At 48.8% G+C, this 54,998-nt stretch carries 51 protein-coding genes, 5 tRNA genes and 2 pseudogenes; 45 read left to right on the top strand and 13 right to left on the bottom strand.

Annotated elements, in window-relative coordinates; genetic code table 11:
* Positions 1 to 123 precede the first annotated feature (123 nt).
* Together EA14781_RS05465 and phrB are read left to right on the top strand one after the other, a co-directional pair.
* Complete coding sequence (locus tag EA14781_RS05465) at positions 124 to 633, top strand: YbgA family protein (RefSeq protein ID WP_001076027.1); 510 nt, start codon at positions 124 to 126, stop codon at positions 631 to 633.
* On the top strand, positions 630 to 2,048 hold the full coding sequence (gene phrB, locus EA14781_RS05460; protein WP_000152357.1) for a deoxyribodipyrimidine photo-lyase: 1,419 nt from the start codon (positions 630 to 632) through the stop codon (positions 2,046 to 2,048). Before EA14781_RS05465 ends, phrB begins: the two co-directional genes overlap by 4 nt.
* A gap of 147 nt (positions 2,049 to 2,195) precedes the next feature.
* Here phrB and dtpD read toward each other — a convergent pair whose 3' ends face one another.
* A complete protein-coding gene (gene dtpD / locus EA14781_RS05455) occupies positions 2,196 to 3,677 on the bottom strand; it encodes a dipeptide permease DtpD (protein WP_001081560.1) in 1,482 nt (493 codons plus the stop codon).
* A 271-nt stretch (positions 3,678 to 3,948) separates the two neighbouring features.
* Here dtpD and ybgI point away from each other — a divergent pair, with 271 nt between their 5' ends.
* The 5 genes from ybgI to nei are packed head-to-tail and all read left to right on the top strand — an operon-like array spanning position 3,949 to position 7,848.
* Positions 3,949 to 4,692, top strand: a complete 744-nt coding sequence (gene ybgI / locus EA14781_RS05450; RefSeq protein WP_000798860.1) for a radiation resistance protein YbgI — start codon at positions 3,949 to 3,951, stop codon at positions 4,690 to 4,692.
* Between the two features lie 22 nt (positions 4,693 to 4,714).
* Positions 4,715 to 5,371 (top strand): 5-oxoprolinase subunit PxpB, encoded by a 657-nt coding sequence (gene pxpB, locus EA14781_RS05445; protein WP_001188363.1) that lies wholly within the window; start codon positions 4,715 to 4,717, stop codon positions 5,369 to 5,371.
* Entirely contained in the window at positions 5,365 to 6,297 is a 933-nt protein-coding gene (gene pxpC, locus EA14781_RS05440; RefSeq protein WP_000912751.1) for a 5-oxoprolinase subunit PxpC, read from the top strand. The genes pxpB and pxpC overlap by 7 nt, the downstream gene beginning before the upstream one ends.
* Complete coding sequence (gene pxpA / locus EA14781_RS05435; RefSeq protein WP_000687104.1) at positions 6,287 to 7,021, top strand: 5-oxoprolinase subunit PxpA; 735 nt, start codon at positions 6,287 to 6,289, stop codon at positions 7,019 to 7,021. Before pxpC ends, pxpA begins: the two co-directional genes overlap by 11 nt.
* A gap of 35 nt (positions 7,022 to 7,056) precedes the next feature.
* Complete coding sequence (gene nei / locus EA14781_RS05430; protein WP_001113982.1) at positions 7,057 to 7,848, top strand: endonuclease VIII; 792 nt, start codon at positions 7,057 to 7,059, stop codon at positions 7,846 to 7,848.
* Here the strand turns inward: nei and EA14781_RS05425 are convergent.
* The 6 genes from EA14781_RS05425 to EA14781_RS05400 all read right to left on the bottom strand — a co-directional run bounded on the left by EA14781_RS05425 (position 7,845) and on the right by EA14781_RS05400 (position 14,902).
* The gene (locus EA14781_RS05425) at positions 7,845 to 8,891 is read right to left on the bottom strand and encodes an AbrB family transcriptional regulator (RefSeq protein WP_001122029.1); all 1,047 of its coding nucleotides are present in this window, start codon (positions 8,889 to 8,891) and stop codon (positions 7,845 to 7,847) included. The two genes, nei and EA14781_RS05425, sit on opposite strands and share 4 nt — an antisense overlap.
* Before the next feature lie 148 nt (positions 8,892 to 9,039).
* Positions 9,040 to 10,101, bottom strand: a complete 1,062-nt coding sequence (locus EA14781_RS05420; protein ID WP_000578493.1) for a fimbrial protein — start codon at positions 10,099 to 10,101, stop codon at positions 9,040 to 9,042.
* Positions 10,098 to 10,829 (bottom strand): fimbrial biogenesis chaperone, encoded by a 732-nt coding sequence (locus tag EA14781_RS05415; RefSeq protein ID WP_000222976.1) that lies wholly within the window; start codon positions 10,827 to 10,829, stop codon positions 10,098 to 10,100. Before EA14781_RS05415 ends, EA14781_RS05420 begins: the two co-directional genes overlap by 4 nt.
* Positions 10,830 to 10,842: 13 nt before the next feature.
* Positions 10,843 to 13,284 (bottom strand): fimbria/pilus outer membrane usher protein, encoded by a 2,442-nt coding sequence (locus EA14781_RS05410; RefSeq protein WP_024164625.1) that lies wholly within the window; start codon positions 13,282 to 13,284, stop codon positions 10,843 to 10,845.
* A gap of 56 nt (positions 13,285 to 13,340) precedes the next feature.
* On the bottom strand, positions 13,341 to 13,910 hold the full coding sequence (locus tag EA14781_RS05405; RefSeq protein ID WP_001275019.1) for a fimbrial protein: 570 nt from the start codon (positions 13,908 to 13,910) through the stop codon (positions 13,341 to 13,343).
* A 287-nt stretch (positions 13,911 to 14,197) separates the two neighbouring features.
* Positions 14,198 to 14,902, bottom strand: a complete 705-nt coding sequence (locus EA14781_RS05400) for a FadR/GntR family transcriptional regulator (RefSeq protein ID WP_000004199.1) — start codon at positions 14,900 to 14,902, stop codon at positions 14,198 to 14,200.
* A 227-nt stretch (positions 14,903 to 15,129) separates the two neighbouring features.
* Between EA14781_RS05400 and EA14781_RS05395 the strand changes: the two genes are divergently transcribed.
* The 8 genes from EA14781_RS05395 to EA14781_RS05360 are packed head-to-tail and all read left to right on the top strand — an operon-like array spanning position 15,130 to position 21,958.
* Positions 15,130 to 15,816 carry an RraA family protein gene (locus EA14781_RS05395; protein WP_000265974.1) on the top strand — a complete coding sequence of 229 codons (687 nt, stop codon included), beginning with the start codon at positions 15,130 to 15,132 and terminating at the stop codon, positions 15,814 to 15,816.
* A 12-nt stretch (positions 15,817 to 15,828) separates the two neighbouring features.
* The gene (locus tag EA14781_RS05390) at positions 15,829 to 16,842 is read left to right on the top strand and encodes a zinc-binding alcohol dehydrogenase family protein (RefSeq protein WP_000646086.1); all 1,014 of its coding nucleotides are present in this window, start codon (positions 15,829 to 15,831) and stop codon (positions 16,840 to 16,842) included.
* Positions 16,843 to 16,853: 11 nt separating this feature from the next.
* Positions 16,854 to 17,609: an SDR family NAD(P)-dependent oxidoreductase gene (locus EA14781_RS05385; RefSeq protein WP_000991078.1), complete on the top strand. Its 756-nt coding sequence runs from the start codon at positions 16,854 to 16,856 to the stop codon at positions 17,607 to 17,609.
* A gap of 14 nt (positions 17,610 to 17,623) precedes the next feature.
* Positions 17,624 to 17,935 carry a UxaA family hydrolase gene (locus EA14781_RS05380; protein ID WP_024164624.1) on the top strand — a complete coding sequence of 104 codons (312 nt, stop codon included), beginning with the start codon at positions 17,624 to 17,626 and terminating at the stop codon, positions 17,933 to 17,935.
* Positions 17,935 to 19,131: a UxaA family hydrolase gene (locus tag EA14781_RS05375; protein WP_000399434.1), complete on the top strand. Its 1,197-nt coding sequence runs from the start codon at positions 17,935 to 17,937 to the stop codon at positions 19,129 to 19,131. Before EA14781_RS05380 ends, EA14781_RS05375 begins: the two co-directional genes overlap by 1 nt.
* 27 nt (positions 19,132 to 19,158) lie before the next feature.
* Positions 19,159 to 20,127: a C4-dicarboxylate TRAP transporter substrate-binding protein gene (locus tag EA14781_RS05370; RefSeq protein WP_000735643.1), complete on the top strand. Its 969-nt coding sequence runs from the start codon at positions 19,159 to 19,161 to the stop codon at positions 20,125 to 20,127.
* Positions 20,128 to 20,186: 59 nt separating this feature from the next.
* Complete coding sequence (locus EA14781_RS05365) at positions 20,187 to 20,648, top strand: TRAP transporter small permease (RefSeq protein WP_024164623.1); 462 nt, start codon at positions 20,187 to 20,189, stop codon at positions 20,646 to 20,648.
* On the top strand, positions 20,648 to 21,958 hold the full coding sequence (locus tag EA14781_RS05360) for a TRAP transporter large permease (RefSeq protein WP_000114544.1): 1,311 nt from the start codon (positions 20,648 to 20,650) through the stop codon (positions 21,956 to 21,958). Before EA14781_RS05365 ends, EA14781_RS05360 begins: the two co-directional genes overlap by 1 nt.
* Positions 21,959 to 22,003: 45 nt before the next feature.
* Here EA14781_RS05360 and gltA read toward each other — a convergent pair whose 3' ends face one another.
* The gene (gene gltA, locus EA14781_RS05355; protein WP_000785819.1) at positions 22,004 to 23,287 is read right to left on the bottom strand and encodes a citrate synthase; all 1,284 of its coding nucleotides are present in this window, start codon (positions 23,285 to 23,287) and stop codon (positions 22,004 to 22,006) included.
* A 205-nt stretch (positions 23,288 to 23,492) separates the two neighbouring features.
* Positions 23,493 to 23,600: a hypothetical protein gene (locus EA14781_RS24660; RefSeq protein WP_123057859.1), complete on the bottom strand. Its 108-nt coding sequence runs from the start codon at positions 23,598 to 23,600 to the stop codon at positions 23,493 to 23,495.
* A gap of 381 nt (positions 23,601 to 23,981) precedes the next feature.
* Here EA14781_RS24660 and sdhC point away from each other — a divergent pair, with 381 nt between their 5' ends.
* The 8 genes from sdhC (at position 23,982) to sucD (ending at position 34,103) form a co-directional block, all read left to right on the top strand.
* On the top strand, positions 23,982 to 24,386 hold the full coding sequence (sdhC, locus tag EA14781_RS05345; protein WP_000263352.1) for a succinate dehydrogenase cytochrome b556 subunit: 405 nt from the start codon (positions 23,982 to 23,984) through the stop codon (positions 24,384 to 24,386).
* The gene (sdhD, locus tag EA14781_RS05340) at positions 24,380 to 24,727 is read left to right on the top strand and encodes a succinate dehydrogenase membrane anchor subunit (protein WP_000254369.1); all 348 of its coding nucleotides are present in this window, start codon (positions 24,380 to 24,382) and stop codon (positions 24,725 to 24,727) included. The genes sdhC and sdhD overlap by 7 nt, the downstream gene beginning before the upstream one ends.
* Positions 24,727 to 26,493 (top strand): succinate dehydrogenase flavoprotein subunit, encoded by a 1,767-nt coding sequence (sdhA, locus tag EA14781_RS05335; RefSeq protein WP_000775548.1) that lies wholly within the window; start codon positions 24,727 to 24,729, stop codon positions 26,491 to 26,493. Before sdhD ends, sdhA begins: the two co-directional genes overlap by 1 nt.
* A gap of 15 nt (positions 26,494 to 26,508) precedes the next feature.
* Positions 26,509 to 27,225 (top strand): succinate dehydrogenase iron-sulfur subunit SdhB, encoded by a 717-nt coding sequence (sdhB, locus tag EA14781_RS05330; protein WP_001235263.1) that lies wholly within the window; start codon positions 26,509 to 26,511, stop codon positions 27,223 to 27,225.
* A gap of 550 nt (positions 27,226 to 27,775) precedes the next feature.
* Positions 27,776 to 30,577, top strand: coding sequence for a 2-oxoglutarate dehydrogenase E1 component (gene sucA / locus EA14781_RS05320; protein ID WP_001181485.1), 2,802 nt, complete (start codon positions 27,776 to 27,778; stop codon positions 30,575 to 30,577).
* Positions 30,578 to 30,591: 14 nt separating this feature from the next.
* On the top strand, positions 30,592 to 31,806 hold the full coding sequence (odhB, locus tag EA14781_RS05315; RefSeq protein WP_000099867.1) for a 2-oxoglutarate dehydrogenase complex dihydrolipoyllysine-residue succinyltransferase: 1,215 nt from the start codon (positions 30,592 to 30,594) through the stop codon (positions 31,804 to 31,806).
* Between the two features lie 261 nt (positions 31,807 to 32,067).
* Complete coding sequence (sucC, locus tag EA14781_RS05310) at positions 32,068 to 33,234, top strand: ADP-forming succinate--CoA ligase subunit beta (RefSeq protein ID WP_001048618.1); 1,167 nt, start codon at positions 32,068 to 32,070, stop codon at positions 33,232 to 33,234.
* Positions 33,234 to 34,103 carry a succinate--CoA ligase subunit alpha gene (gene sucD / locus EA14781_RS05305; protein WP_000025461.1) on the top strand — a complete coding sequence of 290 codons (870 nt, stop codon included), beginning with the start codon at positions 33,234 to 33,236 and terminating at the stop codon, positions 34,101 to 34,103. The genes sucC and sucD overlap by 1 nt, the downstream gene beginning before the upstream one ends.
* Positions 34,104 to 34,200: 97 nt before the next feature.
* Here sucD and EA14781_RS05300 read toward each other — a convergent pair whose 3' ends face one another.
* Complete coding sequence (locus EA14781_RS05300; RefSeq protein WP_002430202.1) at positions 34,201 to 34,545, bottom strand: hypothetical protein; 345 nt, start codon at positions 34,543 to 34,545, stop codon at positions 34,201 to 34,203.
* A 915-nt stretch (positions 34,546 to 35,460) separates the two neighbouring features.
* A pseudogene (locus tag EA14781_RS05295) lies at positions 35,461 to 36,406 on the bottom strand (hypothetical protein).
* Positions 36,407 to 37,211: 805 nt separating this feature from the next.
* Here EA14781_RS05295 and cydA point away from each other — a divergent pair.
* The 19 genes from cydA to pnuC all read left to right on the top strand — a co-directional run bounded on the left by cydA (position 37,212) and on the right by pnuC (position 49,394).
* The gene (cydA, locus tag EA14781_RS05290; protein WP_002430200.1) at positions 37,212 to 38,780 is read left to right on the top strand and encodes a cytochrome ubiquinol oxidase subunit I; all 1,569 of its coding nucleotides are present in this window, start codon (positions 37,212 to 37,214) and stop codon (positions 38,778 to 38,780) included.
* Between the two features lie 15 nt (positions 38,781 to 38,795).
* Complete coding sequence (cydB, locus tag EA14781_RS05285) at positions 38,796 to 39,935, top strand: cytochrome d ubiquinol oxidase subunit II (RefSeq protein ID WP_000568264.1); 1,140 nt, start codon at positions 38,796 to 38,798, stop codon at positions 39,933 to 39,935.
* A 14-nt stretch (positions 39,936 to 39,949) separates the two neighbouring features.
* Entirely contained in the window at positions 39,950 to 40,063 is a 114-nt protein-coding gene (cydX, locus tag EA14781_RS05280; RefSeq protein ID WP_000270282.1) for a cytochrome bd-I oxidase subunit CydX, read from the top strand.
* On the top strand, positions 40,063 to 40,356 hold the full coding sequence (ybgE, locus tag EA14781_RS05275) for a cyd operon protein YbgE (protein ID WP_000034598.1): 294 nt from the start codon (positions 40,063 to 40,065) through the stop codon (positions 40,354 to 40,356). Before cydX ends, ybgE begins: the two co-directional genes overlap by 1 nt.
* Positions 40,357 to 40,505: 149 nt before the next feature.
* Positions 40,506 to 40,910 (top strand): tol-pal system-associated acyl-CoA thioesterase, encoded by a 405-nt coding sequence (ybgC, locus tag EA14781_RS05270; protein WP_001098384.1) that lies wholly within the window; start codon positions 40,506 to 40,508, stop codon positions 40,908 to 40,910.
* Positions 40,907 to 41,599 carry a Tol-Pal system protein TolQ gene (tolQ, locus tag EA14781_RS05265; RefSeq protein WP_000131314.1) on the top strand — a complete coding sequence of 231 codons (693 nt, stop codon included), beginning with the start codon at positions 40,907 to 40,909 and terminating at the stop codon, positions 41,597 to 41,599. Before ybgC ends, tolQ begins: the two co-directional genes overlap by 4 nt.
* Before the next feature lie 3 nt (positions 41,600 to 41,602).
* Positions 41,603 to 42,031, top strand: coding sequence for a colicin uptake protein TolR (gene tolR, locus EA14781_RS05260; protein WP_000090090.1), 429 nt, complete (start codon positions 41,603 to 41,605; stop codon positions 42,029 to 42,031).
* Between the two features lie 64 nt (positions 42,032 to 42,095).
* Positions 42,096 to 43,415 carry a cell envelope integrity protein TolA gene (gene tolA / locus EA14781_RS05255; protein WP_000030551.1) on the top strand — a complete coding sequence of 440 codons (1,320 nt, stop codon included), beginning with the start codon at positions 42,096 to 42,098 and terminating at the stop codon, positions 43,413 to 43,415.
* 108 nt (positions 43,416 to 43,523) lie between these two features.
* Complete coding sequence (gene tolB / locus EA14781_RS05250; RefSeq protein WP_000806390.1) at positions 43,524 to 44,816, top strand: Tol-Pal system beta propeller repeat protein TolB; 1,293 nt, start codon at positions 43,524 to 43,526, stop codon at positions 44,814 to 44,816.
* Positions 44,817 to 44,850: 34 nt separating this feature from the next.
* Positions 44,851 to 45,378, top strand: a complete 528-nt coding sequence (gene pal, locus EA14781_RS05245) for a peptidoglycan-associated lipoprotein Pal (protein WP_002430199.1) — start codon at positions 44,851 to 44,853, stop codon at positions 45,376 to 45,378.
* Between the two features lie 9 nt (positions 45,379 to 45,387).
* Complete coding sequence (cpoB, locus tag EA14781_RS05240) at positions 45,388 to 46,179, top strand: cell division protein CpoB (protein ID WP_000097556.1); 792 nt, start codon at positions 45,388 to 45,390, stop codon at positions 46,177 to 46,179.
* Positions 46,180 to 46,343: 164 nt separating this feature from the next.
* A tRNA-Lys gene (locus EA14781_RS05235) sits at positions 46,344 to 46,419 on the top strand.
* Between the two features lie 45 nt (positions 46,420 to 46,464).
* A tRNA-Val gene (locus tag EA14781_RS05230) sits at positions 46,465 to 46,540 on the top strand.
* Between the two features lie 3 nt (positions 46,541 to 46,543).
* Positions 46,544 to 46,619 (top strand) — tRNA-Lys (locus EA14781_RS05225).
* 45 nt (positions 46,620 to 46,664) lie between these two features.
* Positions 46,665 to 46,740 (top strand) — tRNA-Val (locus EA14781_RS05220).
* Positions 46,741 to 46,742: 2 nt separating this feature from the next.
* Positions 46,743 to 46,818, top strand: a tRNA-Lys gene (locus EA14781_RS05215).
* 167 nt (positions 46,819 to 46,985) lie between these two features.
* Positions 46,986 to 47,453, top strand: a complete 468-nt coding sequence (locus EA14781_RS05210) for a DUF5680 domain-containing protein (RefSeq protein ID WP_000829609.1) — start codon at positions 46,986 to 46,988, stop codon at positions 47,451 to 47,453.
* Between the two features lie 140 nt (positions 47,454 to 47,593).
* The gene (gene nadA / locus EA14781_RS05205; protein ID WP_000115327.1) at positions 47,594 to 48,637 is read left to right on the top strand and encodes a quinolinate synthase NadA; all 1,044 of its coding nucleotides are present in this window, start codon (positions 47,594 to 47,596) and stop codon (positions 48,635 to 48,637) included.
* A gap of 37 nt (positions 48,638 to 48,674) precedes the next feature.
* Positions 48,675 to 49,394: a nicotinamide riboside transporter PnuC gene (pnuC, locus tag EA14781_RS05200; RefSeq protein ID WP_000345385.1), complete on the top strand. Its 720-nt coding sequence runs from the start codon at positions 48,675 to 48,677 to the stop codon at positions 49,392 to 49,394.
* On the opposite strand, the gene zitB is transcribed toward pnuC, so the two are convergent.
* A complete protein-coding gene (gene zitB / locus EA14781_RS05195) occupies positions 49,391 to 50,326 on the bottom strand; it encodes a CDF family zinc transporter ZitB (protein WP_000951306.1) in 936 nt (311 codons plus the stop codon). The genes pnuC and zitB overlap by 4 nt on opposite strands.
* Positions 50,327 to 50,827: 501 nt before the next feature.
* On the opposite strand from zitB, the gene aroG reads away from it, so the two are divergent.
* A complete protein-coding gene (aroG, locus tag EA14781_RS05190; RefSeq protein ID WP_001109222.1) occupies positions 50,828 to 51,880 on the top strand; it encodes a 3-deoxy-7-phosphoheptulonate synthase AroG in 1,053 nt (350 codons plus the stop codon).
* Positions 51,881 to 52,046: 166 nt separating this feature from the next.
* Here the strand turns inward: aroG and gpmA are convergent, their stop codons facing one another.
* Positions 52,047 to 52,799, bottom strand: a complete 753-nt coding sequence (gene gpmA, locus EA14781_RS05185; protein WP_001295305.1) for a 2,3-diphosphoglycerate-dependent phosphoglycerate mutase — start codon at positions 52,797 to 52,799, stop codon at positions 52,047 to 52,049.
* A gap of 476 nt (positions 52,800 to 53,275) precedes the next feature.
* Here gpmA and EA14781_RS05180 point away from each other — a divergent pair, with 476 nt between their 5' ends.
* Complete coding sequence (locus tag EA14781_RS05180) at positions 53,276 to 53,590, top strand: PTS sugar transporter subunit IIB (RefSeq protein ID WP_001035188.1); 315 nt, start codon at positions 53,276 to 53,278, stop codon at positions 53,588 to 53,590.
* Between the two features lie 68 nt (positions 53,591 to 53,658).
* Positions 53,659 to 54,947, top strand: a pseudogene (celB, locus tag EA14781_RS05175) (PTS cellobiose transporter subunit IIC).
* The last annotated feature ends 51 nt before the right edge of the window (positions 54,948 to 54,998 follow it).

The following is a 54,998-nucleotide window of genomic DNA, read 5'->3' as shown; positions in this document are numbered from 1 at the left end:
CCGATGATGTAAAATGATTGTTTTTGAACTGGATATAACAACCTGGCAGGGAAGAAAGCATCACCCCACAAAATTCATTTACCATCGTCTACACTTACTCCTGTAAACCGTTCAGGAGCAGTAATGAATCAGCAACGATTTGATGAAAGCACCCTTATCCGTATCTTCGCCCTTCATGAGTTACATCGACTGAAAGAACATGGGTTAACGCGCGGGGCGCTCAACAATTATCACAGCCGCTATAAACTGGTATTTCTGGCTCATTCCCAACCGGAGTACCGCAAAATCGGCCCGTTTGTGGCTGATATTCATCAGTGGCAAAGTCTGGATGATTTTTACAACGAATACCGCCAGCGCGTAATTGTTTTGCTTTCTCACCCTGCCAACCGACGTGACCACACCAACGTTTTGATGCACGTTCAGGGTTATTTTCGCCCCCATCTTGATTCCACAGAACGTCAGCAGTTGGCGGCGCTTATCGACAGTTATCGCCGTGGCGAGCAACCGCTTCTTGCGCCGCTGATGCGTATCAAACACTATATGGCGCTTTATCCTGACGCCTGGCTTTCAGAGCAGCGTTATTTCGAACTTTGGTCGCGTGTTATTCACTTGCGCCATGCAGGAGTTTTATGACTATCCATCTGGTCTGGTTTCGCCAGGATTTACGTCTGCACGATAATCTCGCGCTGGCTGTCGCCTGTCGCAATTCGTCTGCACGCGTGCTGGCGCTGTACATCGCTACACCATGCCAGTGGGCGGCACATAGCATGTCGCCGCGTCAGGCTGAATTTATCAATGCGCAACTGAACGGGCTACAAATCGCGCTGGCGGAAAAAGGTATTCCTTTATTGTTCCGTGAAGTGGATGACTTTGCCGCCAGTGTCGAAATAGTTAAACAGGTGTGCGCGGAAAATCGTGTTACCCATCTGTTTTATAACTATCAGTATGAGGTGAATGAGCGGGCGCGGGATGTGCAGGTTGAGAGAGCGCTGCGTAACGTGGTGTGTGAAGGATTTGATGACAGCGTGATCCTGCCGCCTGGCGCGGTGATGACCGGCAATCATGAGATGTACAAAGTTTTTACGCCTTTTAAGAATGCCTGGCTGAAACGGTTACGGGAAGGGATGCCGGAGTGCGTCGCTGCGCCAAAAGTTAGGAGTAGCGGATCAATAGATCCCGCGCCATCTATTACGCTGAATTACCCTCGTCAGTCTTTCGATACTGCTCATTTCCCGGTGGAAGAAAAAGCGGCGATTGCACAATTACGCCAGTTTTGCCAGAACGGCGTGGGGCAGTATGAGCAACAGCGTGATTTTCCGGCAGTGGAAGGCACCAGCCGTTTGTCCGCCAGCCTGGCAACGGGAGGGGGATCGCCTCGCCAGTGTTTGCACCGCTTGTTGGCGGAACAGCCGCAGGCGCTGGAAGGTGGGGCTGGTAGCGTCTGGCTTAATGAGCTGATATGGCGCGAGTTCTACCGTCACCTGATAACGTATTACCCCACGCTGTGTAAACATCGTCCGTTTATTGCCTGGACGGATCGTGTGCAGTGGCAGAGTAATCCCGCCCATTTAAAAGCCTGGCAGGAGGGAAAAACCGGGTATCCGATTGTCGATGCCGCTATGCGCCAGCTTAACAGCACTGGCTGGATGCATAACCGTCTGCGGATGATTACTGCCAGTTTTCTGGTGAAAGATTTGTTGATCGACTGGCGGGAAGGCGAGCGGTATTTCATGTCACAACTGATTGATGGTGATTTGGCGGCGAATAACGGCGGCTGGCAGTGGGCGGCTTCTACCGGAACCGATGCTGCGCCGTATTTTCGTATTTTCAACCCGACAACGCAGGGCGAGAAATTTGACCACGAAGGCGAGTTTATCCGCCAGTGGCTACCGGAACTGCGCGATGTACCAGGGAAAGCGGTGCATGAGCCGTGGAAATGGGCACAGAAAGCAGGCGTGAGGCTGGATTATCCAGAACCGATTGTCGATCACAAAGAGGCAAGGCTGCGAACGCTGGCAGCGTATGAGGCGGCGAGGAAAGGGAAATAACAGACGCGTCAGGCAATCGTGTCCAGATGCCGGATGCGGCGTGAACGCTTTATCCGGCCTGGCAAATAGTGCAAATCCAATATATTGCAGGGCCATCCAGGCCTGATAAGACGCGTTAGCGTCGCATCAGGCATCGGTGTGGGCCTATTAAGATTCCAGTGCCAGCGCACGGTTTCTGAATTTCAGTGCCTGATATAACCAAATCATCAGTACCAGGCCGACGCAGGCCAGCGCACCCCAGGTGATTTGATCAAATACTTCAATATACGCATTGATGGAGTAGTTGATCGCCCCGGAAGCATCAAACGAAGATTGCGATGTCTGGTCGGCAATTACGCCTGCCAGATAGTTGGCAATTGCGCCCGACAGCAGCATATAAATACCGGTTAATACGCCGGTTACGCCGGGGATTTCAATGCGCGTAATTTGCGACATGGCAACCGGGTCGATAAACAGTTCGGCAAAGCCCATCACCGCCAGCCCCAGCACCATCAACGGCAGGGAAGAGTGACCATACATCGCCGACCAGCGGGCGCTCAGGGCCAGAATGCAGAATCCGGCGCTCATCAGGCCGAGCCCAATAGCGAATTTTCCCCAGATTCGAACGGTACGATTTCCCGCGACACTCTCTTTAACCACCCACGCCAGGAACACACCGCACAGCATGACCGCGAAGGCATTAATCGACTGGAACATCGCCGTAGGAACGGTATAACCGAAAATATCGCGGTTAACGAAGCGGTCGATATAGAGACTAATGGAGCTACCGCCCTGTTGTGCAAACGCCCAGAACAACATGCTGAAGAAAGTGAGGGTCACAATCAGCCCCAGCTCTTTACGCTGTTTCTGGTTTTCTGCTTTGCGATAAATTTTCGCCAGTACGCCAAGGCCAATAATAGTGGCGATAATCAAGGCGTAAACCGACCACTCTTTCCAGAACAGTACGGTAATTAGCGCAGGGGTTGCGACCAGCAGTACCAGCAGCCATCCCCAGTTTGGCAGAAGAAAGTTTGTCGCGCGCAGTACCTCTTTGTTAACGCCGCGGGTATGAGCAAAATGACGATTGCCACATAAGAAAATGACCAGGCCCGCGATCATACCAACAGCCGCCAGGCCAAAACCCATCGCCCAGCTATACTCTTCCTGGGCGTAACCACAGGCGATAGGTGCGATGATAGAGCCGACATTACCCGCCGCATACATCAGCGAAAAACCGCCATCGCGACGTGGATCGGTCGGTTCGTAAAGCTCGCCTAGCAGGCAACTGACGTTAGATTTAAACAAACCATAGCCGCAGACAATAATCGCCAGCGACAGATAAAGGAACGTTGGATGGATCTCACTGGCCCCCAGTACCAGATGCCCAATCGCCATCAACAACGCTCCCAGCATTACAGCCATTCGGTTGCCGAGAACTTTATCTGCCAGGAAACCTCCGAGGATCGGCGTGACATACACCAGCGAACAGTAGGCGCTGAATAACGCGTAAGCATGGGTATCGTTGTATTTCAGTTGGTTAGTGAGGTAGAGAATGAGCAGGGCGCGCATGCCATAGAAGCTAAAATATTCCCAAATTTGCAGTGCGACGACGTAGTAAATAGCGCGTGGTTGTGATGCTTGTCTATTCATGATGTATCCAGGGGGTGAATGCAACGCAGTCAGAATAATGTGCTGTGTGCGTGTGTTTCCTTAAAGTTATAACTTTGATACAGATCTGATTGTTTATGCAATATGCTGTCTGATTGCATAAATATACATGAAGTATGACGTGGTGAGATAAACAATTTGCGCCTTTTGGCAGTGGCTTTGTTTCTTAATATGTCAAAAGATTGGCTATCGACGAACAGGCAAGGTAACGCTATGTTAACGGATTAGCTATCAGAATACAGAAGGCGCGATGATGAAAAACACCGAACTGGAACAACTGATTAACGAAAAACTGAACAGCGCGGCGATTAGCGATTACGCGCCGAATGGTTTGCAGGTGGAAGGCAAAGAGACGGTGCAAAAAATCGTCACCGGCGTCACTGCCAGCCAGGCACTGCTCGATGAAGCGGTTCGCCTGGACGCTGATGCGGTCATTGTGCATCACGGTTACTTCTGGAAAGGTGAATCCCCGGTGATTCGCGGCATGAAGCGTAACCGTTTAAAAACGTTACTGACGAATGATATCAACCTCTATGGCTGGCATTTGCCGCTGGATGCACATCCAGAATTGGGTAATAACGCACAACTGGCGGCATTGCTGGGCATGACGGTAATGGGTGAAATCGAGCCGCTGGTACTGTGGGGCGAATTGACGATGCCTGTGTCGGGGCTGGAACTGGCCTCCTGGATTGAAGCGCGGCTGGGGCGTAAGCCGCTGTGGTGCGGGGACACCGGACCGGAATTGGTACAGCGTGTCGCTTGGTGCACTGGTGGCGGGCAAAGTTTTATCGATAGCGCCGCACGTTTTGGCGTGGACGCGTTTATTACTGGTGAGGTTTCAGAACAAACTATTCATTCGGCCCGTGAGCAGGGACTGCATTTTTATGCGGCGGGTCATCACGCTACTGAACGCGGCGGAATTCGTGCCTTAAGTGAGTGGCTGAGCGAAAATACCAATCTGGATGTGACCTTTATTGATATTCCAAATCCGGCATAACGAATAATCAGAGGGAACAAAAGTGCAACGAGCGCGTTGTTATCTGTTAGGTGAAACGGCGGTCGTGCTGGAACTGGAGCCGCCGATAACACTGGCTAGCCAGAAACGTATCTGGCGGCTGGCCCAGCGTCTGGTCGATATGCCGAACGTCGTTGAAGTTATTCCCGGCATGAACAATATCACGGTGATTTTGCGTAACCCTGAATCACTGGCGCTGGACGCCATTGAGCGTTTGCAGCGTTGGTGGGAAGAGAGCGAGGCGCTGGAACCGGAGTCGCGTTTTATCGAAATTCCCGTTACTTACGGCGGCGATGATGGGCCGGATCTGGCTGTGGTTGCTGCGCATTGTGGGTTGAGCGAAAAACAGGTTGTCGAACTGCATTCCTCCGTAGAATACGTGGTCTGGTTCTTAGGTTTTCAGCCGGGGTTTCCGTATCTCGGGAATTTGCCGGAACAACTGCATACCCCGCGGCGTGCTGAGCCGCGCCTGATCGTTCCGGCGGGTTCCGTAGGCATCGGCGGGCCGCAAACCGGCATTTACCCCGTGCCAACGCCCGGCGGCTGGCAATTAATTGGTCGGACATCGTTGAATCTGTTTGATCCAACGCGTGACGAACCCATCTTGTTGCATCCGGGAGATTGCGTGCGCTTTGTACCGCAGAAGGAGGGGATATGCTGAAAATCATTCGTGCGGGTATGTACACCACTGTGCAGGATGGTGGTCGTCACGGTTTTCGTCAGTCGGGCGTCAGCCATTGCGGTGCGCTGGATATGCCCGCGTTACGCATTGCGAATCTGCTGGTCGGTAATGATGCCAACGCACCCGCACTTGAGATAACGCTCGGTCAGTTAACGGTTGAATTTGAAAGCGATGGCTGGTTTGCCCTGACAGGTGCAGGCTGTGAAGCGCGGTTGGATGATAATGCCGTGTGGACTGGCTGGCGCTTGCCGATGAAAGCGGGCCAACGTTTAACGCTTAAACGTCCGCAACATGGTGTACGTAGTTATCTGGCAGTGGCGGGGGGGATTGATGTTCCGTCAGTGATGGGGTCATGCAGTACCGATCTGAAAGTGGGTATTGGCGGGCTGGAAGGGCGTTTACTGAAAGATGGCGACCGACTTCCTGTCGGGAAAGCCAGGCGCCAGTTTATGGAGACGCAGGGCGTTAAACAGCTACTGTGGGGTAACCGTATTCGCGCCTTGCCGGGACCGGAATATCATGAATTTGATCGTGCCTCTCAGGAGGCATTCTGGCGTTCGCCCTGGCAACTGAGTCCGCAAAGCAACCGGATGGGCTATCGCTTGCAAGGGCAAATTTTAAAACGGACCACTGACCGGGAGCTATTATCCCACGGATTGCTGCCCGGTGTTGTGCAAGTGCCACATAACGGGCAACCGATTGTACTGATGAATGATGCGCAAACCACCGGTGGTTATCCGCGTATCGCCTGCATTATTGAGGCTGATATGTACCATTTGGCGCAAATTCCGCTTGGTCAGCCGATTCACTTTGTCCAGTGCTCGCTGGAAGAAGCATTGAAAGCGCGTCATGATCAGCAACGATACTTCGAACAGTTAGCGTGGCGGCTGCACAATGAAAATTGATCTGAACGCCGATCTTGGCGAAGGCTGCGCCAGCGATGCTGAATTGTTAACGCTGATTTCCTCAGCCAATATTGCCTGTGGATTTCACGCAGGCGATGCGCAAACTATGCTGGTAAGCGTGCGTGAAGCGTTAAAAAACGGAGTGGCGATTGGCGCCCACCCGGGGTTTCCTGACAGGGAAAATTTTGGTCGCAGCACCATGCAACTGACGCCGGAAACGGTTTACGCTCAGACGCTGTACCAGATTGGTGCGCTGGCTGCGATCGCCCGTGCGGAAGGCGGCGTAATGCGTCACGTCAAACCGCACGGTATGTTGTATAACCAGGCGGCGAAAGACGCACAACTGGCAGACGCCATCGCCAGAGCGGTTTATGCCTGTGATCCGACGCTGATCCTCGTTGGGCTGGCGGGGAGCGAGTTGATTCGCGCAAGCGCGCGATATGGTCTGACAACGCGTGAGGAAGTGTTTGCCGATCGCGGATACCTGGCTGATGGTTCGCTGGTACCGCGCAGTCAGCCGGGGACATTGATTGAAAACGAAGAACAGGCGCTGATGCAAACGCTGGAGATGGTGCAAAACGGTAGAGTTAAAAGTATCTCCGGGGAGTGGGCGAAGGTGACGGCACAAACTATCTGCCTGCACGGCGACGGCGAGCACGCGCTGGCATTCGCCCGCCGGCTACGATCTGCATTTATCGAAAAAGGGATTATTGTCGTAGCATAATCCCACTGAATAAAGAATGAAAAAAGGATATCATCATGCCTGAAGGCCCGGAAATCCGCCGCGCAGCGGATAACCTGGAGGCGGCGATCAAAGGTAAGCCACTGACGGATGTCTGGTTTGCCTTCCCGCAGTTAAAACTTTATCAATCACAACTTATTGGTCAGCATGTCACCCATGTGGAAACGCGCGGTAAAGCATTGTTGACTCATTTTTCCGATGGCTTAACGCTCTATAGCCACAACCAGCTTTACGGCGTCTGGCGAGTGGCAGATACCGGCGAAGAGCCGCAGACCACGCGTGTATTGCGGGTAAAACTGCAAACTGCCGACAAAACGATTCTGCTTTATAGCGCCTCCGATATTGAGATGTTGACGGCAGAACAATTGACGGCGCATCCGTTTTTACAGCGAGTCGGACCGGATGTACTGGACCCGAATCTGACGTCGGAAATGGTGAAAGAGCGGCTATTGTCGCCGCGTTTTCGCAACCGTCAGTTTGCCGGATTACTGCTCGACCAGGCGTTTCTGGCGGGGTTGGGGAATTATCTGCGTGTGGAGATCCTCTGGCAGATTGGTTTAACCGGCAGGCATAAGGCGAAAGATCTCAATGCGCAGCAACTGGATGTGCTGTCACACGCGCTACTTGATATCCCGCGTCTTTCTTATGCTACGCGCGGTCAGGTTGATGAAAACAAACATCACGGCGCGTTATTTCGTTTTAAGGTTTTTCATCGTGACGGCGAACAGTGTGAACGGTGCGGCAGTACTATTGAGAAAACGATGCTCTCATCGCGCCCATTTTATTGGTGCCCTGGTTGTCAGCGCTAATGCGAACGCTTTGGCGCGTACGTTGAAATAAACCGCGCAATGGCAGGTCCCGTCAGCAAGACGCTGAACAGACGCAGAGTCTGCATCGCCATAATCAATGCCATATCAGCATTACTACCCGCAGCGATAACCGCTACTGTATCCAGCCCTCCGGGGCTGGTAGCGAGATAGGCGGTCATAAAATCAATATGCATAAACCGGGTCAGCCCCCATGCCATTGCGGCGCAAATAGCCAGCAGAGCAAAAATTGACAACAGAATTTGCGGTAGTGGGCGTAATGCGCGTAGCAAGATTTGTTTATCGAAACCGAGGCCAATTCTCCAGCCAATCGCCATATAAGCTATCGTCAGCAGCCATTCTGGAAGTTCAATAGTCATGACATCGCCAGACTGGAGCAGCGCGCCTGCCAGCATTGGAATGAGCATTGTGCCAGACGGAATACGTAGCAGGCATCCCATTGTCCCGGCTATCACGGCGAGCAAGATGGTATACAAGAGATGAATACTGACAGGTGGGAACCAGACGATTTGTTGATTCATCGATTCCGCGTTATCGCCCAGCATCGTGCGCGTTACCAGTACTGCTGCACCTGCGACAAACAATACTCGCAAATACTGCATAAATGCTACCAGACGAATATCTGCGCCATAATCCTGCGCCATGGCGACCATTGCCGCGGCGCCACCAGGGGAAGAGCCCCATGCGCCAGTATTTCCGGGCAGTGAGCTATAGCGCACCAATAACCAGCCCACAATAGCGCTGGCGAGTAACGTCACCAGTAAAATAGCTAATACAATTGGCCAGTTAACTGCCAGCGTCGTGAGAATCGAACCGGTCAGGTTTTGTGCAATCATGCAGCCAAGAATGGCCTGCGCGGCGAGAAAAGCGGAGCGGGGGAGTTGCAGGGTGATACCGCGCATACTGAAGATGATCCCGGCGATCATCGGACCAAGCAAGAGTGCCGCCGGGAGATGCAAACCAAGAAAGCCAATAGACAGGAGAAGTGACAGCACACATAACATTCCCCACGGTAATATTGGCATTCTTTGCTCCCTGATTAAACTGTCTTTGGTGTATCAGTGCAGCATAAAGAAAAAGAGATGTAGAAAAAATAACAGGAATCAATGAAATTATAAATTCGCATACTTGTTAAGCCGACACTCCATTTTTGTGTTGATGAATTGAGACGAATTAATTGTAATTGATTTTAAATAATACAACTGTTTCAAAAGGGCCAGTGCGAATAGTTGCGCCAGCGACTGTTGAGATTTCAGCGGTATATCTTTTTTCGTAAATCAACATATCGCTGGTGAAATCGGCATATTCTGTATATTTGTTAAACACATAAGGTTGATTGTTTTCATCCAATAGACGTAGTTGTAAGCCGTTACCGATCAATAACGCTTTATCATTTTCTGTCAGAGTTTCATCTGTATAGAAAGAAGAGGAAACTTTGAAACCATCGGTACATGTACCACTTTGATTTTTAGTGGTTTTTATGCTGAATGTGCGAGTCATGCTGCGCAGGCGAATATCCTGATCGCTAAATGTGCCGAAATCAATTACCTGATTTGGCGGTGTGATTGCGAAGTTAACGCTACAGTCCAGCACACGGATATTATTAAGGCCATTAATATGATATTTCAGATTTTTGGCGTCCGCTCCTTCATTAATCCCCCCTTTGCCATCAAACTGAACAATTACATAATCGCTCAAAGGACTTTGGTAGTCGTGAGGAGGCATTTCACGAACTTTTACATAGAGTCGCATTCGGGCGACAAATGAACGATATTGATGAATATTATTGGGATCTTTGCTGCACAATTTATCTTGCCAACCCATCTCTGTAATTTCTTGTGGGGTGTATTGGGTGATCTTTGTGCTGTCAATACATTGATTTGTGTCAATCTTGTTTTTACCGAGGCTTGAATCATAATCAATGCCATTGTAGGTGACGCCGAGTTGGTAATAACGATCCTGGATGCCTGGATAAGGATTTACCCAGGCATAAACATTCTCTGATGAGAAATCCCCGTTAGTATTGTTGTTACAATAAACGGGGATTTTAATGTCATCTGATTCCCAAATTTTATCCCCTGGTTTAGCGCTACTGGGGACAGCAAAAGCGTTGACCGTTTCAAATTTCTCTGTCGCGCCCCCGGATGTTCCAAAATAGCAGTCCAGCGCCAGTGCTGTTTTCAATGGTACGAAGGCAAGCAGGAATAAGAAAACAAGTCTCTGCCAGAAGATCATGGTTTTACCTCTTCTGGTGTCAGCGTGCAAATTGTCTGACAGGATAAGTGAGTCATGCGTAGGGCGCCGTAGTCATCCATATATCCCAAATAAAAATGGTTGCCGGAATAACCTGACGTATGTACTGGAGTACTACTGAAGGGAGCAATCATTGTACTTTGAAAACCAGGCAACACGCCGTTTTTATTTTTTCCCAGATAGGCGATGGTCAGGAAATAAGGTGTAGGGTTCTGTAACGTCAGCGTTTCTCCTTGCTGTGTTGCTTTCATTTGCAACTCAACGCGATCTCCCATCTTTTTACGCAAAGACGCGGGCCGCCAGAACAGTTTTATGCGGCTTTGAATTGCGATTTGTAATTGGGCGGCATCCTCTGCTTTTTCCGGTGCCGGGGGAATTTCCCGTAGATTATAATAAAATAACGTTTCACGGTCGGTAGGAAGCTGAGCGGATGCAGGCTGTTTAACTATTCTCACCTGTGAAATAGCGCTGGGGTTGATGCGTTGAATCGGTGGTAGGGCAACAAGATAATCGTCGGTCTTGTTGCCTTTCTCATCTTCAATCCAGGAATACGCCAGGTAAGGATCTCCGGGGCTTTTATTTTCGATTTTTACACTACTGGCTTTTTCATTACCATTAAACACTACGCGAGTACGATCGGGTTGTAGCGCTGCATGACTGCACAGTGTTGCTGCCAGAAAAAATAGTGGAATTACACGATAATATGTCATCTCTTTTCCTTAATTAATGACAGGGTAGCAACAGTCGTTGTGAGATATTCTCCAACACTTCAGGAAGGGTGATCTGACACATGTTATTTCCCCATAAGACAATAAGTTGTTGCCCGGCATTTATCCCACTAATCCAGGCGTGTCCTTCTTCACTGACCATTCCGACTTCTGTTTGGTTATCTTTATGGCGAATTACCGCACCAAGTGGCGGTGTATTGCCGGCTTGATCGCGAATGATCACATTAATCTCTTTACCTGCGCGAGATGCCAGACTTTTGTAACCAATTGCACCCTCAGTCCAGGTTTCTCTGACGGTATTTTCACTGACGGTCACCCCATCAGGGAGATCATCCATATTGACGGCGATGGTTGTTGGCTGGTAACTGGATATCATTGGCACCACGGCGTAACCGAAGGTATTTGTATAATCGTCATTTCCGTCTATCGGAATACCCGCAATTCCGTTAGTGCTCACCATTAAACGTGGTTCATTCGCTGTTGCGCGACGATGGAAGGCCGCTCCCTGGGAGGTTGCGGTAAAAGAACCGCTCCAGCTGGTACTGAGTGACCGATAGTCATCCACGGCGTAATTACCTGACAGATCCCACTCGCCAGCCGAGGCGGTGTGAGTGTAATTAGCACTGAATTGAGCGCCATAGTCGGGTTTATTACTTTCAACGCCAGAAGCAATGCCCCAGGTGTTGTGTGAGTCCGAATAATCATTCCAGCTTACCCGATGTGATGTTGTTTCGCTGTTTTGCATGTCATAACTCAGACGCGTGCTCTCGCCAATGGGAAGTGAAATGGAGATATAGATCTGGTTGTCATTGCCGCTGTCCTGGTAGTGCGTAGTGTTGTAAGCGGTAGTCAGGGAGATATCTTTCCAACGACCTACATCAAAGTTGAACCCCGCGCTGATATTGGCGGTGGTTGTAGAATCGTCGTTCCACCAACTTTGTCGAAGCACGCTCATACTCAGATTCATATTGAGTAGTGATATGGGCTGGCTGGCAGTAAGGCTAATGGTCTGTTTTTCATCATCGGTATCTGCATTGTTATACTGGTGATCGATAAAATTGGCGTAACTATGAAAATGGCGATCGGAAAAACGGTAGGCCGATAACGACATTACGCTGTCAGTCGCGTCAAAGCGTTTAGAGTAGTTCACACGATAGCTGGAACCCGTTTCTTCGGTGTTGCCAGTAAACTGACTATTGGCGCGGGTGATATCAAACGAGATGGCTCCCAGCCATAGCATATTTTGCCCAATCCCCAGCGCGACAGAACGGTAATTTTCACCAGACAGCAAAATACCGCCATAGAGCGAGGTATTGGACAACATCCCCCAGGAACCTTCGCTGCTTAAAAAAGTTTCATCTGCAACATGGTGAGAGAGTGATGAGCGGGCGCGTCCAGTGGCGATACTGTAACGCAGTTGACCCTGACGTGTTAAAAAAGGCGTAGATGCGGCTGAAACCTGAAATGAGTTTACCCGACCATCTTCTTCCGTCACCTTGACATCCAGTGTTCCCTGAACCGACTGGTTTAAATCAGTAATGATGAAGGGTCCTGGAGCGACTTTTGTCTGGTAAATCACGCGTCCCGCGTAGCTGATGGTGACGGTCGCATGTGTCTGCGCCATACCGTTGATTTGTGGCGCATAACCGCGTAGCTCCCAGGGCAGCATTCGATCATCGCTACTCAGTTCAGCGCCGGTATAGGAAAAACCATCAAAAATACTTGAACTTAGATCGCTTTCACCTAACGTCAAACGAGCGCCCAGCGTGGGCAATGGTCGAAACAGATAAGTTCTGGTGATCGAACCTGTACTTTTATGTTGGTTGTCTGTTTGTGTTTGTTCGTATTGATAATCGCTACGTAAACGCCATGATTGTACATTCAGCCCCGCTGTGCCATACGTATTGATATTGTTGGATTTATCCCCTTCCGTAGGGCGATAGGCGCTGGCAAAAAGATTATAATCCAGAATAAATCCAGGGATGCCTGCGTCCCAGGTTTCAGGAGGTGTCCAGTTTTGTGAATGCCATAACAACCATGCCTGAGGAATAGTTATATTTAGCTGTTGATTGACTTGATCAAAAAGAAAAATAATATCCGGGCGGGAAGAAAAATCCACACACCCTTTTACATCTTTTAGTGAATGGCGGACGTCTTCTGTTAATCCAAGGGAATTAGCAAGTTCAGTCGGTATACAAGGCTGGGTTGTATCGCCTGTTTGTTGCCAGCGAATTGTTTTTCCTGCACTGATTTTATTATTGTTGACTGTTATCGCAACAAAGTAATCACCGGGGGCGATGGCGGCGGGATCTTTCAGCAAAGAATAGTCGACGCTGTTACGCATAGATTTATCTAACACATTAAGGTTAAATTCAACGGCGATAACAGACGACGTATTAAAAAAAATAATAAACAACAGTAACCGACGAATATTCACAGCATCCATACCTGATATTCATGACAGGCGGTCAGAGACCGCCCGAAAACTGTCAATTATTTATAAGTCAAAACATACGTTGCATTGGCTGTGACGGCGCCTGCTGTTACTGCTGTACCGCTATCTACCTGTTGCATCCAGGCATAAGCGACTAAATCCATGGCACTGGCTGCTGGATTCAGAGTAATATCTGGATTTGCTTGCCCTAAGGTAACTGGGTTGTGATCCTTATCGAACAGCATTACCCCAACGCCAGTAGCCCCGCCTGTAGTGGTATTAGCCAGCATTGGCGTGCCCATTACCGTTTTTGCAGCGCTATCAAAGGTAATTGTAACTTTGGTAAGTGGAGAACCCGTACCATCATCTGAATTGGGGATATCGCAATTGATTAAGCGAATAACGATTCTTTTCTCTGTCGAGTGCCCGGTGTTGTTAATCTCTGTTGTTCTTACGTTACCTAATTCAATATCTTGGTTTATATCATCAGGATGGATATCACAAGGAGCGCTGCTCACTGTACCGGTGAAATGAAGCTCACCAGATCCGCCATCGACATCAGCATACGCTGCAGACGTCATCAGAAGGGCGACGGAAAACCCAAGCAAACTTTTCTTTAATGCGGACATGACTAAAATCCCTCTTAATAAAATGTTTCCAGACAGATTATCATTAGAAGGCAAAACAGGTTCAAGTTAAATAGATGAATGGTCTTTTTTCGGAATATATAAATAATAAATTTGGATGGTTAGTGTTTTATTATTTGTTTGATGAATAATATCTTTAATATGCAACACCACAAATTTCGGCTAGATTCGTTATTTTTATCATCATCATGATTTTCTATTTTCGTATAATGTAAATAATTCAACACTATACTCGCGAGATATCGATGATATCCCGCGGTTACTCGTTGTTAGTGATTAATTAGCGCACTTACCGGGCTGTCAAAATGTGATTTCATCGCCTGAGTGGCAGTTTCAACATCTCTGGCACATACCGCGTCGCAAATCATTTGGTGAAGTTTGATGATTTTTTGTCCGTATTCTTTCTGATCGCTTTGTGCATTCAACCCTTCCAGAATGGATTGCCGTAGTTGTTGGTGCAAAGCTTGCAACAACATCATAAATAATGGATTTTTCGAGGCGACAGCCAGTAGTTGGTGGAAACGGATATCATGAGTGATAAAGCTTTCAACGTCGTCGAATTGTTCACGGATTTGCGCCATTTCGGCACGCAGGTTGGCAAAATCTTCCTCTTCACCGTTGCGGGCCGCCGCTTCCACGACGCCCAACTCTAACCAGCGGCGTACTTGCAGGATTTGCTCTGTCGTTACCTGCTCTGTAGCCAGCGCAAAACCGAATACTACTCGTAATACTTCATCATCAAACTTTTTGATTCGCGGGACTTTGCCACTGTGCGTTTCCAGAATGCCCAGCGCGGCAAGAGAGCGATAGGCTTCACGTACAATTCCCCGACTGACTCCCAGTTTTTGAATTAATTGCACTTCGCTGGGAACCGGCATTCCCGGCGTTAGCTTCTGTTCGGAAATCAGATTGAGAATATGATTTTTGACCTGTGACGATAACGTTACGTTGGTCAATAACGCGCTCTCACTCATTTTTGCTCCTGTTGTTCTGTTTTTTGGCGAGCTGGTCCGCGTCCGACATATTTTCTTCAGATTTTTTGATTATCGCCAGATCGCCTGTGCTATGGGATCACATTTTGAGTGAAAGAGTGGCGAAGAAATAGCGAATACACAACTTTTTCGTGACGGCCTTCGCAGTATCGAGCGTTTTTTATCCTTACCCTGTAAACCTGTTAAACAGGATTACAGGATAGGAAGTCATGTGGAAGAGTGATAACGAACTTTTTACGTTAATGAGAACTCGTCTGTTCACTGCCGTAGTTGGCGATATTCTCGATACGCTGGGGTATATGCATCAGTTTGTTTCGCCAGCGATCAAGCCGCTGGAAGTCAATATGGTGGTGGCAGGCCGGGCGATGCCGGTTCTGGAATCGGATGTGTATGAAACCAAATCTTCGTCAGGTAAGACAGCGATTGGTGAAAAACCGTTCGGTATCATGTTTGAAGCGCTTGATGCCCTCAAAGAGAACGATGTTTACATCACTACTGGCAGTTCATTGCGTTATGTCCTGTGGGGCGGACTGATGTCTACCCGTGCCATGCACCTGAAAGCAGCTGGCGCGGTGCTTGATGGTTATGCCCGCGACTCTGCTGAAATTATTGAACTCCATTTTCCCACCTTTTGTCATGGCACCTACGCGCAGGATCAAGGTCCGCGGGGGAAAGTTATTGATTTTAACGTGCCGATTGAATTTCACGGTGTACAGGTTAATCCGGGCGATATCGTGTTTGGCGATCGCGATGGCTTACTGATCATTCCTCAGAGTGTTGAGAAGGAAGTCATCACTCTGGCGCTGGAAAAAGTGACCACCGAAAGCGCAGTTCGCAAAGCCATCAGCGGCGGTATGAGTACGGTACAGGCCTTTGAAACCTTCGGCGTAATGTAAGGAGAGCAACGAATGAAGGCATTAACAATTGAGCAGGGAAGTCAGACGCGATTTGTGGATATCGCCGAACCTGTCTGCGGTAAAGGCGAAGTGTTACTCAATGTTGAGCGTGTTGGACTATGCGGCTCGGATCTTAATACCTGGCGAGGACTAAATCCGCTGGTTAAGTACCCCTGTATACCCGGACATGAAATTGGCGGCACGGTACTGGCAACTGGCGATCTGGCGGGGGCAATCAAGCCGGGGGACCGGGTGGTTGTGCTTCCATGCACGGAATGTGGTGTGTGCAGTTCCTGTCTGAATGGTCGTCCCAATGCTTGTAAAAATAATCAAACGCTTGGCGTGCAACGTCAGGGGGGAATGGCACAACAACTAACAATGCCAGCACATAAAGTCATTGTCTGTAATGCCTTAACTGTCGATGAGTTAGCGTTGGTGGAACCGCTGGCTGTGGGATTACACGCCGCCAGACGCGCACAAATTAATGTGGGTGAGTGGGTGGCTGTTATCGGTTGCGGGGTCATTGGCCTTGGGGCGATAGCTGCGGCATCTGCAATGGGCGCGCGAGTGATAGCGATTGATATCGACGATCGTAAACAAAACATTGCCTTGGCATGTGGTGCAAGGCGGTTTCTTAATTCGCAGCAAAGCGATGTTGTCGCGGAACTGGCGCAACTAAATGATGAGCGTGGCCCGGACGTGGTCATTGAGGCGGTGGGAAACCAGCAAACCATTGAGCAATCCGTTGATCTGGCTGCTTTTAGTGGACGGGTGGTTTATGTCGGTTATGCCAAAAAACCAGTGAGTTATCAGAGTGCAACCTTCCTGATGAAAGAACTGGATATCCGTGGTTCCCGAAATGCCACCGTGGCTGATTTTCGCGCTGTGCTGGCGTTAATGGAATCAGGTCGTTATCCGGTAGAAAAGCTGGTCAGCGCTCACTATCCGTTGGATCAGGCCGGTCGTGCTTTCAGTGACTGGGCAAATGATCCCGGTGCGTATACCAAAATCCTCATTGACCTTTAAGGAACGACGGCATGAATGCTTTTTCATTACAAAACAAAACGGCTTTGATTACAGGGGCAGCAAGTGGGCTTGGGCTGGCGATGGCGAAATGCATGCTTGTCAGCGGTGCGAAGGTGATTATTGCGGACATGAATGCAGAACTGGCCTGTTCGACGGCACAGACGCTGGGGATAAATGCGAGCTGGGTTGAGATGGATGTGAGAGAGACCGCAACCACGCAGGCAAAAGTGGATGCGCTTATTAATGAACACGGAGCTATCGATATTCTTGTTAATAACGCAGGGAATCACTGCAAAAAGCCGATTGAAGAAATGAGCGTCAGTGATTTTGAATCTGTGCTTGATGTTCACGTAGTTGGCGCATTTGCGTTAACTAAAGCCCTTGTACCGCATATGAAACAACGTGGCCACGGTTGTGTTCTGTTTACTGCCTCTATGACCTCGTTTCTTGGGCAACCGCTGGTTACCGGCTACAGTGCAGCAAAATCAGCCTATCTTGGCATGATTCGCGGTATGACCACTGAACTTGCCGTTCATGGGATTCGCGTCAACGGTATTGCGCCAGGCTGGATCGATACGCCGATGCTGCGTAAAGCCATTGAAGGTGATGATGAACGCCGCAACAAAATTCTTGGTCGGACACCGATGAAAAAATTCGGTAAGCCAGAAGATATTGGCTGGGCAGCCGTTTATCTGGCATCAGATGCGGCAGCGTTTGTCAGTGGCCAGGTGCTGGTGGTTGATGGCGGCGCATTGATTGGCTTCTGATTGACGGAGAAATTATGCGCAAACGAGCGTTAAAACTTCATGCCAGTGACAACTGCGTGGTTGCGCTGAATGATATCGCCTGCGGCGATATCGTCTGGTGGGACGATGGCGAAATGGTGGCGAGCAATGGCACAACTTTGGGTCACAAGCTGGCCTGTGAGGTGGTGAAACACGGTGATTCAATTGTGAAATATGGTGCTGTTATCGGACACGCTACCCGTGATATCGCCATAGGTGAACATGTGCATTCCCATAACCTCACTAGCAATGTCATTGCTATCTTTCATCATGATGATGCCGGATATCAGTCAGAGGAAAAAACATAATGGAAGGTTATGTACGGCAAAGTGGCCAACCGGGTATCCGTAATACAGTGCAGGTGATCTTTATGGTGGAGTGCGCCAGCCATGTTGCTAAAGAGATTGCCAGAGCGTTTTCTTGTCACGATGTGCAGTATTTTGGTTTTTCTGGCTGCTATCCCAGCGATTACGGCTATCGGTTGGTTAAAAATTTAGCGACTCATAGCAATGTGGGTGGGGTGCTGCTGATCTCTCTGGGGTGTGAGAATTTTGATCGTCGCCGCCTGGAGCAGGAAATCATGGAGAGTGGGCGACCGTGCCATACGCTGGTCATTCAGGAAAATAAAGGGACTAGCAACACCATTATGCTGGGTAAGCAACGAGTCACTGAAATGCTGGAGCAATTAGCGCATACACCGCGTTGTGCATTGAACTGGAGCGATCTGGTGGTCGGCACTATTTGCGGGGGGTCTGATGGCACCAGTGGTATCACGGGCAATCCGGCTGTAGGGCGTGCCTTTAACCGTCTGCTGGAGAAAGGGGTAACCTGCATTTTCGAAGAAAGTGGTGAGCTGCTTGGCTGCGAGCGGCATATGATGTCGCGTGCGGGCAGTGCGCAGGCACGGGACGCTATCGAAGCGGCAATGACAAAAGCAGAACGTTATTACAGTCTGATGGGACTGGGGAGTTTTTCCAATGGCAATGCTGAAGGCGGCTTAACTACGCAGGAAGAAAAATCCCTCGGTGCTTATACAAAATCCGGTGATGGTCATATTGCGGGTGTTATTTTACCGACACAACAAGCGCCATTTCCTGGGCTTTGGTTAATGGACGTTGTACCCGACGGAGAACCGCGTTTTGGATATCCGAATATTAATGATTCCTCTGAAGCACTGGAATTAATCGCCTCTGGTTGCCATCTGGTTTTATTTACAACCGGACGTGGTTCGGTTATTGGTTCTGTTATCGCACCGATTATTAAAGTGTGTAATAACCCGCAGACGTGGGAACATTTATCTGACGATATGGACGTTAATGCCGGACGTGTAATTAGCGAAGGTGCAACACTCGACAATATTGCAGACGATATTATGCAGGCGATTGAAAGTGTTGCAAACGGCCAACATTGCGCCGCAGAACGGCTGGAGCATCAGGAGTTTGTTTTAACATATAAAGCATTTGATTACAGTACAAGCGCAGTCTGTCGGGCAGATCCCCGTTAATCGATAAAGCTCATACAGGTAATAACAATGAAAAAATTACTGGTACCATTTTTATTTCTTTTCGCTTTATTCAGTCCGCAGCTATACGCTGCACCGGTTACCATTAAAGTCGCCTATGAAAGTAACCCCGGAGAACCTGCGGATACAGTAGTAAAATACTGGGCAGACCTGGTGAAGAAGGAGAGTAATGGAGATATTGTTTTTGAGCTTTATCCCAGCTCACAGTTAGGTTCTAAACAGGATATTACTGAACAGGCACTGATGGGGATGAATATTATCACTATTAGTGATGTCGGTTTTCTGACTGATTATGATGCGGATCTGGGGATATTATTCGGGCCTTATTTAACTGACGATCCGCAGAAACTGTTTGCGATTTATGCCAGTGACTGGTTTAAACAAAAAGAACAGAAACTGCGGGAAAAAGGTGTGCATATTGTCATGAGCAACTATCTGTACGGTACTCGACAGATCATTGCTAAAAAACCGATTCGTACACCTGAAGATCTGAAAGGAATGAAGATTCGCGTGCCGAATAACGTCATGCAGATTAAAGCTATTGAGGCAATGGGAGCGACACCAACGCCAATGCCGTTGGGGGATGTTTATCCGGCTTTGACTCAGGGGATGATTGACAGTGTGGAAAATCCGGTTTCGGTGTTGTATGGGCAAAAACTACACGAACAGGCGAAATATCTGTCGATGGTGAATTATTTAACTAATACATCATTGTGGTTAGGCGGTGAGGCGTTTTTCAGCACGTTGACGCCAACACAGTTAGAGATTATTCATAAAACAGCGTATGATGCCGGTCTTTATAGCCAGAAAATCACTGCTGAGCAGGATGCGGCAATGTTGAAAGCTATGCAGAAACAAGGTGTGGAAATTATTTATCCTGACGTAGCGCCTTTCAGAGAAAAAGCGCTTAAGGTATATCAGCAATTTCCAGAATGGACACCAGGACTCTATGACACTATTCAGCAACAACTGAAATAGCTTCACGGTATAAGGACAGGTCGGTGTTTCGGCACCGACTATTAAGAGCCGAGGTGTTTATGCGTCTTTTAGGGAAAATGGTCGAAGTTGCTGCGGTATTAACACTCTTTTTATTGGTGATAATAACTATTGCTGCAGTAATAATGCGCTACTGCTTTAATATGCCATTACAGTGGACAGAGGAATTTTCAGGTTTATTAATGATTTGGGTGGTAATGTTTGGTGCTGTTGTTGCCGAGCGAGATAATACTCATTTGTCGATTCCCTTTTTAGCTGATGCGCTGACACGACGCAGGCAACGCGTATTAACACTATTTGTCTCACTGATATCTATTCTTTTATTGATTATTATGGCCTGGTCGGCGTGGAAGTTAGCTGCCGGGACAGCGATTAAAACCACACAAATATTAAAAATATCCTGGTTCTGGATTGATATAGCCGTCACGATTGGCGCTATTGGTATTGCTTGTTTTACCACTTTACGTCTGATAAAGAAAACGCCACACAAGGAAGGTGAATAATGAGCGTATTGCATGAATTACTGGCGGGAAGCTGGCTGGATAATTGGTTGATGATCATTCCGCTTATGTTCATCTGTTTATTTATTAATATGCCGGTATGGCTGGCGATGTTTTGCGGCATTCTGGTTTATTTCCTCTGTTATTCAAATGTGCCGCTGATGGTTGCAATCCAGCGATTAATTGCCACAACGCAAACGCCGTCGCTGCTGGCAATCCCATTTTTTATCTTATTAGGCACCTTAATGAGCTATACCGGTATTGCCGCGCGTATTTTACAAATCGCCAACGTGTTGGTTGGCAGAATGCGCGGCGGACTGGGGGGCGCAAATATTCTGGTCAGCACCATGATGGGCGGCGTCAGCGCCTCTAATCTGGCCGATGCAGTTATGCTCTCGCGCATGATGGTGCCGGAGATGGAACAAAAAGGCTATTCCCGCGGCTTTGCTGCAGCGATAACGGCCTGTGGTTCGCTGATAACGCCGATTATTCCTCCGGGTATTGCGCTGATCCTGTATGGACTGGTGGCAGATGTTTCTATTGGTTCCATGTTTATGGCCGGGATCCTGCCGGGTCTGTTGTGTTCTGCTATGTTGATTGTAACCGTATGGCTGGTGGCGATTCGTCGCGGTTTAAAACCTTCCAGCGAACACTGGCCAAAACCAAAAGAAGTGTCAGTGGCGTTGGTACAGGCGTGGCCTGCATTATTTCTGATTGTTGCGGTTATCGGCGGCATTCGGGCAAATATTTTCACGCCGACGGAAGCCGGGGCAGTGGCGGTATTATTGGTTATGTTTATTGGTTTTGTGATTTATCGCGAACTGAAAATTAGCCATGTATTTACTGCGTTATCTGAGACGGCGCGATCCACAGCATCGGTGATGTTAATTATCATGGCGAGTGCGGCACTGGGCTGGATATTTTCTCTGGAGCGCGCAGGTATAACGGTTGCCGGGTTTGTGACTTCCCTGACCGATAATAAATACGTTTTTTTATTGATTATTAATATATTACTGCTGGTGCTTGGCATGTTTCTTGAGGGTAGTGCCATCCTGCTGATATTAGTACCGTTGCTCAAGCCTGTGGTGGCACACTTTGGCATTGATCCAGTACATTTTGGCATCATCATGATTCTCAACTTATCGTTAGGAACATTATCGCCACCTGTTGGAACGGTGATGTTGCTGGTGTGTAATACGGTACAGGTTTCTGTCGGGCAATTTATGCGTGAAGCGGTGCCATTACTGATAAGTCTGATTTTACTGCTGTTGGTAATTACCTATATTCCGGCAATATCGTTACTGTTGGTGTAGAAATAAAAACCCTGCGTGAATACGCAGGGTTTGGGAGAATCCTTTTTACTTCTTAATATCCGACTTAAAGTCGCGCTGTGTGTAGCCGGTGTACAACTGACGCGGACGGGCGATTTTCATTCCTTCGCTGTGCATTTCGCTCCAGTGAGCGATCCAGCCAACGGTACGCGCCATAGCGAAGATAACGGTGAACATCGAAGACGGAATACCCATCGCTTTCAGGATGATACCGGAGTAGAAGTCGACGTTTGGATAGAGTTTCTTCTCGATAAAGTACGGGTCATTCAGGGCGATGTTTTCCAGCTCCATAGCCACTTCCAGCAGGTCATCTTTCGTACCCAGCTCTTTCAGTACTTCGTGACAGGTCTCACGCATCACGGTGGCACGCGGGTCGTAGTTTTTATATACACGGTGACCGAAGCCCATCAGACGGAAAGAGTCATTCTTGTCTTTCGCACGACGAACAAATTCTGGAATATGAGCAACCGAACTAATTTCTTCCAGCATTTTCAGGGCTGCTTCGTTAGCGCCGCCATGAGCGGGCCCCCACAGCGAAGCAATACCTGCGGCGATACAGGCAAACGGGTTCGCGCCAGAAGAGCCAGCGGTACGTACGGTTGAGGTAGACGCGTTTTGTTCGTGGTCAGCGTGCAGGATCAGAATGCGGTCCATCGCGCGTTCCAGAATCGGATTGACTTCATACGGTTCACATGGTGTAGAGAACATCATGTGCAGGAAGTTTCCGGCGTAGGAGAGGTCGTTACGCGGATAAACGAACGGCTGGCCGATAGAATATTTGTAACACATCGCTGCCATGGTCGGCATTTTCGACAGCAGACGGAAGGCGGCGATTTCACGGTGGCGTGGATTGTTTACGTCCAGCGAGTCGTGATAGAACGCCGCCAGTGCGCCAGTAATTCCGCACATCACCGCCATCGGGTGCGAGTCTCGACGGAAAGCGTGGAACAGACGGGTAATCTGTTCGTGGATCATGGTATGGCGGGTCACCGTTGTTTTGAACTCGTCATACTGTTCCTGAGTCGGCTTTTCACCATTCAACAGGATGTAACAAACTTCCAGGTAGTTAGAATCGGTCGCCAGCTGATCGATCGGGAAGCCGCGATGCAGCAAAATACCTTCATCACCATCAATAAAAGTAATTTTTGATTCGCAGGATGCGGTTGAAGTGAAACCTGGGTCAAAGGTGAACACTCCTTTTGAACCGAGAGTACGGATATCAATAACATCTTGACCCAGCGTGCCTTTCAGCACATCCAGTTCAACAGCTGCGTCCCCGTTGAGGGCGAGTTTTGCTTTTGTATCAGCCATTTAAGGTCTCCTTAGCGCCTTATTACGTAAGACTGCCGGAACTTAAATTTGCCTTCGCACATCAACCTGGCTTTACCCGTTTGTTATTTGGCTCGCCGCACTGTGAGAGAGGGGAAAACCAGGGTACAGAGCTCTGGGCGCTTGCAGGTAAAGGATTCATTGATGACGAATAAACGGCGAATCAAGTACTTAGCAATCCGAATTATTAAACTTGTTTATCACTAATAACTGTCCCGAATGAATTGGTCAATACTTCTACACTGTTACATAAGTTAATCTTAAGTGAAATACTGACTCCATAACTTTTACGCATTATATGCTTTTCCTGGTGATGTTTGTAACAACTTTGTTGAATAGTTGTCAAATCAGATGATTGAAAATTAAATAAATGTTGTTATCGTGACTCAGATCACTGTTTCAGATAAAACCAGACAAACTATATGTAGGTTAATTGTAATGATTTTGTAAACATCCTATACTGCCGCCAGGTCTCCGGAATACCCTGCAATCCCGAGCCACCCAGCGTTGTAACGTGTCGTTTTCGCATCTGGAAGCAGTGTTTTGCATGACGCGCAGTTATAGAAAGGACGCTGTCTGACCCGCAAGCAGACCGGAGGAAGGAAATCCCCGACGTCTCCTGGTAACAGAAAGTTATCCTCTGTGCCCGTAGTCCCCAGGGAATAATAAGAACAGCATGTGGGCGTTATTCATGATAAGAAATGTGAAAAAACAAAGACCTGTTAATCTGGACCTACAGACCATCCGGTTCCCCGTCACGGCGATAGCGTCCATTCTCCATCGCGTTTCCGGTGTGATCACCTTTGTTGCAGTGGGCATCCTGCTGTGGCTTCTGGGGACCAGCCTCTCTTCTCCTGAAGGTTTCGAACAAGCTTCCGCCATTATGGGCAGCTTTTTCGTCAAATTTATCATGTGGGGCATCCTTACCGCTCTGGCATATCACGTCGTCGTAGGTATTCGCCACATGATGATGGATTTTGGCCATCTGGAAGAAACATTCGAAGCGGGTAAACGCTCTGCCAAAATCTCCTTTGTTATCACTGTCGTGCTTTCACTTCTCGCAGGAGTCCTCGTATGGTAAGCAACGCCTCCGCATTAGGACGCAATGGCGTACATGATTTCATCCTCGTTCGCGCTACTGCTATCGTCCTGACGCTTTACATCATCTATATGGTCAGTTTTTTCGCTACCAGTGGCGAACTGACATATGACGTCTGGATCGGTTTCTTCGCCTCTGCGTTCACCAAAGTGTTCACACTGCTGGCGCTGTTCTCCATCTTGATTCATGCCTGGATTGGCATGTGGCAGGTGTTGACCGACTACGTTAAACCGCTGGCCTTACGCCTGATGCTGCAACTGGTGATTGTCGTTGCACTGGGGGGTTACGTGATTTATGGATTCGTTGTGGTGTGGGGTGTGTGATGAAATTGCCAGTCAGAGAATTTGATGCAGTTGTGATTGGTGCCGGCGGCGCAGGTATGCGCGCGGCGCTGCAAATTTCCCAGAGCGGGCAGACCTGTGCGCTGCTCTCTAAAGTCTTCCCGACCCGTTCCCATACCGTATCAGCGCAGGGCGGTATTACCGTTGCGCTGGGTAATACCCACGAAGATAACTGGGAATGGCATATGTACGACACCGTGAAAGGGTCGGACTATATTGGTGACCAGGACGCGATTGAATATATGTGTAAAACCGGGCCGGAAGCGATTCTGGAGCTGGAACACATGGGCCTGCCGTTCTCGCGCCTTGATGATGGTCGTATTTATCAACGTCCGTTTGGCGGTCAGTCGAAAAACTTCGGTGGCGAGCAGGCGGCACGTACTGCGGCAGCGGCTGACCGTACCGGTCATGCACTGTTGCACACGCTTTATCAACAGAATCTGAAAAACCACACCACTATTTTCTCCGAGTGGTATGCGCTGGATCTGGTGAAAAACCAGGATGGCGCAGTGGTCGGTTGTACCGCACTGTGTATTGAAACTGGCGAAGTGGTTTACTTCAAAGCCCGCGCGACTGTGCTGGCAACTGGCGGGGCAGGGCGTATTTATCAGTCCACCACCAATGCCCACATTAACACCGGCGACGGTGTCGGCATGGCTATCCGTGCAGGCGTACCGGTGCAGGATATGGAAATGTGGCAGTTCCACCCGACCGGCATTGCAGGTGCAGGCGTACTGGTAACAGAAGGTTGTCGTGGTGAAGGCGGCTATCTGCTGAACAAACATGGTGAACGCTTTATGGAGCGTTACGCGCCGAACGCCAAAGACCTGGCGGGCCGTGACGTGGTGGCGCGTTCCATCATGATCGAAATCCGTGAAGGTCGCGGCTGTGATGGTCCGTGGGGACCACACGCAAAACTGAAACTCGACCACCTGGGTAAAGAAGTTCTCGAATCCCGTCTGCCGGGTATCCTTGAACTCTCCCGTACCTTCGCTCACGTTGATCCGGTGAAAGAGCCGATTCCGGTTATCCCAACCTGTCACTACATGATGGGCGGTATTCCGACCAAAGTGACCGGTCAGGCGCTGACTGTGAATGAGAAAGGCGAAGATGTGGTTGTTCCGGGGCTGTTTGCCGTTGGTGAAATCGCTTGTGTATCGGTACACGGCGCTAACCGTCTGGGCGGCAACTCGCTGCTGGACCTGGTAGTATTTGGTCGTGCGGCAGGTCTGCATCTGCAAGAGTCTATCGCCGAGCAGGGCGCACTGCGCGATGCCAGCGAGTCTGATGTAGAAACGTCTCTGGATCGTCTGAACCGCTGGAACAATAACCGTAATGGTGAAGATCCGGTGGCGATTCGCAAAGCACTGCAAGAATGTATGCAGCATAACTTCTCGGTCTTCCGTGAAGGTGATGCGATGGCGAAAGGGCTTGAGCAGTTGAAAGTTATCCGCGAGCGTCTGAAAAATGCCCGTCTGGATGACACTTCCAGCGAGTTCAACACCCAGCGCGTTGAGTGCCTGGAACTGGATAACCTGATGGAAACGGCGTATGCAACGGCTGTTTCTGCCAACTTCCGTACCGAAAGCCGTGGCGCGCATAGCCGCTTCGACTTCCCGGATCGCGATGATGAAAACTGGCTCTGCCACTCCCTGTATCTGCCAGAGTCGGAATCCATGACGCGCCGAAGCGTCAACATGGAACCGAAACTGCGCCCGGCATTCCCGCCGAAGATTCGTACTTATTAATGCGGAGACAGGAAAATGAGACTCGAGTTTTCAATTTATCGCTATAACCCGGATGTTGATGATGCTCCGCGTATGCAGGATTACACCCTGGAAGCGGAAGAAGGTCGCGACATGATGCTGCTGGATGCGCTTATCCAGCTGAAAGAGAAAGATCCCAGCCTGTCGTTCCGTCGCTCCTGCCGTGAAGGTGTGTGCGGTTCCGACGGTCTGAACATGAACGGTAAGAATGGTCTGGCCTGTATTACCCCGATTTCGGCACTTAACCAGCCGGGCAAGAAAATTGTGATTCGCCCGCTGCCAGGTTTACCGGTGATCCGCGATTTGGTGGTAGACATGGGACAATTCTATGCGCAATATGAGAAAATTAAGCCTTACTTGTTGAATAATGGACAAAATCCGCCAGCTCGCGAGCATTTGCAGATGCCAGAGCAGCGCGAAAAACTCGATGGGCTGTATGAATGTATTCTCTGCGCATGTTGTTCAACCTCTTGTCCGTCTTTCTGGTGGAATCCCGATAAGTTTATCGGCCCGGCAGGCTTGTTGGCGGCATATCGTTTCCTTATCGATAGCCGTGATACCGAGACTGACAGTCGCCTCGACGGTTTGAGCGATGCATTCAGTGTATTCCGCTGTCACAGCATCATGAACTGCGTCAGTGTCTGTCCGAAGGGGCTGAACCCGACGCGCGCCATCGGTCATATCAAGTCGATGTTGTTGCAACGTAATGCGTAAACCCAGTCCTGATAAGACGCACAAGCGTCGCATCAGGCAACCAGAGCCGAATGCGGCGTAAACGCCTTATCCGGCCTACAAAAGGAATGCAGAAACCGTAGGCCTGATAAGACGCGCAAGCGTCGCATCAGGCAACCAGAGCCGGATGCGGCGTGAACGCCTTATCCGGCCTACAAAAGGAATGCAGAAACCGTAGGCCTGATAAGACGCGCAAGCGTCGCATCAAGCAACCAGAGCCGGATACGGCGTGAACGCCTTATCCGGCCTGCAAAAGGAATGCAGAAACCGTAGGCCTGATAAGACGCGCAAGCGTCGCATCAGGCAACCAGCGCCGGATGCGGCGTGAACGCCTTATCCGGCCTACAAAAGAATTGCAGGAAATCTTTAAAAACTGCCCCTGACACTAAGACAGTTTTTAAAGGTTCCTTAGCGGACGCAGAAAACACGACAAGTCCGCAACAAGTGAACCCCGGCACGCACATCTGATGTGAAATGTGCGTGGTAGTATCCACGGCGAAGTAAGCATAAAAAAGATGCTTAAGGGATCACGATGCAGAACAGCGCTTTGAAAGCCTGGTTGGACTCTTCTTACCTCTCTGGCGCAAACCAGAGCTGGATAGAACAGCTCTATGAAGACTTCTTAACCGATCCTGACTCGGTTGACGCTAACTGGCGTTCGACGTTCCAGCAGTTACCTGGTACGGGAGTCAAACCGGATCAATTCCACTCTCAAACGCGTGAATATTTCCGCCGCCTGGCGAAAGACGCTTCACGTTACTCTTCAACGATCTCCGACCCTGACACCAATGTGAAGCAGGTTAAAGTCCTGCAGCTCATTAACGCATACCGCTTCCGTGGTCACCAGCATGCGAATCTCGATCCGCTGGGACTGTGGCAGCAAGATAAAGTGGCCGATCTGGATCCGTCTTTCCACGATCTGACCGAAGCAGACTTCCAGGAAACCTTCAACGTCGGTTCATTTGCCAGCGGCAAAGAAACGATGAAACTCGGCGAACTGCTGGAAGCCCTCAAGCAAACCTACTGCGGCCCGATTGGCGCCGAGTACATGCACATTACCAGCACCGAAGAAAAACGCTGGATCCAACAGCGTATCGAGTCTGGTCGTGCGACTTTCAGCAGCGAAGAGAAAAAACGCTTCTTAAGTGAACTGACCGCTGCCGAAGGCCTTGAACGTTACCTCGGTGCAAAATTCCCTGGTGCAAAACGCTTCTCGCTGGAAGGTGGTGACGCGTTGATCCCGATGCTCAAAGAGATGATCCGCCACGCGGGCAACAGTGGTACCCGTGAAGTCGTTCTTGGGATGGCGCACCGTGGTCGTCTGAACGTGCTGGTGAACGTGCTGGGTAAAAAACCGCAAGACTTGTTCGACGAGTTTGCTGGTAAGCATAAAGAACACCTCGGCACGGGCGACGTGAAATACCACATGGGCTTCTCGTCTGACTTCCAGACTGATGGCGGTCTGGTGCACCTGGCGCTGGCGTTTAACCCGTCTCACCTTGAGATTGTCAGCCCGGTCGTTATCGGTTCTGTTCGTGCTCGTCTGGACAGACTCGATGAGCCGAGCAGCAACAAAGTGCTGCCAATCACCATTCATGGTGATGCCGCAGTCACCGGACAGGGCGTGGTTCAGGAAACCCTGAACATGTCGAAAGCGCGAGGTTATGAAGTTGGCGGTACGGTACGTATCGTTATCAACAACCAGGTTGGTTTCACCACCTCTAACCCGCTGGATGCCCGTTCAACACCGTACTGTACGGATATAGGCAAGATGGTACAGGCGCCGATTTTCCACGTTAACGCGGATGATCCTGAAGCCGTTGCCTTTGTGACCCGTCTGGCGCTCGATTTCCGTAACACCTTTAAACGTGATGTCTTCATCGACCTGGTGTGCTACCGCCGTCATGGCCACAACGAAGCCGACGAGCCGAGCGCAACCCAGCCGCTGATGTATCAGAAAATCAAAAAACATCCGACGCCGCGCAAAATTTACGCTGATAAGCTGGAACAGGAAAAAGTGGCGACGCTGGAAGATGCCACCGAGATGGTTAACCTGTACCGTGATGCGCTGGATGCTGGCGATTGCGTGGTTGCCGAGTGGCGTCCGATGAACATGCACTCCTTCACCTGGTCGCCGTACCTCAACCATGAATGGGACGAAGAGTACCCGAACAAAGTTGAGATGAAGCGCCTGCAGGAGCTGGCTAAACGTATCAGCACGATACCGGAAGCGATTGAAATGCAGTCTCGTGTTGCCAAGATTTATGGTGACCGTCAGGCGATGGCAGCCGGTGAGAAACTGTTCGACTGGGGTGGTGCGGAAAACCTTGCTTACGCCACGCTGGTTGATGAAGGTATCCCGGTTCGGCTGTCAGGTGAAGACTCCGGGCGCGGAACATTCTTCCACCGTCACGCGGTGATCCACAACCAGTCTAACGGTTCCACTTACACGCCGCTGCAACATATCCATAACGGCCAGGGGGCGTTCCGTGTCTGGGACTCCGTACTGTCTGAAGAAGCGGTACTGGCGTTTGAATACGGTTATGCCACCGCAGAACCACGTACCCTGACTATCTGGGAAGCGCAGTTCGGTGACTTCGCCAACGGTGCGCAGGTGGTTATCGACCAGTTCATTTCTTCTGGTGAACAGAAATGGGGTCGGATGTGTGGTCTGGTAATGCTGCTGCCGCACGGGTATGAAGGGCAGGGGCCGGAGCACTCCTCCGCGCGTCTGGAACGTTATCTGCAACTTTGCGCCGAGCAAAACATGCAGGTTTGCGTACCGTCTACTCCGGCACAGGTTTACCACATGCTGCGTCGTCAGGCGCTGCGCGGGATGCGCCGTCCGCTGGTCGTGATGTCGCCGAAATCGCTGCTGCGTCATCCGCTGGCGGTCTCCAGTCTCGAAGAGCTGGCGAACGGCACCTTCCTGCCAGCCATCGGTGAAATCGACGAGCTTGATCCGAAGGGCGTGAAGCGCGTAGTGATGTGTTCTGGTAAGGTTTATTACGATCTGCTGGAACAACGCCGTAAGAACAATCAACACGATGTCGCCATTGTGCGTATCGAGCAACTCTACCCGTTCCCGCATAAAGCGATGCAGGAAGTGTTGCAGCAGTTTGCTCACGTCAAGGATTTTGTCTGGTGCCAGGAAGAGCCGCTCAACCAGGGCGCATGGTACTGCAGCCAGCATCATTTCCGTGAAGTGATTCCGTTTGGGGCTTCTCTGCGTTATGCAGGCCGCCCGGCCTCCGCCTCTCCGGCGGTAGGGTATATGTCCGTTCACCAGAAACAGCAACAAGATCTGGTTAATGACGCGCTGAACGTCGAATAAATAAAGGATACATAATGAGTAGCGTAGATATTCTGGTCCCTGACCTGCCTGAATCCGTAGCCGATGCCACCGTCGCAACCTGGTATAAAAAACCCGGCGACGCAGTCGTACGTGATGAAGTGCTGGTAGAAATCGAAACTGACAAAGTGGTACTGGAAGTACCGGCATCAGCAGACGGCATTCTGGATGCGGTTCTGGAAGATGAAGGTACAACCGTAACGTCTCGTCAGATTCTGGGGCGCCTGCGTGAAGGCAATAGCGCCGGTAAAGAAACCAGTGCCAAATCTGAAGAGAAAGCATCCACTCCGGCGCAGCGTCAGCAGGCGTCTCTGGAAGAGCAAAATAACGATGCATTAAGCCCGGCAATCCGTCGTCTGCTGGCTGAGCACAACCTCGACGCCAGCGCCATTAAAGGCACCGGAGTGGGGGGGCGTCTGACCCGTGAAGATGTAGAAAAACATCTGGCGAAAGCCCCGGCGAAAGAGCCTACGCCAGTTGCAGCCCCGGCGGCGCAACCACTCCTGGCTGCTCGTAGCGAAAAACGTGTTCCGATGACTCGCCTGCGTAAACGTGTGGCAGAGCGTCTGCTGGAAGCGAAAAACTCCACCGCCATGCTGACCACGTTCAACGAAGTCAACATGAAGCCGATTATGGATCTGCGTAAGCAGTACGGCGAAGCGTTTGAAAAACGTCACGGTATCCGTCTGGGCTTTATGTCTTTTTACGTGAAAGCGGTAGTTGAAGCCCTGAAACGTTACCCGGAAGTGAACGCTTCTATTGACGGTGATGATGTGGTTTACCACAACTATTTCGATGTCAGTATGGCGGTGTCTACACCGCGTGGTCTGGTAACGCCGGTTCTGCGTGATGTCGATACTCTCGGCATGGCAGACATCGAGAAGAAAATCAAAGAACTGGCGATTAAAGGCCGTGACGGCAAGCTGACGGTTGAAGATCTGACCGGTGGTAACTTCACCATCACCAACGGTGGTGTGTTCGGTTCCCTGATGTCTACGCCGATCATCAACCCGCCGCAGAGCGCAATTCTGGGTATGCACGCTATCAAAGATCGCCCGATGGCGGTGAATGGTCAGGTTGAGATCCTGCCGATGATGTACCTGGCGCTGTCCTACGATCACAGTCTGATCGATGGTCGCGAATCCGTGGGCTTCCTGGTAACGATCAAAGAGTTGCTGGAAGATCCGACACGTCTGCTGCTGGACGTGTAGTAGTTTAAGTTTCACCTGCACTGTAGACCGGATAAGACATTATTGACTTCTCCGGCAATCGAAGCCTGATGCGACGCTAATGCGTCTTATCAGGCCTACGGTGATCACCAATGTAGGTCGGATAAGGCGCTTACGCCGCATCCGACAAGCGATGCCTGATGCGACATCAGGCCTACGGGTGATCGACAGTACCCGGACGCGATACGTCATATTCGGTCTACGGTTTAAAAGATAACGATTACTGAAGGATGGACAGAACACATGAACTTACATGAATACCAGGCAAAACAACTTTTTGCGAGCTCAGGCTTGCCAGTGCCGGTAGGTTATGCCTGTACTACTCCGCGCGAAGCAGAAGAAGCCGCTTCAAAAATCGGTGCCGGTCCGTGGGTAGTAAAATGTCAAGTTCACGCTGGTGGCCGCGGTAAAGCGGGCGGTGTGAAAGTGGTAAACAGCAAAGAAGACATCCGTGCTTTTGCAGAAAACTGGCTGGGCAAGCGTCTGGTAACGTATCAAACAGACGCCAGTGGTCAACCGGTTAACCAGATTCTGGTTGAAGCGGCAACCGATATCGCTAAAGAGCTGTATCTTGGTGCCGTTGTCGACCGTAGTTCTCGCCGCGTGGTCTTTATGGCTTCCACCGAAGGCGGCGTGGAAATTGAAAAAGTGGCGGAAGAAACTCCGCACCTGATCCACAAAGTCGCGCTTGATCCGCTGACTGGCCCGATGCCGTATCAGGGACGCGAGCTGGCGTTCAAACTGGGTCTGGAAGGTAAACTGGTTCAGCAGTTCACCAAAATCTTCATGGGCCTGGCGACCATTTTCCTGGAGCGCGACCTTGCGCTTATCGAAATTAACCCGCTAGTCATCACCAAACAGGGCGATCTGATTTGCCTCGATGGCAAACTGGGCGCTGATGGCAACGCACTGTTCCGTCAGCCTGAGCTGCGCGAAATGCGCGATCAGTCTCAGGAAGATCCGCGTGAAGCGCAGGCTGCACAGTGGGAACTGAACTACGTTGCGCTGGATGGCAACATCGGCTGTATGGTTAACGGCGCAGGTCTGGCGATGGGTACCATGGACATCGTTAAACTGCACGGCGGCGAACCGGCTAACTTCCTTGACGTTGGCGGCGGCGCAACCAAAGAGCGCGTAACCGAAGCATTCAAAATCATCCTCTCTGACGACAAAGTGAAGGCCGTTCTGGTTAACATCTTCGGCGGTATCGTTCGTTGCGACCTGATCGCTGACGGTATCATCGGCGCGGTAGCGGAAGTGGGTGTTAACGTACCGGTAGTAGTACGTCTTGAAGGTAACAACGCCGAACTCGGCGCGAAAAAACTGGCTGACAGCGGCCTGAATATTATTGCAGCAAAAGGTCTGACGGATGCAGCTCAGCAGGTTGTTGCCGCAGTGGAGGGGAAATAATGTCCATTTTAATTGATAAAAATACCAAGGTTATCTGCCAGGGCTTTACTGGTAGCCAGGGAACTTTCCACTCTGAACAGGCCATTGCATACGGCACCAAAATGGTTGGTGGCGTAACCCCAGGTAAAGGCGGCACCACCCACCTAGGCCTGCCAGTGTTCAACACCGTGCGTGAAGCCGTTGCTGCCACTGGCGCTACCGCTTCTGTTATCTACGTACCAGCACCGTTCTGCAAAGACTCCATTCTGGAAGCTATTGATGCAGGCATCAAACTGATTATCACCATCACTGAAGGTATTCCGACGCTGGATATGCTGACCGTGAAGGTGAAACTGGACGAAGCGGGCGTACGCATGATTGGCCCGAACTGCCCTGGCGTAATCACTCCAGGTGAATGCAAAATCGGCATCCAGCCGGGGCACATTCATCGCCCAGGTAAAGTGGGCATCGTTTCCCGTTCCGGTACACTGACCTATGAAGCGGTTAAACAGACCACGGATTACGGTTTCGGTCAGTCGACCTGTGTGGGTATCGGTGGCGACCCGATCCCTGGCTCTAACTTTATCGACATCCTCGAAATGTTCGAAAAAGATCCGCAAACCGAAGCGATCGTGATGATCGGTGAGATCGGCGGTAGTGCAGAAGAAGAAGCGGCGGCGTACATCAAAGAGCACGTTACCAAGCCAGTTGTGGGTTACATCGCCGGTGTGACTGCTCCGAAAGGTAAACGTATGGGCCACGCTGGGGCCATCATTGCCGGTGGTAAAGGGACTGCGGATGAGAAATTCGCTGCCCTGGAAGCCGCAGGTGTGAAAACTGTTCGCAGCCTGGCTGACATCGGTGAAGCCCTGAAAACTGTTCTGAAATAAATACCTGTAATAAGAAATAGCCCTCGCTGCTTCCCTCTACAGGAATAGCGAAGGGCTGTCGGTTTCGACATGGTTGGCCATCTTATGATGGCCTTTTTTATTTCAGCATAATGCTAATGCCTGCATAGATTGTGAACTGCGGCTGATAATCCCCGCTGTGCGCAACGGTCCACTGAGGCTCGATAAAACTGTTCACAATATAGTTGCCAATCGGCATAGCACGACCAATCCCCAACCCCGCCGGGATATAATAATCGTCCGTTTTCACATTCCACGTCCATGTTCCGCTGGAACGCAAAAACCAGCCTTTGGACATTTTGTAGATCAAAAACGGTTGCAGAGTGGCTGTCTCAACGTGGTTTCTGTCATTATCGCCAGTGAAACTTTTCTGCCACTGTATCAATGCTCCCCGCAGCCAGCGAGGCATCGTATCGACGACCACTGCGGCCAGCCCGGCTTGCCACTGTCCGGTACCCTGGCCCCAACTATGCGTTATTGGTTATTATTTGCTTGCTTATTATGTTTCTGGAAATGACAACGCCACATTCATAATTGATGTGCATAAACGTTTGATGTCTGAGTTAATGAAGCGATGTTGCTTGTGCAGGAACGTTGCCGCCTTTTGCGCAAGTAAGCAAATGCAGGGAGTTTATGTTGTGACGAGACGAATACAAGATAAAAATGCAGAATCTTGCAGACCTCTGTTGCTATAAAGGATGTCAATTGTGTATACCACTTTGTAGAACGCCCAATATATATTCTTCTGGAAGAGTATTTTTATATTTTATTGTAAGCATATTTTTTACCTCATGTATTTAACCTGGTTGCTCCATCATCATCATGGATGATGAAATAGATATATGTGTAAATGATAATATAACATTGCTCTGGCATGAATAATTAAAACTATTCCTTTAAATGCTACTATTTATCAGTATGTTATGGTGGCGGTAGCGTGTTTGCATTATGGGCTATTACGCTAATGCTTAGCAGCAGAAAAATATTTTCTCAGATAATTAAATTGCTGACATCTTGCAATATCATCATATTCATATGTTCAAATGAGAAAATATTTTGCCAACAATATCACTTTTTCTAAAAGTTAAATTAAGCATATTGATTTTGTGAGCGTCGGGTGTAATTATGCCAGACATTCGTTCAGATAAGTCAGGTCATCGTTCGAATGCCACAATGAATGGAGAATATTAAATATTTACTTTTTTTGGAGTATATTTTTTAACAGTAGAAACATTGTAAGAGAGTTGCGATGGTTTCATTATTTGAACTTCACCTTGATTAATAAAATCAATCCCCTGATATTATTTATCATTATTTGGCGAAGAGGATGCACAGGAAATTAAAGTATTTTAGTCGCATCGGTTAGTTGATCAATAACGATTGCTATATTGGTAAACATGGCGAAATAGCGATACTGACTCGGGATAGATTTATTAAAGATAAAATGCTCAAAGGTATTATTTGAAAAGTAAAGGAAAAGTGTTACTGATTCATCAGGATAAAGATGGAAATGTATCTGGTTACCAGACGGAGGTTCTATCAGAGACATTGAATCGTTGCCCGTAATATACCTGCAACTATTGTGAATGCTACGCTCACACTTCAGCAGTGGCCTCATGATTTCTGTGTATTCTTCTAATGTTAATATATTAAAATCAATTTTCATTTGAAGGAAATGGAAAAGTGTTTGTATCTCTTTTTCTGTGACAAATTCTTTTATTTTTAACTGGGAAGTAATTGGGAACCAGAAACTGAGGATCTAATCTACTTTGTTGTGTTGTGCAAATAAATTTGAACATTAATTCAGGATCAAGCATTAAATTGATTACATATTGGTGCTTTGTTTCAAAAATTATTGTTTGTATCAGGTTAAATAAATTTATTTCGTCATCAGAAAATAAAAGACATTGGCCATAGTTGTCATATGTTTTATCATTGTAAACAGAAATGGCTATTTTTTCTGGGGTGTCAATATTATATTCCAAAGCCAGATAGTTGCCTTTTTCATCGTGATTGGTTTCTAAATTATTTGGATTAATTACATGAAGTGTTTTTAATGCTGATTCGATAAGCTGTTGACTCTCGGAGGTGAATGATTTTCGCTGCGGTGTATAAAGCGTATCAATTCCAACAGTTATACGATGTGGGTCAAGGATTGCCGCAATTATCTTTATTGCCTGCACTGTGGTGGGTAATGTCGTTAGATCCTTATCTGTTTTTAGAGGCTCATTAGATGACCAACCAGAGAAGCGATTGATAACAGAACTGATATTATCAGGATTCATAGCTGCAACCTTATTGTCATTAAACGAGGCGCTGAGCGTACTCGGCTATGGAAAAAGGAACTTGCAAAAATCGCTCATTTTTTGCGTTTCTCTGGCGAGAGTTGCCTATGTTCAACAAGAAAAACCGCCTGCGTTTAACTATACCCATCCAATTTATCTCTTCATGTGATTATTCCTGAGAAAACAATAACGTAATGAGGTTATGTTGTTGCTCATAAAGAAAACAATCAATTAACTTTGATAAAAATATGTTATGTAATTTGGCAACAAATTGGCTACTCTAATCCATTAGTATTATACAAAGTCGACAAGGCTATCATGTTAAGTAAAGCACTGGTTTTTTATCTATATATTGTCATGCCGCTAATTGTGCAACATTTATTATTTACATCAATTTAACAAAAATACCACCTATGATCTATCATCTATACATAATTAACATGTTTGGTTGATTTTGATGTAAATCAATTTTTTAATTCTTGAAAAAAATCTGCAAAACGCGATAAATTGTCATAGATCAAATTGGTGATGTGGTGATAATTTCACTATAAATTGATCGCTGTCGAAAAATGCAAATTTGTTCAATAAAAACCTGTTTATTGTAAGGATTTTGCGGCGTAATATATTTGTGGGATCAATTTGGTTTATTTATTAACATATTTGTAACTTTTTATCATTGTCTTTTCCTCTTTTGATGAAATGGCAACGATAGGGGCGAGCAAATAAATTTCTATTGGGGCATGCGTGTGATCCTTTCTAACGGGGTTCACTCTCGGAGTCTTCATGCGATGAGCAAGGAGTCATGATGTTAGATATAGTCGAACTGTCGCGCTTACAGTTTGCCTTGACCGCGATGTACCACTTCCTTTTTGTGCCACTGACGCTCGGTATGGCGTTCTTGCTGGCCATTATGGAAACGGTCTACGTCCTTTCCGGCAAACAGATTTATAAAGATATGACCAAGTTCTGGGGCAAGTTGTTTGGTATCAACTTCGCTCTAGGGGTGGCAACCGGTCTGACCATGGAGTTCCAGTTCGGGACTAACTGGTCTTACTATTCCCACTATGTAGGGGATATCTTCGGTGCGCCGCTGGCAATCGAAGGTCTGATGGCCTTCTTCCTCGAATCCACCTTTGTAGGTCTGTTCTTCTTCGGTTGGGATCGTCTGGGTAAAGTTCAGCATATGTGTGTCACTTGGCTGGTGGCGCTCGGTTCAAACCTGTCCGCGCTGTGGATTCTGGTAGCGAACGGCTGGATGCAAAACCCAATCGCGTCGGATTTCAATTTCGAAACCATGCGTATGGAAATGGTGAGCTTCTCCGAACTGGTGCTTAACCCGGTTGCTCAGGTGAAATTTGTTCACACTGTGGCCTCTGGTTACGTTACCGGCGCGATGTTCATCCTCGGTATCAGTGCATGGTATATGCTGAAAGGTCGTGACTTTGCCTTCGCAAAACGCTCCTTTGCTATCGCTGCCAGCTTCGGTATGGCTGCTGTGCTGTCTGTTATCGTTCTGGGCGATGAGTCTGGTTACGAAATGGGCGATGTGCAGAAAACCAAACTGGCTGCTATTGAGGCCGAGTGGGAAACTCAGCCTGCGCCTGCCGCCTTTACTCTTTTTGGTATTCCAGACCAGGATGAGCAGACGAACAAATTTGCGATCCAGATCCCTTACGCACTGGGGATTATCGCAACACGTTCCATAGATACTCCGGTTATTGGCCTGAAAGAGCTGATGGTTCAGCATGAAGAACGCATCCGTAACGGGATGAAAGCATATTCTCTGCTTGAGCAACTGCGTTCTGGTTCTACCGACCAGGCCGTACGTGACCAGTTTAATAGCATGAAGAAAGACCTCGGTTACGGTCTGCTGCTGAAGCGTTATACGCCGAATGTGGCCGATGCGACTGAAGCGCAGATTCAACAGGCAACTAAAGACTCCATTCCTCGTGTAGCGCCGCTGTATTTTGCGTTCCGTATCATGGTTGCGTGTGGCTTCCTGCTGCTGGCAATTATCGCGCTCTCTTTCTGGAGTGTAATCCGCAACCGTATTGGCGAGAAAAAATGGCTGCTGCGCGCTGCGTTGTACGGTATTCCACTGCCGTGGATTGCTGTAGAGGCGGGCTGGTTCGTGGCTGAATATGGTCGTCAACCGTGGGCTATCGGTGAAGTGCTGCCGACGGCAGTGGCGAACTCGTCTCTGACCGCTGGCGATCTTATCTTCTCGATGGTGCTGATTTGCGGCCTGTATACCCTGTTCCTGGTGGCAGAATTGTTCCTGATGTTCAAATTTGCACGCCTCGGCCCAAGCAGCCTGAAAACCGGTCGCTATCACTTTGAGCAGTCTTCCACGACTACTCAGCCGGCACGCTAAGACAGGAGTCGTCAAATGATCGATTATGAAGTATTGCGTTTTATCTGGTGGCTGCTGGTTGGCATTCTGCTGATTGGTTTTGCAGTCACTGATGGCTTCGACATGGGGGTGGGCATGCTCACCCGTTTCCTCGGTCGTAACGACACCGAGCGTCGAATTATGATTAACTCCATTGCCCCGCACTGGGACGGTAACCAGGTTTGGCTGATCACTGCGGGCGGCGCGCTGTTTGCCGCCTGGCCGATGGTCTATGCTGCTGCGTTCTCCGGCTTCTATGTCGCGATGATCCTGGTGCTGGCGTCTTTGTTCTTCCGTCCGGTCGGTTTTGATTACCGCTCCAAGATCGAAGAAACCCGCTGGCGCAACATGTGGGACTGGGGCATCTTCATTGGTAGCTTCGTTCCGCCGTTGGTGATTGGTGTGGCGTTCGGCAACCTGTTACAGGGCGTACCGTTCAACGTGGATGAATATCTGCGTCTGTACTACACCGGTAACTTTTTCCAGCTGCTTAACCCGTTCGGCCTGCTGGCTGGCGTGGTGAGCGTAGGGATGATCATTACTCAGGGCGCGACCTACCTGCAAATGCGCACTGTGGGCGAATTGCACCTGCGTACCCGTGCAACCGCTCAGGTGGCGGCACTGGTGACTCTGGTGTGCTTCGCACTGGCTGGCGTATGGGTGATGTACGGTATCGACGGTTATGTTGTGAAATCGACAATGGACCATTACGCAGCCTCTAACCCGCTGAATAAAGAAGTGGTGCGTGAAGCTGGCGCATGGCTGGTTAACTTCAACAACACGCCGATTCTGTGGGCGATTCCGGCGCTGGGTGTGGTTCTGCCGCTGTTGACCATCCTGACTGCACGTATGGATAAAGCCGCCTGGGCGTTTGTGTTCTCCTCCTTGACGCTGGCCTGCATCATCCTGACTGCGGGTATTGCAATGTTCCCGTTTGTGATGCCGTCCAGCACTATGATGAATGCAAGTCTGACAATGTGGGATGCAACTTCCAGCCAGCTAACGCTTAACGTTATGACCTGGGTTGCGGTGGTTCTGGTACCGATCATTCTGCTCTACACCGCCTGGTGTTACTGGAAAATGTTCGGTCGTATCACCAAAGAAGATATTGAACGTAACACCCACTCTCTGTACTAAGTAAGGAGCTAAAAATGTGGTATTTCGCATGGATTCTGGGAACGCTTCTTGCCTGTTCGTTTGGGGTAATCACCGCGCTGGCGCTTGAGCACGTCGAATCAGGCAAAGCCGGTCAAGAAGACATCTGATGAGTAAAATTATCGCAACCTTGTATGCGGTAATGGACAAGCGCCCCCTGCGGGCGCTTTCCTTCGTGATGGCGCTTCTGTTAGCAGGATGTATGTTTTGGGACCCATCACGTTTCGCCGCGAAGACCAGTGAGCTGGAAATCTGGCATGGTTTATTGCTGATGTGGGCCGTGTGCGCCGGCGTTATTCACGGTGTGGGGTTCCGTCCGCAGAAGGTTCTTTGGCAAGGGATTTTTTGCCCATTGCTTGCCGATTTTGTGCTCATTGCCGGGCTGATTTTCTTCTTCTTTTAAATCAGAATTCTCTCTAAAAATTTATGGGCCATTAAAGGTCCATAAATTTTTACGCTCCCTTAACTTGCTCTCATTCCCAAACCTCATTCGCACGCGTATAGTAGCAGCGTTTAAAAGCTCTAACTTTTGTTGCATTACCGGGATGTAAAGTGAATACAACGCTGTTTCGATGGCCGGTTCGCGTCTACTATGAAGATACCGATGCCGGTGGTGTGGTGTACCACGCCAGTTACGTCGCTTTTTATGAAAGAGCACGCACAGAGATGCTGCGTCATCATCACTTCAGCCAACAGGCGCTGATGGCTGAACGCGTTGCCTTCGTGGTGCGTAAAATGACGGTGGAATATTACGCACCCGCGCGGCTCGACGATATGCTCGAAATTCAGACTGAAATAACATCAATGCGTGGCACCTCTTTGGTTTTCACGCAACGTATTGTCAACGCCGAGAATACTTTGCTGAATGAAGCAGAGGTTCTGGTTGTTTGCGTTGACCCACTCAAAATGAAGCCTCGTGCGCTTCCCAAGTCTATTGTCGCGGAGTTTAAGCAGTGACTGACATGAATATCCTTGATTTGTTCCTGAAGGCAAGCCTTCTGGTTAAACTTATCATGTTGATTTTGATTGGTTTTTCAATCGCATCCTGGGCCATTATTATCCAGCGGACCCGTATCCTTAACGCTGCGGCACGCGAAGCTGAAGCGTTTGAAGATAAATTCTGGTCTGGAATCGAACTTTCCCGCCTCTACCAGGAAAGCCAGGGAAAACGAGATAATCTCACGGGCTCGGAACAAATATTTTACAGTGGGTTCAAAGAATTTGTGCGTCTGCATCGAGCCAACAGCCATGCGCCGGAAGCGGTAGTAGAAGGTGCATCGCGTGCGATGCGTATTTCTATGAACCGTGAACTGGAGAATCTGGAGACGCACATCCCGTTCCTTGGCACGGTAGGTTCCATTAGCCCGTATATCGGTCTGTTTGGCACCGTTTGGGGGATCATGCACGCGTTTATCGCCCTTGGTGCGGTGAAGCAGGCAACATTGCAAATGGTTGCCCCTGGTATCGCAGAAGCGTTGATTGCGACAGCAATTGGTCTGTTTGCCGCTATTCCAGCGGTTATGGCTTACAACCGTCTCAACCAGCGTGTGAACAAACTGGAACTGAATTACGATAACTTTATGGAAGAGTTTACCGCGATTCTGCACCGCCAGGCGTTCACCGTTAGCGAGAGCAACAAGGGGTAAGCCATGGCCAGAGCGCGTGGACGGGGTCGTCGCGATCTCAAGTCCGAAATTAATATTGTACCGCTACTGGACGTACTACTGGTGCTGTTACTGATCTTTATGGCGACGGCGCCAATCATCACCCAGAGCGTTGAGGTCGATCTACCGGACGCTACAGAATCGCAGGCGGTGAGCAGTAATGATAATCCGCCGGTCATTATTGAAGTATCCGGTGTCGGTCAGTACACCGTGGTGGTTGAGAAGGAGCGCCTGGAACATTTACCACCAGAACAGGTGGTGGCGGAAGTATCTAGCCGTTTCAGGGCTAATCCGAAAACGGTCTTTCTGATCGGTGGCGCAAAAGATGTGCCTTACGATGAAATAATTAAAGCGCTGAACTTGTTACACAGTGCGGGTGTGAAATCGGTTGGTTTAATGACGCAGCCTATTTAAGCATCTGCGTTTTCCTTGCTTGAAAGAGAGCGGGTAACAGGCGAACAGTTTTTGGGAACCGAGAGTGTCAAAGGCAACCGAACAAAACGACAAGCTCAAACGGGCGATAATTATTTCAGCAGTGCTGCATATCATCTTATTTGCGGCACTGATCTGGAGTTCGTTCGATGAGAATATGGAAGCTTCAGCCGGTGGCGGCGGTGGTTCATCCATCGACGCGGTAATGGTTGATTCAGGTGCAGTCGTTGAGCAGTACAAACGCATGCAAAACCAGGAATCAAGCGCGAAGCGTTCTGAAGAGCAGCTCAAGATTAAGGAGCGGCAGGCCGCTGAAGAACTGCGTGAAAAACAAGCTGCGGAACAGGAACGCCTGAAGCAACTTGAGAAAGAGCGGTTAGCCGCTCAGGAGCAAAAGAAACAGGCTGAAGAAGCTGCCAAACAGGCCGAGTTGAAGCAGAAGCAAGCGGAAGAAGCAGCAGCGAAAGCTGCGGCAGATGCTAAAGCGAAGGCCGAAGCGGATGCCAAAGCAGCCGCAGAAGCTGCGAAGAAAGCGGCTGCGGATGCGAAGAAAAAAGCAGAAGCAGAAGCCGCCAAAGCTGCAGCTGAAGCGCAGAAAAAAGCCGAGGCTGAAGCCGCTAAAGCTGCTGCTGCGCTGAAGAAGAAAGCAGAAGCGGCGGAAGCCGCAGCAGCTGAGGCAAGAAAGAAAGCGGCTGCTGAGAAGGCTAAGGCCGAAGCTGAGAAGAAAGCTGCAGCAGAAAAGGCGGCTGCTGAGAAGAAAGCGGCTGCAGAAAAGGCGGCAGCTGAGAAGAAAGCGGCTGCAGAAAAGGCGGCAGCTGAGAAGAAAGCGGCTGCAGAAAAGGCGGCAGCTGAGAAGAAAGCAGCGGCAGAGAAGGCGGCTGCTGAGAAGAAAGCGGCGGCAGAAAAGGCCGCCGCAGAGAAAAAAGCTGCGGCGGCAAAAGCAGCTGCTGAAAAAGCCGCTGCAGCAAAAGCTGCCGCGGAGGCGGATGATCTTTTCGGTGAGCTAAGCTCCGGTAAGAATGCACCGAAAACCGGTGGTGGGGCGAAAGGCAGCAATGTTTCCTCTACCGGGAGTGGTAATACTAAAAGTAGCGCATCAGGCGCTGAGATTAATGACTACAAGAACCAGATTGCTACGGCTATAGCCAGCAGGCTCAACGACAAGTCATTGTATGTCGGGAAAACGTGCAGATTGCATATCAAACTGACTACAGATGGCACTGTACTTAGCGTTGAGTCAGAAGGTGGTGATGAAGCATTATGCCGGGCCGCGCTTGTCGCTGTTAATCAAGCAAAATTGCCTAAGCCACCGAGCCAGGCTGTATATGAGGTATTCAAAGATGCTTCTCTGAACTTTAAGCCGTAAGCAGAGCTATAGCAGTAACAATGGTTTGTTCTGATAGTTTTGTGTATTTGAGTTTGTTAACCTTCTGCTAAATTATCCTGAGCTATCTGTTCGGATAAGGGAGATACGATGAAGCAGGCATTACGATTAGCTTTTAGTTTTTTAATACTATGGACTGCTGCAGTGCATGCGACAGTCAGTATCGATATTACTGACTGGAATGACTCTGCGCGCCCTATTGGCGTAGTTCCTTTCCAGTGGGCAGGACCTGGTGCGGCACCTGAAGATATTGGCGGCATCGTTGCTGCAGACCTGCGTAACAGTGGTAAATTTAACCCGTTAGACCGCGCTCGTCTGCCACAGCAGCCGGGTAGTGCGCAGGAAGTGCAACCTGCTGCATGGTCTGCTCTGGGCATCGATGCCGTGGTTGTGGGACAGGTTACTCCGAATCCCGATGGTTCTTACAATGTCGCTTATCAGTTGGTTGACACTGGCGGCGCTCCGGGTACAGTACTTGCTCAGAATTCATACAAAGTTAACAAACAATGGCTGCGCTATGCTGGCCATACCGCCAGTGATGAAGTGTTTGAAAAACTAACCGGCATTAAAGGTGCGTTCCGTACCCGTATCGCCTACGTTGTTCAGACCAACGGCGGTCAGTTCCCGTATGAACTGCGCGTATCTGATTACGACGGCTACAACCAGTTTGTGGTTCACCGTTCTCCACAGCCGCTGATGTCTCCGGCATGGTCACCGGATGGTTCTAAACTGGCATATGTCACTTTTGAAAGTGGTCGTTCCGCGCTGGTTATCCAGACGCTGGCGAATGGTGCAGTACGTCAGGTCGCTTCTTTCCCGCGTCACAACGGTGCGCCTGCATTCTCACCAGACGGTAGCAAACTGGCGTTCGCTCTGTCGAAAACGGGTAGCCTGAACCTGTATGTTATGGATTTGGCTTCTGGTCAGATTCGTCAGGTAACGGATGGTCGCAGCAATAATACCGAACCAACCTGGTTCCCGGACAGCCAGAACCTGGCCTTTACTTCTGACCAGGCCGGTCGTCCGCAGGTTTATAAAGTGAATATCAACGGCGGTGCGCCTCAACGTATTACCTGGGAAGGTTCACAAAACCAGGATGCGGATGTCAGCAGCGACGGTAAATTTATGGTAATGGTTAGCTCCAATGGTGGGCAACAACACATTGCCAAACAAGATCTGGTAACGGGAGGCGTACAAGTTCTGTCGTCCACGTTCCTGGATGAAACGCCAAGTCTGGCACCTAACGGCACTATGGTAATCTACAGCTCTTCTCAGGGGATGGGATCCGTGCTGAATTTGGTTTCTACAGATGGGCGTTTCAAAGCGCGTCTTCCGGCAACTGATGGACAGGTCAAATTCCCTGCCTGGTCGCCGTATCTGTGATAATAATTAATTGAATAGTAAAGGAATCATTGAAATGCAACTGAACAAAGTGCTGAAAGGGCTGATGATTGCTCTGCCTGTTATGGCAATTGCGGCATGTTCTTCCAACAAGAACGCCAGCAATGACGGCAGCGAAGGCATGCTGGGTGCCGGCACTGGTATGGATGCGAACGGCGGCAACGGCAATGGCAACATGTCTTCCGAAGAGCAGGCTCGTCTGCAAATGCAACAGCTGCAGCAGAACAACATCGTTTACTTCGATCTGGACAAATACGATATCCGTTCTGATTTCGCTCAAATGCTGGATGCACACGCAAACTTCCTGCGTAGCAACCCGTCTTACAAAGTCACCGTAGAAGGTCACGCGGACGAACGTGGTACTCCTGAGTACAACATCTCCCTGGGTGAGCGTCGTGCGAACGCTGTTAAGATGTATCTGCAGGGTAAAGGCGTTTCTGCTGACCAGATCTCCATCGTTTCTTACGGTAAAGAAAAACCTGCAGTACTGGGTCATGACGAAGCGGCGTATGCCAAAAACCGTCGTGCGGTACTGGTTTACTAAGAGAATTGCATGAGCAGTAACTTCAGACATCATCTGTTGAGTCTGTCGTTACTGGTTGGCATAGCGGCCCCCTGGGCCGCTTTTGCTCAGGCGCCAATCAGTAGTGTCGGCTCAGGCTCGGTCGAAGACCGCGTCACTCAACTTGAGCGTATTTCTAATGCTCACAGCCAGCTTTTAACTCAACTCCAGCAGCAACTCTCCGATAATCAGTCCGATATTGATTCCCTGCGGGGGCAAATTCAGGAAAATCAGTATCAACTGAATCAGGTTGTAGAGCGGCAGAAACAGATTCTGTTACAGATGGATAGCCTCAGCAGCGGTGGTAGTACGACGCAGTCTACGGGCGGCGCTCAAAGCGGAGCGACTGCAACAACGACGCCAACGGCTGATGCAGGAACTGCAAACGCTGGCGCGGCAGTGAAAAGCGGCGATCCAAACACTGATTATAATGCGGCTATTGCGCTGGTGCAGGATAAATCTCGCCAGGATGATGCGATGGTGGCATTTCAGAATTTCATCAAAAATTATCCTGACTCAACTTACCTGCCAAATGCCAATTATTGGCTGGGACAGTTAAACTACAACAAGGGTAAGAAAGATGATGCTGCATACTATTTTGCTTCGGTGGTGAAAAATTATCCGAAGTCACCGAAGGCTGCTGATGCGATGTTTAAAGTTGGCGTCATCATGCAGGACAAAGGTGATACAGCAAAAGCGAAAGCCGTGTATCAGCAGGTTATCAGTAAATACCCTGGTACTGATGGCGCGAAACAGGCGCAAAAACGTCTGAACGCCATGTAATGCATAACCCGCGACCAGAAGTCGTGTTATTTCTGGTCGTGTCGTGTGAATCATAAGCAGTTGAGTGATCTGCATCGAAATTTTTGTTGCGCTCAAGTCTGAAATCAGTAATATATGCCGCCGTTGCCACGGGATATCAAACAAACCGAAAGCAATGCTAAAGTGGGTCGTTAGCTCAGTTGGTAGAGCAGTTGACTTTTAATCAATTGGTCGCAGGTTCGAATCCTGCACGACCCACCAATCGTAAAGATTGGAGCAGTAGTTAGTAGTATCCAGCGTAGTATCGGGTGATTAGCTCAGCTGGGAGAGCACCTCCCTTACAAGGAGGGGGTCGGCGGTTCGATCCCGTCATCACCCACCACTCGGGTCGTTAGCTCAGTTGGTAGAGCAGTTGACTTTTAATCAATTGGTCGCAGGTTCGAATCCTGCACGACCCACCAATCATAAAGATTGAAGCAGTAGTTAGTAGTATCCAGCACAGTATCGGGTGATTAGCTCAGCTGGGAGAGCACCTCCCTTACAAGGAGGGGGTCGGCGGTTCGATCCCGTCATCACCCACCACCGGGTCGTTAGCTCAGTTGGTAGAGCAGTTGACTTTTAATCAATTGGTCGCAGGTTCGAATCCTGCACGACCCACCAGTGTAAAAAGGCGCCCTAAAGGCGCCTTTTTGCTATATACGTCTTTTTGCATCCCCTCTTAAGACTCACCAGGATCGTTTTACTTTATAAGTACGGATTCGTTCTGTTATTTCGCAGAAAACGGGTTAAATATGCATATCTGCTAATAATTAGATGAGTGAACTTTTATGGCTGAGAATATTAAGCAATTCATTGATTTTCTTATCAAAGCTAAACAAAGCACGTATGCAAATTCCAATAGCGCAGTGATGACACTTGCACCACTTACTGGGGCAAAACTCCATGAATATGAACAAGGAGCGCTATTCTACAGGGACATTTATTACGGTTTTTTACAGTTTACTGGGCAGGAAGTTATTTATCAGAGAGAAACAGCGGTATGGTCTATGAGCTATTCCGGTAAATGTTTTCTGGATAAAGACTCAGAAAGTATCTACGGTTTTTTACGTCAGGCGCTATTGCAATCGACTCGGGATATGCCATTCCGTGGCCCATTTGAATTCAATAGCGAAAATGATCTGCGATATGTTAACTGCTATAGCGGCAACTTTGACTTTTTCAGTGGTGAAGAACAGATATGGCATAACAACATGTTAGCCTACAAGCTTTACTATTCAGGAGGGTGGGTAAACTAATCAGCCATCAAATAATAGGCCATGACATTTCCCTATCAATCGACTATCTTGTTTAGCATACAAAACAAACAAACCGATTATGGCAAGTTTTCACGCTTTATATCGGTTTAATAGTTAAGCCTATAAAACGAGATGGCAAAATGAGCGTGATGTTTGATCCTGAAGCCGCAATATATCCCTTCCCACCGAAGCCGACACCGTTAAGCATTGATGAAAAAACGCATTACCGTGAAAAAATAAAACGGCTGTTAAAAGAACGTAATGCGGTGATGGTCGCCCACTACTATACCGATCCCGAAATTCAACAACTGGCGGAAGAGACCGGCGGCTGCATTTCCGATTCGCTGGAAATGGCTCGTTTTGGCGCACAACATTCCGCGTCTACGCTGTTAGTCGCTGGGGTGAGATTTATGGGAGAAACCGCCAAAATCCTCAGCCCGGAAAAAACAGTGTTGATGCCAACCCTTCAGGCCGAATGTTCTTTAGATTTGGGGTGCTCCATTGATGAATTCAACGCATTTTGCGATGCCCACCTCGATCGTACTGTCGTTGTTTACGCTAACACTTCTGCCGCGGTAAAAGCTCGTGCGGACTGGGTGGTGACTTCAAGTATTGCCGTTGAACTGATTGATCACCTGGATAGTTTGGGTGAAAAAATAATCTGGGCGCCGGATAAACATTTGGGGCGTTACGTGCAAAAACAGACTGGTGCAGACATCTTGTGCTGGCAGGGAACCTGTATCGTTCATGATGAGTTTAAGACTCAGGCATTAACCCGCTTGCAAAAACAGTACCCTGATGCTGCCATATTGGTGCATCCTGAATCACCACAATCCATCGTTGAGATGGCAGATGCGATCGGTTCAACAAGTCAGCTGATCAACGCCGCGAAAACGTTGCCGCACCAGCAACTCATTGTGGCGACCGACCGGGGTATCTTCTATAAAATGCAGCAGGCGGTACCTGATAAAGTACTGTTGGAAGCGCCAACCGCAGGTCAGGGCGCGACCTGCCGCAGTTGCGCACATTGTCCGTGGATGGCCATGAATGGCCTTCAGGCTATTGTTGAGGCGTTGGAACAGGGAGGAAGCAAACACGAAGTCCATGTTGAAGAAATGCTGCGAGAGAGGGCGCAGGTACCACTCAATCGTATGCTGAATTTTGCGGCTACACTACGTGCATAACTGACAATAAGGCATCACGCTACGCTTTGGGGGAAAGATGGATTTTTTTAGCACGCAGAACATTCTGGTTCATATACCGATCGGCGCAGGCGGTTACGATCTTTCATGGATTGAAGCGATAGGGACCATTGCAGGTTTACTTTGCATTGGACTCGCCAGTATGGAGAAGATCAGCAACTACTTTTTTGGTCTGCTCAACGTTACTCTGTTTGGTATTATTTTCTTTCAAATTCAACTCTATGCCAGTTTGCTGCTGCAGGTGTTTTTCTTTGCAGCCAATATTTACGGCTGGTATGCCTGGTCGCGACAAACCGGTCAGAATGAAGCTGAGTTGAAAATTCGCTGGTTGCCATTGCCGAAGGCTTTAACCTGGCTGACGATCTGCGTGGTTGCTATTGGTTTGATGACGGCATTTATCAATCCGGTATTTGCGTTCCTGACCCGCGTGGCGGTAATGATCATGCAAGCGCTGGGGTTACAGGTCGCTATGCCAGACTTACAACCGGATGCATTCCCATTTTGGGATTCATGCATGATGGTATTATCTATTGTGGCAATGATTCTGATGACACGGAAATATGTCGAAAACTGGTTGCTGTGGGTCATCATTAACGTGATCAGCGTGGTGATCTTCGCATTGCAGGGCGTGTATGCCATGTCGCTGGAGTACCTGCTCCTGACTTTTATTGCTCTGAATGGCAGCCGGATGTGGATCAACAGCGCACGCGAGAGAGGTTCACGCGCGCTATCCCATTAATGGTGATGATGTGAATGGCCGGATGCTCCTTGGTTAAGGTGGCAATCCGGTCCGCGGCAAGGCTGGTACTCCATCTGGACGGTGGCGTGTTCAATCTGATAATGCTCCATCAGATAATGCTGGATCTGTTCCAACAAAGCGTCGTGATCGTGTGGTGGAATTACCTGTACATGCAACGTCATCAGCGGCTTCTCCCCCACCATCCATACATGCACATGATGCACATTGCGCACTTCCGGGATTTCCCTGCACATACGGCGCTTAAGTTCAGCAATATCCAGCGAAACTGGCGCACCTTCAAGTAATTCATTCACGCTATCTTTCAATAACCGCCAGGCGCTGCGCAAAACCAGAAGCGACACGAGGATAGAGAGAATTGGGTCGGCAGGCGTCCAGCCAGTCCAGATAATAATTAATGCGGCGACGATGGCGCCAACAGACCCCAGCAGATCGCCCAATACATGCAGTGCCGCTGCACGTACGTTGAGATTTTTTTCTCCACTGCCGCGATGAAGCAACCAGAAGGAAAGCACATTTGCCAGCAGTCCAGCTACCGCAATCGTCATCATCATGCCGCCTTCGACCGGGCGCGGCATACGAAAACGCTCTATTGCCTCCCAGACAATCAAAATTGTAATTACCACTAATGCAATGGCATTCACAAACGCGGCGAGGGTGGTCAGCCTTAACCAGCCGAAAGTATGGCGAATGGTAGGTGGGCGACGAGAAAATTGTACGGCAAGCAGGGCGAAAAGCAGAGCCGCAGTATCAGTAAGCATGTGTCCGGCATCGGCCAGCAGGGCCAGAGAACCAGAAAGAAAACCGCCGATGACCTCTATTAACATGAAACCAGCGGTTACGCAGAAAGCATACAATAAGCGGCGAGCGTTATTATCTTCTGGCAAGTGTGAGGACGAATGTGAGTGTGCCATGACGAGTCATCCCTTAATTAATCTCACTTAACTTTATGACATCATACTGCTTTTAGAAGGGAAAAATTAAAAGGGAGGGATTTCACACTCTCAATATTGGCTATTTTGCAGAATTACTGCGTAGTATCGACTTCTGTTCGCGACCAGTGAAGGCTGAAAGGGGACTGAAACAATGTGGTTGTTCAGAGGATGTTCTTGTTTTTCTCGTTATGTCAGATAACTGTTTTTCAACAGTACATAGGCTATTGAATGGCAGACAACGGCTTAAGATTTCAGTTAAAAGAATAAATCCAGCATATAATATTAAAAAATTAATAAACAGAGTATGTTTTGTTAGGCATTGTGAAATACAGGTCATTTTTCGCAACATTCTGGCGTTTTTCTTGCTAATTCTAGGATTAATTCGTTCATAGTGTAAGACCCCGTTTACACATTCTGACGGAAGATATAGATTGGAAGGATTGCATTCACCAAAATAAGTATGGCAACTCTGGAACAGACATGAATTATCAGAACGACGATTTACGCATCAAAGAGATCAAAGAGTTACTTCCTCCTGTCGCATTACTGGAAAAATTCCCCGCTACCGAAAATGCTGCCACTACAGTTGCTCATGCCCGTAAGGCGATCCATAAGATCCTGAAAGGTAACGATGAGCGCCTGTTAGTGGTGATTGGTCCGTGTTCTATTCATGACCCCGTCGCGGCTAAAGAGTACGCAACTCGCTTGCTGGCGCTGCGTGAAGAGCTGAAAGATGAGTTGGAAATTGTTATGCGCGTCTATTTTGAAAAGCCGCGCACCACAGTGGGCTGGAAAGGGCTGATTAACGATCCGCATATGGATAACAGTTTCCAGATCAACGACGGTTTACGCATTGCTCGTAAATTGCTGCTTGATATTAACGATAGCGGCCTGCCAGCAGCGGGGGAATTTCTCGATATGATTACCCCGCAGTATCTCGCGGACCTGATGAGTTGGGGCGCAATTGGCGCACGTACAACAGAATCGCAAGTTCACCGCGAACTTGCTTCGGGCCTTTCTTGTCCGGTCGGATTCAAAAATGGTACTGATGGTACGATAAAAGTGGCTATCGATGCGATTAACGCTGCAGGTGCGCCGCACTGCTTCCTGTCTGTGACAAAATGGGGTCATTCGGCGATTGTGAATACCAGCGGTAATGGCGATTGCCATATCATACTGCGTGGCGGGAAAGAGCCCAACTACAGTGCGAAACACGTTGCCGAAGTGAAAGAAGGGTTGAACAAAGCAGGGTTGCCGGCGCAGGTGATGATCGATTTCAGCCACGCTAACTCGTCCAAACAGTTTAAAAAACAGATGGATGTTTGCGCCGATGTTTGCCAGCAGATTGCCGGTGGCGAAAAAGCCATTATTGGCGTGATGGTTGAAAGCCATCTGGTGGAAGGCAATCAGAGCCTGGAAAGCGGTGAGCCGCTGGCCTATGGCAAGAGCATCACCGATGCCTGCATTGGCTGGGAAGATACCGATGCTCTATTACGTTCACTGGCGAATGCCGTAAAAGCACGTCGTGGATAAGGTTTAATTTTCGGATGCGCCACCAGAGTGGCTTATCTGGTGAATCACCGTAGGCCTGATAAGACGCGTAGCGTCGCATCAGGCAATGTGCTTTATTGTTAGCGATGAAAAATAAAAAAGCCGACTTACTTTCAGTCGGCTTTATCATTTGAAACAACGGCTACGCTTACTTCGCTTTACCCTGGTTGGCTACTGCCGCAGCTTTCGCCGCGATTTCGTCAGCATTACCCAGATAGTAACGTTTCAGTGGTTTGAAGTTCTCGTCGAATTCATAAACCAGCGGTACGCCAGTCGGAATATTCAACTCAAGAATCTCTTCTTCGCTCATGTTATCGAGATATTTCACCAGCGCACGCAGAGAGTTACCATGGGCAGCGATGATCACGCGCTCTCCGCTCTTCATGCGCGGGAGAATAGTTTCATTCCAGTAAGGAATCACCCGGTCAATAGTCAACGCCAGGCTTTCAGTCAGCGGTAACTCTTTCTCGCTCAACTTAGCATAACGCGGATCGTGTCCCGGGTAACGTTCATCATCTTTAGTCAGTTCCGGCGGAGTCACCGCAAAACCACGACGCCATTGTTTCACCTGCTCGTCGCCATATTTTTCTGCGGTTTCCGCTTTGTTCAGCCCCTGCAACGCACCGTAATGACGTTCGTTGAGTTTCCAAGATTTCTCAACGGGCAGCCATGCCTGATCCAGTTCGTCCAGTACGTTCCACAGAGTATGGATTGCACGTTTCAGGACGGAGGTGTAAGCAAAGTCAAAGCTGTAACCTTCCTCTTTCAGCAGTTTGCCTGCTGCTTTTGCTTCGCTTACGCCTTTCTCAGACAGATCTACATCATACCAACCAGTAAAGCGGTTTTCTTTGTTCCACTGACTTTCGCCGTGACGAACCAGAACCAGCTTAGTTACAGCCATATACTTACTCCTCAAACTATTTTTAATGATAATAATTCTCATTATATTGCCGATAGCCACACACGGCAATGCTTAGGTATAACAATAGCGAAAATGGTGATTCAATGTAAGTCAACTGTAAACAAATGATTGCATTTTGGTGTGAACTTGAGCATCTGGCGGAAAAAGTGCTACGGCCGCAGAAAGAATGTAAAGGGGTGACTAACTCTTTTGTACCATTCAGACATATAGCTACTACGTATTTTTATTAAAAATAAATTCACGTTATAAATAATTTAATTCCGTCATGTGGATCATCTAATTGATGGAAATGTGAAAGCAATCATATTTAAAGGTCAATTAAACGTAATTTATGACACTTATCTATTACCGGCTTTTCAGGTTAACAGGTAAGCTAGCAGTAATTGAGACATATCACCTATGTACTGAGGACTGTAAGTAATAACGCCTGATTAAAGGAATGAAAGGGGAAGGAAATGAATAAAAAAATTTATCTGTTTTGTTCAGCCGGTATGTCAACATCATTGCTGGTTTCAAAAATGCGGCAGCAGGCTGAAAAATATCAGGTGCCCGTATACATTGAGGCATTTTCTGAAACTTTCGCAGTAGCGAAAGGACCGAAGGCTGATGTCATTTTGCTTGGACCGCAAATTGCCTATTTGCGTGAAGATATTCAAAAATTATTACCCAATAAACCAGTAGAAGTCATTGATAGTCAATTGTATGGCAAGATTGATGGTTTAGCTGTATTAAAATTTGCAGTTGCTATTATTAAAAAATCATTAATTTAATTTTTCGTCAAAGAGTAATTTCATTTCATATAGCATCACGATGAACTCATTTTAAAGGGTGATCAAAAATGAACAGCGCCATAAATTCGCTGGAAAGAATAATTTTACCCTTCGCGGTAAAATTAGGTAAGCAGGTACATGTAAATGCAATAAAAAATGGATTTATTCGACTACTACCATTAACGCTTGTAGGAGCGTTATTTGTCCTGATCAATAATGTGTTTTTAAATTTTGGTGAAGGTTCTTTTTTCTGGTCACTGGGCGTTCGTCTGGATGCCGGAACCATAGCAACTCTCGACGGTTTAAAGACTACTGGCAACAGCGTGTATAACGGTACGCTCGGCATAATGTCTCTATTGACACCATTCTTTATTGGGATGGCATTGGCTGAAGAGCGCAAGGTTGATCCTATCGCCGCCGGTTTACTTTCAATTGCAGCATTCATGACAGTTACTCCATTCAGCGTCAATAATGTTGCGGCTATCGGCACTAACTGGTTGGGCGGCACCAATATTATTTCTGGTATTATTATTGGACTCGCAGTTGCAGAGATTTTCACCTTTGTAATGCGCAGAAAATGGATTATCACCTTACCGGCGAGCGTCCCTTCATCGGTGTCCCGTTCATTTAGCGCCTTGATTCCGGGCTTTATTATTCTATTGATTGCAGGCCTGATATCCTGGGGATTATCTCTGTTGGGTACGCATTTCCACCAGTTGATTATGAATAGTATATCCACGCCACTCGCCTCTTTAGGTGGTGTTGTCGGTTGGGCATATGTCATTTTGAATACGTTACTCTGGTTCTTTGGGGTTCACGGTGGCCTGGCGCTGACTGCATTAAATAGCGGAATAATGGCGCCGTGGGGAATGGAGAATATGGATATTTATACCCAGTATGGTTCGGTTGAGGCGGCACTGGCGCGACTCTGGGGTTAATTATTGCAATTTTTATTGCTTCACGCCGGGCCGACTACCGTCAGGTTGCGAAACTGGCATTACCATCAGGATTATTTGAAATTAACGAGCCGATCTTATTCGGTCTCCCAATTATTATGAATCCGATCTTGATGATCCCATTCGTTTTGATCCAACCTATTCTCGCAGCCCTGACTTTAATTGCGTATTCTTTGGGGTTGATTCCCCCATCAACCAACTTTGCTCCCTGGACAATGCCACCAGGATTAGGCGCTTTTTTTAACTCTAATGGCAGCGTCGCGGCATTAATTATGGCGCTATTCAACCTGGCAGTAGCGACTTTAATTTATTTACCGTTTGTTGTTATTGCTAACAAAGCACAGCATGAAATTGAAGAAGAGGAAAGTGAAGAGGATATTGCAGCAGCGTTAAAGTTTTAATCTTGCAATATTAGCAACGCTCCGACACAGGCGGAACGTTGCTTTAACCGG

It is taken from the genome of Escherichia albertii NBRC 107761 = DSM 17582 (genome assembly GCF_000759775.1).
Classification (GTDB): domain Bacteria; phylum Pseudomonadota; class Gammaproteobacteria; order Enterobacterales; family Enterobacteriaceae; genus Escherichia; species Escherichia albertii.
The sequence above is the reverse complement of the archived record's forward strand: the minus strand, read 5'-3'. Positions and strand labels throughout refer to the sequence as shown.

What these genes read in the sequence shown, in the direction of transcription:
- EA14781_RS05465 (WP_001076027.1), top strand. Translation starts at nt 124, where the DNA reads ATGAATCAGCAACGATTTGATGAAAGCACCCTTATCCGTATCTTCGCC.
- phrB (WP_000152357.1), top strand. Translation starts at nt 630, where the DNA reads ATGACTATCCATCTGGTCTGGTTTCGCCAGGATTTACGTCTGCACGAT.
- dtpD (WP_001081560.1), bottom strand. Translation starts at nt 3,677, where the DNA reads ATGAATAGACAAGCATCACAACCACGCGCTATTTACTACGTCGTCGCA.
- ybgI (WP_000798860.1), top strand. Translation starts at nt 3,949, where the DNA reads ATGAAAAACACCGAACTGGAACAACTGATTAACGAAAAACTGAACAGC.
- pxpC (WP_000912751.1), top strand. Translation starts at nt 5,365, where the DNA reads ATGCTGAAAATCATTCGTGCGGGTATGTACACCACTGTGCAGGATGGT.
- pxpA (WP_000687104.1), top strand. Translation starts at nt 6,287, where the DNA reads ATGAAAATTGATCTGAACGCCGATCTTGGCGAAGGCTGCGCCAGCGAT.
- nei (WP_001113982.1), top strand. Translation starts at nt 7,057, where the DNA reads ATGCCTGAAGGCCCGGAAATCCGCCGCGCAGCGGATAACCTGGAGGCG.
- EA14781_RS05425 (WP_001122029.1), bottom strand. Translation starts at nt 8,891, where the DNA reads ATGCCAATATTACCGTGGGGAATGTTATGTGTGCTGTCACTTCTCCTG.
- EA14781_RS05420 (WP_000578493.1), bottom strand. Translation starts at nt 10,101, where the DNA reads ATGATCTTCTGGCAGAGACTTGTTTTCTTATTCCTGCTTGCCTTCGTA.
- EA14781_RS05415 (WP_000222976.1), bottom strand. Translation starts at nt 10,829, where the DNA reads ATGACATATTATCGTGTAATTCCACTATTTTTTCTGGCAGCAACACTG.
- EA14781_RS05405 (WP_001275019.1), bottom strand. Translation starts at nt 13,910, where the DNA reads ATGTCCGCATTAAAGAAAAGTTTGCTTGGGTTTTCCGTCGCCCTTCTG.
- EA14781_RS05400 (WP_000004199.1), bottom strand. Translation starts at nt 14,902, where the DNA reads ATGAGTGAGAGCGCGTTATTGACCAACGTAACGTTATCGTCACAGGTC.
- EA14781_RS05395 (WP_000265974.1), top strand. Translation starts at nt 15,130, where the DNA reads ATGTGGAAGAGTGATAACGAACTTTTTACGTTAATGAGAACTCGTCTG.
- EA14781_RS05390 (WP_000646086.1), top strand. Translation starts at nt 15,829, where the DNA reads ATGAAGGCATTAACAATTGAGCAGGGAAGTCAGACGCGATTTGTGGAT.
- EA14781_RS05385 (WP_000991078.1), top strand. Translation starts at nt 16,854, where the DNA reads ATGAATGCTTTTTCATTACAAAACAAAACGGCTTTGATTACAGGGGCA.
- EA14781_RS05380 (WP_024164624.1), top strand. Translation starts at nt 17,624, where the DNA reads ATGCGCAAACGAGCGTTAAAACTTCATGCCAGTGACAACTGCGTGGTT.
- EA14781_RS05375 (WP_000399434.1), top strand. Translation starts at nt 17,935, where the DNA reads ATGGAAGGTTATGTACGGCAAAGTGGCCAACCGGGTATCCGTAATACA.
- EA14781_RS05370 (WP_000735643.1), top strand. Translation starts at nt 19,159, where the DNA reads ATGAAAAAATTACTGGTACCATTTTTATTTCTTTTCGCTTTATTCAGT.
- EA14781_RS05365 (WP_024164623.1), top strand. Translation starts at nt 20,187, where the DNA reads ATGCGTCTTTTAGGGAAAATGGTCGAAGTTGCTGCGGTATTAACACTC.
- EA14781_RS05360 (WP_000114544.1), top strand. Translation starts at nt 20,648, where the DNA reads ATGAGCGTATTGCATGAATTACTGGCGGGAAGCTGGCTGGATAATTGG.
- gltA (WP_000785819.1), bottom strand. Translation starts at nt 23,287, where the DNA reads ATGGCTGATACAAAAGCAAAACTCGCCCTCAACGGGGACGCAGCTGTT.
- EA14781_RS24660 (WP_123057859.1), bottom strand. Translation starts at nt 23,600, where the DNA reads ATGCGTAAAAGTTATGGAGTCAGTATTTCACTTAAGATTAACTTATGT.
- sdhC (WP_000263352.1), top strand. Translation starts at nt 23,982, where the DNA reads ATGTGGGCGTTATTCATGATAAGAAATGTGAAAAAACAAAGACCTGTT.
- sdhD (WP_000254369.1), top strand. Translation starts at nt 24,380, where the DNA reads ATGGTAAGCAACGCCTCCGCATTAGGACGCAATGGCGTACATGATTTC.
- sdhA (WP_000775548.1), top strand. Translation starts at nt 24,727, where the DNA reads ATGAAATTGCCAGTCAGAGAATTTGATGCAGTTGTGATTGGTGCCGGC.
- sdhB (WP_001235263.1), top strand. Translation starts at nt 26,509, where the DNA reads ATGAGACTCGAGTTTTCAATTTATCGCTATAACCCGGATGTTGATGAT.
- sucA (WP_001181485.1), top strand. Translation starts at nt 27,776, where the DNA reads ATGCAGAACAGCGCTTTGAAAGCCTGGTTGGACTCTTCTTACCTCTCT.
- odhB (WP_000099867.1), top strand. Translation starts at nt 30,592, where the DNA reads ATGAGTAGCGTAGATATTCTGGTCCCTGACCTGCCTGAATCCGTAGCC.
- sucC (WP_001048618.1), top strand. Translation starts at nt 32,068, where the DNA reads ATGAACTTACATGAATACCAGGCAAAACAACTTTTTGCGAGCTCAGGC.
- sucD (WP_000025461.1), top strand. Translation starts at nt 33,234, where the DNA reads ATGTCCATTTTAATTGATAAAAATACCAAGGTTATCTGCCAGGGCTTT.
- cydA (WP_002430200.1), top strand. Translation starts at nt 37,212, where the DNA reads ATGTTAGATATAGTCGAACTGTCGCGCTTACAGTTTGCCTTGACCGCG.
- cydB (WP_000568264.1), top strand. Translation starts at nt 38,796, where the DNA reads ATGATCGATTATGAAGTATTGCGTTTTATCTGGTGGCTGCTGGTTGGC.
- cydX (WP_000270282.1), top strand. Translation starts at nt 39,950, where the DNA reads ATGTGGTATTTCGCATGGATTCTGGGAACGCTTCTTGCCTGTTCGTTT.
- ybgE (WP_000034598.1), top strand. Translation starts at nt 40,063, where the DNA reads ATGAGTAAAATTATCGCAACCTTGTATGCGGTAATGGACAAGCGCCCC.
- tolR (WP_000090090.1), top strand. Translation starts at nt 41,603, where the DNA reads ATGGCCAGAGCGCGTGGACGGGGTCGTCGCGATCTCAAGTCCGAAATT.
- tolB (WP_000806390.1), top strand. Translation starts at nt 43,524, where the DNA reads ATGAAGCAGGCATTACGATTAGCTTTTAGTTTTTTAATACTATGGACT.
- pal (WP_002430199.1), top strand. Translation starts at nt 44,851, where the DNA reads ATGCAACTGAACAAAGTGCTGAAAGGGCTGATGATTGCTCTGCCTGTT.
- cpoB (WP_000097556.1), top strand. Translation starts at nt 45,388, where the DNA reads ATGAGCAGTAACTTCAGACATCATCTGTTGAGTCTGTCGTTACTGGTT.
- EA14781_RS05210 (WP_000829609.1), top strand. Translation starts at nt 46,986, where the DNA reads ATGGCTGAGAATATTAAGCAATTCATTGATTTTCTTATCAAAGCTAAA.
- nadA (WP_000115327.1), top strand. Translation starts at nt 47,594, where the DNA reads ATGAGCGTGATGTTTGATCCTGAAGCCGCAATATATCCCTTCCCACCG.
- pnuC (WP_000345385.1), top strand. Translation starts at nt 48,675, where the DNA reads ATGGATTTTTTTAGCACGCAGAACATTCTGGTTCATATACCGATCGGC.
- zitB (WP_000951306.1), bottom strand. Translation starts at nt 50,326, where the DNA reads ATGGCACACTCACATTCGTCCTCACACTTGCCAGAAGATAATAACGCT.
- aroG (WP_001109222.1), top strand. Translation starts at nt 50,828, where the DNA reads ATGAATTATCAGAACGACGATTTACGCATCAAAGAGATCAAAGAGTTA.
- gpmA (WP_001295305.1), bottom strand. Translation starts at nt 52,799, where the DNA reads ATGGCTGTAACTAAGCTGGTTCTGGTTCGTCACGGCGAAAGTCAGTGG.
- EA14781_RS05180 (WP_001035188.1), top strand. Translation starts at nt 53,276, where the DNA reads ATGAATAAAAAAATTTATCTGTTTTGTTCAGCCGGTATGTCAACATCA.